Genomic DNA, 56246 nt, shown 5'->3' with positions numbered 1-56246 from the left:
TTTGCCCCGTAAAGTAGCGGATATGACCCGTCAGCTCGAGGACACCACCGGCGACTCACCCATCGATGCTGCCCCTTTGCTCGGAATCGACCGCCGGAGCGCAATCGACGCCGTGCGGTTGCGGATCGGCATGGCCATATCCTTGGGACTGCTTCAGCCGGGGGAGAGGCTGCCCGACCAGCAAGACGTCGCGCTGGGCCTTTCGGTCAGCCCGATCACCGCCCGCAGGGCCCTAGCGAGCCTGGCCGACCAGGGGGTCGTTGTCCGCCGTCGGGGGCGCGGCGGCGGAACCTTCGTCGCCGACGAGCCGCCGCAAAACGTCCTTGAAGAGCTCGCTGCGTCGCCAGCCGAATCCCATGCAGTGAACCGGCTGGTGGACCGTCGGTTGCTCTTCGAATGCGCGGTTACCCACTTCGCCGCCGTCAACGCCACGGCAGCGCAGCTGGATGAGCTGGAGCGGCTGACTCATGAGATGGCCGGATCAAGCAATTGGTCCGAGTATCACCAGGCCGACGAGAGGTTTCACAGGCTGGTCGCGGCGTGCTCGGGCCTGGGAGCTGCGGTCGACGTCTACAACGAGGCGCTGGCGGAGCTCTACGCATACTTCATCCCGTACCCGATCGAGTTTCTCCATGAGTCCAATCGGGACCACATTGCGCTCGTCAACGCCTTGCGCGCCGGCGACGACCGCGGCGCGGTGGAGGTATCGCGGCGGCACGTGGACGTGTTGCACAAGACGATGTTCATGGGCCTCGCCGGCGGCGACGGCCATCAATCCGGGTGAACAACAACTCTTGGCTTATCGTCCGGGATATCGGACTAAACATCGCCCCCTTTCCGTGATCACTGTCACTTTGCATGCTCTGATTGATTCTCAGTTGGGGACATCGGACTTCGGTTGTCAAAGTGAGGATTAGGCATGCAGGCCACAGGAAAAGCGGGAACGGGTGGGCCGCGCGTTGAGCGTCGTTCCATCGACTTTGTCCCGGAAAATGAGCGCCATGGTTCGCCTGGCCAGCAGTTCACGCTCTGGTTCGGGGCGAACATGCAGATCACGGCTATTGTCGACGGCGCCTTGGCAGTCCTGTTCGGCGCGGATGCGCTGTGGGCGATCATCGGCCTCCTGATCGGAAACCTCTTGGGCGGTGCTGTGATGGCGCTCCACGCGGCGCAGGGGCCGAAGCTCGGCCTGCCGCAGATGATTTCCAGCCGGGCACAGTTCGGGATCTTCGGGGCAGTGATTCCCTTGGTCCTGGTGGTCGTGATGTACCTCGGCTTCGCCGCCACCGGTACGGTCCTCTCCGGACAGGCAGTCAGCCTCATCCTCCACACGGGCACCCCGGCCGTGGGCATGATCGTCTTCGGGGCGCTGACCATCGTCGTGGCGACCCTGGGCTACAAGTACATCCACATGTTGGGCCGCATTGCCACCGTCGTCGGTATCCTCGGCTTCACCTACCTGGGCATCAGGTTGTTGGCCAGCCAGGACGTCGGCGCACTCTTGGGAGCCGGCAGTTTCGAGTTCCCCACCTTCCTGCTCGCCATTTCGCTGGGCGCCGGATGGCAGCTGACCTACGGCCCGTACGTCGCCGACTACTCGCGGTACCTGCCTTCCAAAACCCCAGCACGCAAGACCTTCATGTCGGCCTATTTCGGCACGGTGATTGGTTCCCAGTGGTCCATGACGCTGGGCGCTCTCTTCGCCGCCCTCGCATTGCCCAAGGGTGCACGGTTCCTGGACGGCCAAGTCGCTTTCCTCGGGAACCTGAGTGGAGGCGGACTGATCGCGGTAGTCATCTACCTGGTCATCGTGACCGGAAAACTGACCGTCAACACGCTGAACGCGTATGGCGGCTACATGACCATGCTTACCTCGGTCACGGCGTTCACCCGCAAGTCCGCGGTGGCGTCATGGACCCGGTTCGCCTACGTGATCGGCTTTATCGGACTCTCGGTGCTCATCGCAGTGCTTGCTTCCCCCGATTTCATCGCCAACTTCAAGAACTTCGTCCTTCTCCTGCTGATGGTGTTCATCCCCTGGAGCTCCATAAACCTGGTGGATTACTACCTGGTTTCCAAGGAGAAGGTGGACATTCCGGCCCTCTACGACCTGAACGGTCGCTACGGCCGTTGGAACAAGACAGCGCTGCTCAGCTACGCGATCGGCATCGTCGTCCAGATCCCGTTCTTGGCGCAGACCCTCTACACCGGCCCGATGACCGAGCTTCTCGGCGGGGCGGACATCTCCTGGCTTGTAGGCCTCGTGGTCACGGCAATCGTGTTCTACCCGCTGGCGAAGAGGAACTCCAACGCACCGGCCGAGATGGTCTACCCGACGGAACCCGACCCAGCGGAATCGGACTCGGGGGCAATAGCGCCGCTAGCCGGCTCAGCGTCGAACACCACGGCAGTCTAGCCTTTGGGCTGTGCCCCCTCCGACGCTCGCTCACTTTTGGGGTGTTTTCGCGGTTCGGCGGACGCTCGCTCACTTTTGGTGAGCGAGCGTCCTGGCATTTGGCCCTATAGGTGAGCGAGCGTCCCAGTCGACCGTGCCGGGAACGGTTGTCTCGGGGCACGACGGCGGCACTGCTGTTGCGCCGTCGTCGGGCCTTTTGCCCGTCCCCCTCGACGCTCGCTCACTTTTGGGGTGTTTTCGCGGTTCGGCGGACGCTCGCTCACTTTTGGTGAGCGAGCGTCCTGGCATTTGGCCCTATAGGTGAGCGAGCGTCCCAGTCGACCGTGCCGGGAACGGTTGTCTCGGGGCACGACGGCGGCACTGCTGTTGCGCCGTCGTCGGGCCTTTTGCCCGTCCCCCTCGACGCTCGCTCACTTTTGGGGTGTTTTCGCGGTTCGGCGGACGCTCGCTCACTTTTGGTGAGCGAGCGTCCTGGCATTTGGCCCTATAGGTGAGCGAGCGTCCCAGTCGACCGTGCCGGGAACGGTTGTCTCGGGGCACGACGGCGGCACTGCTGTTGCGCCGTCGTCGGGCCTTTTGCCCGTCCCCCTCGACGCTCGCTCACTTTTGGGGTGTTTTCGCGGTTCGGCGGACGCTCGCTCACTTTTGGTGAGCGAGCGTCCTGGCATTTGGCCCTATAGGTGAGCGAGCGTCCCAGTCGACCGTGCCGGGAACGGTTGTCTCGGGGCACGACGGCGGCACTGCTGTTGCGCCGTCGTCGGGCCTTTTGCCCGTCCCCCTCGACGCTCGCTCACTTTTGGGGTGTTTTCGGCGGACGCTCGCTCACCTTTGGTGAGCGAGCGTCCTCGCATTTGGCCCTATAGGTGAGCGAGCGTCCCAGTCGACCAGAGGGAACGACGTCGGGGTCAGGTTTGGGTGCCCAGCCTGCGGGAAATTTCCCTCGCGCACCTGGTCACTTCCGGAATCCACTCCCGGGCGACGTCCTCGATGCGGACCGCCCTTTCCTCCGGGGTCTCGGCGTCCTTGGCCCGGTGACGGGTGCCTCCGCCGGGAAACGCCCGGTTCGACACCGTCAACGTCACGCTGGCCACGGGATAGCGCTGCCGGTCGAGGACGGCGACCGCCACAGAAGAAAACCCCTCCGTGACCTCGTCCTGCTCCCATGCGTATCCGAGCGATCGTGCCCGTGCCAAGAGATCCTGCAATGCGGGCAAGGATTGCGGGCCTTTGCTGTGGCGCTCCGCGAAAGCCTCTGGCCCAGGGAAAAGCGCAGCCACCTGGGCGGGGTCCATCTGGGCCATCATCGCCCTGCCGCTGGCCGTCAGGTGGGCAGGAAGCCGGACTCCGGTGTCGGTGACAAGGGGGCTTTGCCGCGGCGCCCGCTCCTCGATCACGTAAACGACGTCGCGCCCGTGCATCACGGCAAGATGGGCAGTCCGGCGTGTCCGGGCGACGAGCCGGGACAGGGGGAACCGGGCGATCCGCTGGATCGGAGCTTGCCGCGAATACCCGGTCCCCAACTCATGGGCGGTCACTCCCAAGGCATACTTGCGCTCCTCGGGAAGATGGACCAGGAAGCCGTCATCGATCAGGGAGGCAATGAGCTGATACGTGGTGGACCGAGGCAGTCCAACATCGCGCGCAATGATGGACGCGCTGACCGGGCCGGCCTGTCCGGCAACGTATCTGAGAACCGCCAGCACCTGGGCCGCGGCCGGCGCCTTGGGCCGCACCGATTGACTGTACATTGTCCTAGAATACGCCTCGGAATGTCCGGTATACCGGACGTTGCGCCCGCTAGGAAAGTCCCTCCAACCGGGCCCGTGCCGTTTCCGCGGCCCGGCGCTCCCGCTCGGCTAGCCGGGCTGCCAGCTTGCGGTCCCGCTCAGCCAGGGTGATCGCCCACTCCGTCGCGGCAAGCTCCTGTTGCAATGCAGCCAGCTTGTCCTTGGCGGCTTTGACGTCGACGGCGAGTTGCTCGCTCCGGCGCAAGGCCTCGGACTTCTCGCGCTCGGCCTGCGCGAGTTCCAGGTCGGCCTTGTCGGCACTGCGCTCTGCTTCCGCGAGTACGGTTTGTGCCTTCTCGCGTTCGCGCTCCGAGTCGGCGCGAGCCCGCTGTGAGTCTGCCCGCCCCCGTTGCCGCCCGCCGTCGTCGGGCTCTTCCTGGGTGACGTCCACCGCGGGAAGCGCGCCCGCAATCGCCACCGCGCCCGAGAGATCCACGGGTTCCAATCCGTTCGTGGCGAGCGAACGCACAAGCTGCCCGCTGCGGAGCGCCGCGGCGGCGCCGGGATCCGTCATGGCCGCCCTCAGCGTGGCCTCGATCTCCATCGCGGCGGCGCCGCTGACCTTGACACCGAGGCCTTCCGCCACTGCCCGGGCCTGCTCGACGGCGGCGCCCAGGACGCGCGGGCGCTGTTGGCCGAGCGTGCGGAGACGGTCGTGATCCTGCTGCTCCTGGGCTCGCCCGAGCGAGGCCCCAAGCTCCAGGACGCCGGCGAATTCCTTGGTGCCGTGCCGGACAAGCATGTTGACGGCCCACGCCGCCGTCGAAGGCTTGGGCAACTGGGCGATTTGTTTCGCCAGTTCGGCATCCCCATCCGACTTGGCTTCCTTGGCCCGCGCAGTGCGGGCCGCCGTGAAGGCCGAGGGAACCAGTGTGTAGAGCTCGACGGCGATCCCGGCCAGGTTCATGGTGAAAGCGAGTGCCGTATTACTCGGCGAGGAACTCGGCCAAGGCGTCGGCCATGACGCTAGGTTCCCAGCCGTGGTTGGCGCCTGGAATGGTAGCTTTGCGGGCGCTCGGGATGTTGGCCACGATGGAGTCGGCCGCTTTCGGCATGATCGGGACGGTCTGCTCGCCGACTATCGCGAGGGTGGGCTGGGTGATGCCGGACCAGAGCTCTGCCCGAGGCGCGGACTGGGACCACGCGAGGGATTCGGCGTCGGCCAAAAGGCTGGGGCCCAATTCGATCATGACGGGCCATCCTGGACTGTTCTTGGCTCCGGCCAGCCACTCCGGCGGCATATCCTTCATGTAGTACTCGATGGTGCCAGCCTTGTCGCCGGAGGCGACCCGTTCCTGGAGCCCGGCGAAGAATTCAGCCCCGCCGGCGCCGAGTTCTTCGCTCAGCGGAGTCTCCCAGAGCGCGAGCTTCGTGACGGGCAAGCCTGCTGCCGCCGCTGCCAGGGAAATCGAGCCACCGGACGAGCTCCCGAAGAGCGCGGCCTGGCCGCCCACGATGTCGATGAGCGTGGCGAGATCGTCGATGTTGTCCTTCAGGCTGAATGACGGAGCCTCAGCGCTTTCCCCTCGGCCGCGCCGGTCGTAATTCAGCACCGTGAACCCCTTGGCGGCCAGGAGCTTGGCCATTTCCATGGTGTTGGAGTCGAAGCCCCTGAATTGCATCGCGCCGCCAACCAGGATGACGGCAGGTCCTTCGCCGTATTGGTCATACCCGATGCGGGTACCGTCTTTCGAGATCGCAAATTCGGACATCCCAGACCCTTCGATGTGGCGGACAGTAGGTTCCTAAACTCTGGGGCCCATCCACGTGCGGGTCAAGGGGAAAGGGCCGTGTCCAGGAGTTCTTAAGAGCTTCTTAAGTGCCCCACGGGAGAGTGGAAACAGGCCGCACAACGGCCGTCACCCCGAACCGGAGACACCATGCGATCACACCCCAAGCAGAACACTTCCACGGAAGGCCGCGCTTCCGCCGTCGTCCGTCACAGTGTGCCGTTGCTTCCCCAGACGAGGTTCTGGCTCCTGTGGGGCATTGTCCTCGCCGCGGCAGTGCTTGCCATTGGCTTCAGCGTGCAGGCGGTAGCGGGTCTGACCACTGGGGAATTCGGTATTGACCAGGAACTCAGCCGCCATCACCTGGGCGCACTGACCACCGCGGCCATGGCTTTGAACGTCCTCTTCGCCCCCGTAGCGGGAGTCTGCATTGTCCTCGTGATCGGCTTGTACCTTTGCCTGGTCCGCAAGTCCTTCGTGCGGGCTGTCATGTTTGTGCTCTTTGCATGTTCGGGCTGGGTTGCCAGCGAGGTATTCAAACTTATCGTTGCCCGCCACCGGCCCAACCCCGCGCTTCTTTTCGACCCCCTGGCTCCGGAAACGGGTTCCAACAGTTTTCCCAGCGGCCACACCGCCTTCGCCGTAGCGCTCGCCTTCGCTCTGTACTTCCTGGTCCGGGGAAGCCGGTGGGGCGTCATCACTGCGTGGGCCGGTGCTGTCATGGCCGTGGTGGTGGCGTGGTCGCGTATCTACATCGGAGTCCATTACCCCAGCGACGTTGTGGCGTCATTCCTCGCCACCAGCGCCGCAGTGATCGTCTTGGCCGGGCTCTGGAACCGGTACGCCCCGCGGGTTTTCGCGCGGCTACCGTTTGGCGTTTCATCAGAAACAGGCGCCTCGGAAGCACCCGCCTCGGAAGCAGCCCCAACCCAAGCACACGGATCCTGAGGAGGACCCCATGCACGTACTTTCCGCCATGCCCGCATTCCTTGATCCCACCACCCTCCTCCAGGGCTTGGGCACTGCGGCGCTGGGAGTAGTGGCGCTGATCGTCTTCATCGAATCCGGTCTCCTTTTCCCTTTCCTGCCCGGTGACTCCTTGCTGTTCACCACGGGCCTGCTTCACCAGCAACTGCAGCTTGAACTGCCTGTGTTGATCGCCGTCGTATCAGCCGCCGCCATCGCAGGAGACCAGATCGGCTACATGCTTGGGCGCAAGTTCGGACGGCGATGGTTCAAGGACGACGCCCGGGTCTTGAAAACCGCCCACTTGGACGCGGCCGAAGAATTCTTCAAGCGCCGCGGCGGCCCCGCAATCGTCTTGGCCCGCTTTGTCCCCATTGTGCGGACGTTTGCGCCGCTCAGCGCAGGCATCGCGCGCTACAACTACAAATCCTTTACCCTGTGGAACATCGCCGGGGCCGTCATTTGGGCGACCTCCGTGACACTCCTGGGCTCGTGGCTGGGACACTACGAGTTCATCGCAAACAACATTGACGCCATTGCCGTAATCATGGTTTTGGTCTCCGTCCTGCCGTGGGGAGTCGAGTTGCTCAAAAAGCGGCGCAACGTCAAGGTAGGCGCCGCGAACGGGCACGCCGGGGAAGAATAGGCAGCATGACAACAGCTGAGCGGCCGGCCCTCCTCTTGGTCGAAGACGACTCCGCCCTGGGGCCGCTCATCAGCGAACTCCTGGAGCCGGACTTCTCTGTCCACTTGGCTGTCAATGGGCGCGACGGGCTCCACCTCGCCTTGACCCAGAGTTGGGATGCGATGGTCATTGACCGGGGGCTGCCGGTCATGGACGGCATCGCACTCATCAAGGCCCTTCGTGCCAAGGGGATTGCCACCCCGATCCTCATCCTGACGGCGCTCGGTGCCACCGACGAGAAGATCCGGGGCCTCGACGCCGGGGCGAACGATTACATGAGCAAGCCGTTCGACGCCAGGGAATTGGCCGCCCGCTTGCGAGCCCTCACCCGAACGTACGCGCCGCCGCCCCAGACCCTGGGAATCGGGGATTGGGAGTTCGACGCCGGTGCCCGTTCCATGCGCTCCGTGTACGGTTCCGTAGTCACACTGACGGCGAAGGAAGCCGGGCTCCTCGAAACCCTGGCCGGCGAACCCGAACGTGTCTTTACCCGTGAAGACCTCATCAACGCCCTGTTCCACCCCACGGACCAGCCGGGCGTGATCGACACCTACGTCCACCACCTGCGCCGCAAGATCTCCAAGACGGTGATCCGGACGGTCCACGGCCTCGGATACCAGATCGGCGAACCCCATGACTGAGAACAATTCCCATGACTGAAAACCCGGACCAGGAGACACTGCGTAAGGCCTCCCTGAAGATCGCCCTGCGGATCAGCGCAGCATGCGCGGTTTTGGTGCTTTGCCTGCTGGCGGCGGCAGCGGTCTATCTTTTCAGCCAGCCGCTCCAGCCCGGGTTGCAAGGATCCAAGGAGGCGGACTCCGTCTTCGCCTACCTCGACTTAAAGGACCTCTTGAAGGCCATGATCGTTGCCGGCATTGCGGGGATCCTCCTTGCCGGGGCCATCGGCTGGCTCAGCGCGCGGAGTGCCATCAGGCCCCTGGGAGAAGCGCTCGCCCTGCAGCGACGTTTCGTTCAGGACGCCAGCCACGAATTGCGCACGCCCCTCGCCATCCTCGATGCACGGGTCCAGCTCGCCCAGCGCGATGCCGCCGCGGACTCAAAAACGGGGGAAGCGCTCGCCCGCATCCGAAATGACACAGCTACCCTCACCGGCATCGTCAACGAATTGCTTGTCGCAGCCACCGGCTCGCCTCCGGACGCAGCTGCAGAGCCGAGCGATCTCGCCAAGGTGGCGGGCGCCGTCGTCGAGAGCTTGCAACAGCTCGCGGGGGAGAAGAACGTCCGCGTCACCCTGACGGAAAAGGACCGCCCCTTCGCGCTCATTGACGGCAGTGGCTTCCGTCGCGCCCTCCTTGCGCTGGCCGACAACGCGCTGGCACACACCCCAGCTGGCGGCCAGGTGGGGATCACGACGGCGGTGCTCGGCAACCGCGCGGTGGTCACGGTTTCGGATTCCGGGGCTGGGATCAAAGGCGTGGACCAGACCCGGATCTTTGACCGCTTCGTGAGGACACATAGTCCGGAGGGCGCACCAGGCCAGCGCAGCTTCGGAATCGGCTTGGCGCTGGTCCGTGAAATCATCACCGGGGCCCGCGGCACTGTGGAGGTTGAGCGCAGCGGGCCGCGGGGAACGGTCATGAGGATCACCCTGCCGCTTGCTGCGAAAGATGCGGCGCCGAAAGATGCGGCGCCGAAAGACGCGGTTCCGAAAGACACCGGCCCGAAAGACACGTCGTCCGGCTCGGCATAGCTTACTTAGGCGGCCCGCAGTTTGGCGGGTTGGGCGTATTTAAGCGCCTTTGCATGGTGTCGGAGCTTGCGTCGGTGGCCTCTGGAATCTGGCGCCGCCGTGCTCATGGATAGCCCGGTTCCTGGCGGGGGCGGGGCTGTTGACCGGTAGTGGTGTCCGGTGGGGGTGCGGATGTCCAGGACATGCCGTGTCCCGTGCTGGGTTGTTGCTGCTCCGGTTTGTGCTGTCCAGCCGGGGAGTTCTTTGGCTAAATTGCATGCTTCGCACAGGCCCGCGCCGTTGGCCAGGCTGGTGGGTCCGCCGTCGTGCCAGGGGATGATGTGGTCGAAGTGCCTGATGGGCGCGTCGCAGTAGGGGGTCCGGCAGGTCTCGTCGCGGGCCTGGATGAAGCGCCGCATGCCTGGCGGGAAGAGCCGGGCTCTCGAATCGGCGGCGACGAGGTCCCCGGTTCCGGGGGCTGTGTAGAGGCGCCGGAGCCAGACCTTGAAGGCCCGGTCCGCGGACTGGCCGCCGGGACCGGCCTGGCCGGGTTCCGCCTGGCCCTCGTTCCCAGCCAACATTGCCCGTGCCCACGCAGCGGGGACAATCCCGTAGCCGGGGAGACGCGCCGGTTCGGCATCGCTCTGGAACAGGGTCCGGTCGGTCATGACGAGCTGGACCTCAACCCCGCTGATCCCGCCGGGGGTGCCGGTGGTGCGTTCGACCAGGGCATCGGCCATGATCTGCCCGCGGGACCGCGTGTCCCCGCCGGAGCGCAGCGAGTCTGCATGCCGGGTCAAGGCCGCGTGCACGGCCACGCCCTGCCCCACCGGGAGCAGAGCGGTCAGGTAGGTCATGGTGTCCGGTGCCGGGCGAAGGCTCACGCGCCGCTCCTCCGCGGCACGGCTGGCGCGTTGGGTGACGGAGCGGGGGTCCCGCCGGTAGGCTGCGGCCCGGGCGGCGGAGATGATGGCCTTGTCTCCGGCGCCGTCGAAGGCTCCCGTGTCGGCGGCGAGCTCCTCGTCCACGGCGAAGCGGTCTTCGGCGGACAGGCAGGCTGTTTCCTTCACGAGCAGGGTGGCGCGCCATTCGTTCAGCTGTCCCGAATCCAGCGCGGCCAGGGTATGCGGCATCTCGGTCACGAGGGCCTTCGCCAAACCCAGCAATCGGGGTCCTTTGGCGGGGGATTCCCGCCGGGCCAAGGCAATCTGGGCTGCGACGCCGCGGCCGCGCTCGTCGGCGGGGACGCCCAGGTTCGTCTCGGCGCTGCGCTGGGCCGCATCGAACGCCACGGCAATCCGGGCCTGCGCAGCGGCAGCCGCGGACTTCAAATCCTCCAGTGCCCGCAACTGGTCAATCAGTTCAGCGCGGCCATCGGGTGCCGTGCCGTTCGGGAGGGCTGGCCGGAACGAGGTCAGGGCATCGATCACGTCCCGTACCCAGGCACCCGACATCGGAGCCGCGCCGCCGACTGGCGCGCCCGTCCCCGTCAGCTGGGTTTCCCGAATTCCGGCCATAACCAAAGCATCCCAGGGACCACTGACATTCTTAGGTCGAAGAACACCTGCGCACCGAAAAACCTCGGAAACCAGCAGAAATTTTCCATATTTGCTCGGGAAGGATTCCGGGGCCCGGGTCTCCTTCCGCCGCCACCGGCTCAACCTCGCAGCCGTCGATAATCACCCGATGGGCGACGTTGTGATCGGCTTCGCCGGCGTGAGGTGTGCTTTCCGGTGGGCTCCCCTCAAGCCCGTCCCGTCCGCCTCTGGCGGGCGCAACCGAAGCGGACGAGAATGGCCTCGTGGTTCCCCCTCGCCAAGGCGGGGCCGTCGTTCCAATGAACCCCGCCGCCCGAAAGATCCAAAGTGTCTACCTCACGTTGACCCTCGGCAATACCCTTGCGGCCTCGTTCATTTGGGGGATCAATACCCTCTTCCTACTGGATGCCGGACTCAGCAATCTTGAGGCCTTTGCGGCAAACGCCTTCTTCACTGCCGGGATGGTCGTCTTCGAAGTGCCCACTGGAGTGGTGGCCGATGGTTGGGGACGCCGCGTTTCGTTCCTTCTTGGCACTGTGACACTGGCCGGATCCACCTACCTCTACTATCTGCTTTGGCAGCTTTCCGCCCCGTTCTTGTGGTGGGCCGTGGTGTCGGTATTGCTCGGCCTGGGCTTCACCTTCTTCTCGGGTGCAGTGGAGGCCTGGCTCGTCGACGCGCTGCGCTTCACTGGATATGAGGGTGGCCTGGAGACAGTGCTCGGGCGCGGCCAGATGGTCTCGGGCGCCGCCATGCTCGCGGGCTCGGTGGCTGGCGGGGTGATCGCGCAGGCCACCAACCTGGGAGTCCCGTTCCTGATTCGCGTGGGCGTGCTCCTCGCCATGTTCGCCGTGGCCTTCTTGCTCATGCGCGACGTCGGCTTCACCCCCGAGCGTTCTACCCACCCCCTCAAGGCGACCCGAGCCGTTCTCGACGCCTCGATCGAGAACGGTTTGAAAAATCCACCCGTACGGTACGTGATGCTGGCAGCGCCGTTCAGCGCCGGCGTCGGGATCTATGTGTTCTATGCCCTGCAGCCATACCTGCTTCAGCTCTTCGGCGACCCGCGCGCGTACTCGGTGGCCGGGCTGGCAGCGGCAATCGTGGCGGGGGCACAGGTGGTGGGCGGATGGCTTGCACCGCGTATCCGGCGCCTCGTTCGCAAACGCACTACGGTGTTGATTCTGAGTGGAGTGGTGAGCGCCTTGATTCTGGTGGTGCTCGGGTTCACGAATGTCTTCTGGGTGGCCTTGGCGCTGTTGACGTTCTGGGCCATGGTCGACTCGGCGGCCACACCGGTACGGCAGGCCTACGTGAACGACATGATCCCGTCGAAGCAGCGGGCAACAGTGCTGAGCTTCGACTCGCTGATGGGATCAAGCGGTGGAGTGGTGGTGCAGCCGCTGCTCGGCCGGGCCGCCGATGTTTACGGCTACTCCGCCTCGCTCGCGATCAGCGGCGTTATCGAACTGATCGCGGTGCCGTTCCTCCTGGCGAGTCGTCGGCAGGGCTCTTTGGCCGACCAAGCCAACGCCTCGATCGCTGCATCCGAAACGGAACCACGGCAGTCATAAGAATGGACCTACGGAAGCCGCGAAGCCCGGAGGAACGTGGCCTCGCCGGCCTTGTCAGGAACAAGCGGTACGGGACTAATTAGCACAGCTGTGCCACGATGCAGGATGCCATCCGAAAGCGGTTGGCAGCGCACGCCCCCGCGCCCGCGCATGGCTGCGTGCACGCCCGGAGCCAGGACTTGGTCCATCCACGAGCAGGGGTGGGCCGGACGTCCGCCGCGGAACCGGACAACGCCGCCCCGCGATTCCAAGGCAAATTCTTCGCCCAGCAGGGGAGCCAGGTGGGCTCCCCTGAGGACCACATTGCGGCGCGTGAGGAGCGGGTCAAAAGGCGCGACCCCCAGCTCGGTGGCCATCGCCTCGAGCGACTCGATGGCTATCAGCGTCACTGCGGCATCCATGTGCGCGGCCTTGCCGAAAAACCGGTCACCGACGATGCCCTTGCCGCTTACGACGTCGACCTGCTCGGCATCCGTGGTGGGCACCTCGGCGGCACCATCGCGTGCCCGGCCGAAGTAGGCATGGCCCGATGACACAAGAAGATGCAGGATCTCCACGTCGTATCTGTAGCTTGCGGTCATGCCATAAGGCTATGCCTGTCCCGGAGTCGGTAACCTCGGGAGTTCTAATCTGAAACCTTGAAAGCTAGTTCTTGCGACGCTGGAAATCAGCGAAAGCTCCGATGCCGGTTCCAACAAGCGCGATGCCAGCAAGTATTGACCACCAGAGCTGCATATATCCGGCGGCCGTTATGAATAGCAGAACCGCTACCAATGCAAATAGAAGCAGGGAAATAGGAATGTCGCGAGCACCTTTAGGAGTCAAAACACGCTTCCTTGATCGAGGCGATGCCTAGAACCTCTCCAGCAAGACCACCGCCGGCGGCAACGACAGCTTGCCACTTCTTCTCCAACCCGGATGCCGCGTTCCAGGCGCGGAAGAGAATTTCGAAGGTCCTCTGAATACTTCCAAACCTTGCAACTAGTTTAGCGACTTTACCGGCGACCAGAGCGTTAGCAGCAACCTCTGCCGTAACGGTCGCTATACACTTGGCCCAGCCCCAAAAGTCGCTCGGATCAGCGGTTACCGGAAAGGCTGTGTTCTGATCAAAATCGATCGACTGCACGAGACCCTCTCCGTCGAGGGAGAACCGCGTCGGAACAGCCCTGCCGAGCGCATCGTAAGCCCATGGAGCCCTGTAACCCCCAGCAATCGCACCCTCAGCGGTGCGAACAACAACGGAACCATCAGTGTCTATGGCTGCTTTTGATCCTGCGGGGAGCGACAAGGGAAACCGATATTCTCGATCCGCAGTGTTTGAAGCAATGTTGATCAGTGTCTGAGTTCCCTTGCCTGTGGCATAACTACTAATCACGGCACTGTTGAGTTTGGTGCTCAGAACCGGCTCACCTTGCCCGGCGAAAAGGCCGTCCGGGATCTTGCCCGGTTTTGCGAGAGCTTCGGATGAAGCCGTGCCCGGAAGAGTGATGCTTGCGGACCAAGCGCCGGCGCCAGAAACAACGATGTTCGTTCCGGGGACCGCAACAGTACTGACTTTGCTTGGCGAATGAACCCCTTCACCTAAAGAAACTGGCGATGCCTGTGCAACCCCCGCGCTCGACACCACGACCCCACTGGCGACAAGCGCGACAAGTAGAAGACTTCCGATTGAACCTAGCTTAGATCTGTTTGACATGGATCACCTTTCAGAGAGAGACAGGCGCTTCACGATCAAATTATGCATATGAGGCAAATGAGGGCAAGAGTTTTATGAAACAGGTCGAGGGAATTATTTTCAAATTCCAAAATGGGAATCACGGATTGCATTCCTCTCGCATGTCTCAATACTCAATCCACCGTCCGTCGCTACTCAATTTATGAATTTCGACCACTCAATTTCAGGTATACGTCACTCAATAGGAGAAAAAACTCTTGACATTAATGCGACTCTTATGATCGATGAGGTAGCCGGGGCTGAGCCGCGAAGATGACCGAGGCGGCGGTTGACCGCCTCGGTCGGCCTCCTAGGCATGGACCGTTGTGGTCACGCCGCCCGGGTCAGCAACTCCCGGGCGGCTCAGCTCCAGAACTCGGTGATTTGCCCGGCAAGGGCTCTGCCTTGCTCGTAACCCGCCTGGGCCGCGGGCGGACGCAGCGACAGATCCATGGCATTGGCGCCGAACATGTGCTCCGAGTTGCTGTCCGGGAAGATCGTCTCGACTCTGCTGCCGCCTGCGCGGAGTTCGTCGACCTGCGTCGCGAGATGCGTGCCCCACTCCAGCGGTTGCAATGATCTGCCACCGAAGGGTGAGAGCACCAGGACCCGTCCGTATCCGGCTGCCAGATCGGCATTCTCGGCGTTGGATCGATAGCCGCCGTCGAGGTACCGCTTGTCTCCGATCCTGTAAGGCAAGCCGCTGGAACAGCTGGCGGCGATGGCGTCCACCAAGTCGACGCCGCTATGGCGGTCGAACGCGACCGGTTCACCGTTACGGGCATCGACCGCCGTGATGAGCACTGTCCGTTCAGGCCAGTGCTGGCTGGGTAGCCGGGTGGCGACAGTGGTGCGCCATTGCGTTGACCAGGCGCCATCCGACGCCGCATCCATGTCGAGCGCTGCTGCGCCGAGTCGCCGGCGCATGTCAGCCACATCCTGGGCATCGGCGATGATCTTGTTGATCCGCTCGAGGTGGTTCACCACTGGCCTGGCCGGCGCGCGTCCCGGCCCGGACCCGACCGGAGCGGGCCGTTGCGGGGGGACGGCGTCAAGGATGTTGGCGAACAGTTGAGTTGGTGTCGCGCCGGCAATCTGGGCCGCGGCCGTTGATCCGGCCGAGGTGCCGATGGTCAGATCGGCGTCGGTCACATCCAGCCCGGCATCGAAGAGGCCGGCGATGACGCCGATCAGCCAGGCATTGCCTGTCGATCCGCCGCCACCGAGGACCAGCGCCCGATCGCGGGAGTGCAAAGGAAAAGAAGGTGTTGTGTTCATGGGAGTCGCCTTTCGCGAATTGCCTGTTTGGCGCTCCCGGTGGCGACTAGTTCAGTCGCGCGATCGTGGACTGCAGGGGAGCACCCATTGCGGATACTGCGTTCATGGGACTCACCTCCTACTGCTGATAGATCACGATCGCCGCAACGCTAGCACGCCCGCAATGCGGAGCGCAACGGTCCGGCACTGCGCCGGCCGTCGCCCCTAATCCTCCACAGGGAACGCCACGCCTTCGCCCACCACGCGGAGGCACAGTTCCGTGCCGGGCTTGGTGATGGAAGCGTTCCAGTGCCGGATGGTGATGATTTCGCCACCTCCCGGGTAGGCCAAGGATGCGCCGGCGGCGGCAACGCGCGGGGCGAGCTTGATCCGCACGGTTGTCTCGGGGCCGAAGTAGTCAGTGTCGACCACGACTCCGCGGATGGGACCGTCGGGAGCAATCCGGATCTGTTCGGGGCGGAGCATCAACTGCACGAGGCCCTGTGCCGGGGGACGGCGTACGGGTATGCCGCCCAGCGAACACGTGGCCAGGGAGCCTTCCATCCACGCGTCCAGGATGACTGCGTCGCCGAGGAATTCGGCCGTTGCCCGGTCCGCGGGACGGGTGTACACAACGAACGGGTTGCCGATCTGCGCCAGTTTCCCGCCGCGCATGATCGCCACCTGATCCGCGAAGGACAGGGCCTCGGCTTGATCGTGCGTCACCAGGATGGTGGTGACTCCGGCTTCGTTCAGCACCTTCGCCACGGCGCGCCGCGTGGCCACGCGGAGGCCGGCGTCGAGCGCTGAGAACGGCTCGTCGAGCAGCATGAGCTGCGGTTCGCGGGCCAGGGCGCGGGCAAGCGCCACCCGTTGCTGCTGGCCTCCCGAAAGCTGGTGGGGGCGCCTCTTTGCCATGTCCGCATCGAGGGAAACCATGTCGAGCAGTTCCTGGACACGGGCCTTCACGGCGCGGCGGCCGCCGTCGAGCGCTGATTTGTCCAGTCCGAACGCGATGTTCTGCCCCACCGTAAGGTGCGGGAAGAGCGCGCCGTCCTGGGCCACATAGCCAACATGCCGCTTGTGGGCCGGTACCCAGATCCCGTCCCCGGCCACCTTGTTTCCGTTGAGGCTGATGGAGCCGGTGTCCGGGTGTTCAAAGCCGGCGATCAAGCGCAGCAGGGTGGTCTTGCCGGATCCGGATGGACCGACGATAGCGGTGGTCCCACCCTTGGCCACGGAGAGGTTCACGCCCTTCAGCACAGCCTGGGAGCCGAAGTTCTTGGTGACCTCGGCGATGTCCAGATGCGTGTTGGTGGTGGGGGCCACCGAAGCCGCCACGCGGGGTGACGGAAGCCTTGAGGGGGATTGTTCGGTCACTGTCCGGCTACTTTCTTGGACTGTTGGAAAAGCAAGTACGTCATGGGGGCAGACAACAGGATCATGAGCAGGGCATACGGCGCCGCGCCTGAATAGTCGATCTCGCTGCTCTTGCTCCAAAACTCGGTGGCCAGGGTGTGCGTGCCATTGGGGGACAGCAGCAGCGTGGCGGTCAGCTCGTTGACGATGGCGAGGAACACCAGCGCGGCCCCGCCGGCGGCGGCCGGAGCTGTGAGGCGCAGCGTCACTTTCAGGAAGGACACCAGGGGGGCCTTGCCGAGCGATTGTGCGGCTTCGTCGAGCTCCTTGGGAGCCTGGGACAGCCCGGAGCGGATGTTTACCAGGGCCCGCGGCAGGAACAGCAGTACATAGGCTGCAATCAGGACCCCGGAGGTCTGGTACACGCCCGGGACCATTCGGATGCTCACGGTGACGAAGGCAAGGCCCACCACGATGCCGGGCAGGGAACTGGTGACGTAATTCGAGAGCTCAAGCATCTTGCTGAACCAGCTGGGGTGCCGCACGGCCAGATAGGCCATGGGGAAGCCGACGACGATAGTCGCCGCTGCGCCTACCGTGCCATAAGCGAGGGTCTGGAGGAGAGCCGGAAGGAATTCGTCGGCCGACCAGACGCGGGCGCCACCGGCCACTACCCAGCGCAGGACAAAAAAGATCGGCAATCCGAAGGCCAAAACGGTGAGCGCAAGCAGGGCGAGCTGGGAGGGAAGCTGGTAGTGGTGCAAGGGAAGCCTGGTCGGCTTGGCCTGCGCGCCGGAACCGATACGGGCATAGCGTGCGTTACCGCGGCTCCTGACTTCGGCCAGGAGCAGGATGAGGCAGAAGAACACCAGGACGCTTGCCAACATGTTCCCGGCAGTGCCGTTGAACGTGGATTGGAACTGGGTCATGATCGCGGTGGTGAACGTGTCGAAGCGGATCATCGCGAACGCGCCGTATTCGGCCAGCAGGTGCAGCGACACCAGGAGTGCGCCACCGGTCATCGCGATCCGGAGTTGAGGCAGGACAACCCGGAAGAAGATGGCCCACGGTCCCAAGCCAAGGGAGGCCGCGGACTGCTCAATCGCGGGGTCGAGACGCCCCAGGGTCGCAGCCGCGGGAATGTAGACAAGCGGGAAATACGACAGTGTGGCGATGAGTACGCCGGACCAGATGCCCTCCAGCGAGGGCACGGCGGTCACCCACGCATAGCTGTTGACGAACGCCGGGATGGCCAGCGGGGCCGCCAGGGCCACGGCCCACCAGCGGTGCCCTCGCAGCCTGGTCCGCTCCACGAGCCACGCGCCACCGACTCCCAATACCAGGCAGATCGGCACCGTGAAGACCACCAGCATGACGGTGTTCAGGAGCAGCTCGCCAACGCGCGGCCGGAAGATGAGTGCGACGGCGGTGTCCCACCCGGTCGCGGCCGTCATGTAAGCGACGTACCCCAGCGGGATGAGCGAAAACAGTGCGATCAGCACGGCCAGGAGGGATATTGCAGAAACGCCGAAAGGCGGGCGGGGGCGCTTGCCCCTGCCCGCCGTCGTCGCGCTCGCCGAAGCCTCGGGAACTTCCGGGGAGATGCGAGCCGATAGATCAGTGGTCACAGAATTACAGCAGTCCTGCCTTGGTCATCAGGTCGGTGACCTTTGCGGAGTTCAATTTGGCCGGATCCACCGTGGGAGCTTGCAGATCCTTGATGGGAACGAGTTTAGCGTTCGAGTCGACGTTGGAAGCGATCGCGTATTCGTAGGAGGTCCCGTTCTTGAGGACTTCCTGGCCCTGCTTGCCGGTGACGAACTTGATGAAGGCCTGGGCAGCTGCGGAGTTCTTGGAGGATTTCAGCACGCCGCCGCCGGAGACGGACAGGAAGGCGCCGGGGTCCTGGTTCTTGAAGAAGTACGGGGTGACGTTCTTGGAGTTCTCGCCGGTCTTCGCCTGGTCGCCATAGTAGTAGTAGTGGTAGATCAAGGCGGCGTCGATTTCGCCGGCGTTGACGGCTTTCATGGCGGTGCTGTTGCCCTTGTATGCCTTGAAGTTGTCCTTCATGCCCTTGAGCCACTCGGAGGTGGCTGCTTCGCCCTTTTGTTCGAGCAGGGCGGCAACGATTGCCTGGAAGTCAGCGCCGGACGGCGAAGCAGCCCACTTGCCCTTCCACTCCGGCTTGGCCAGGTCCAGCATGGACTTGGGCAGCTTGTCGTCGCTGATCTTGGTCTTGTCGTACACCAGGACAGTGGAGCGGGCGGCGATGCCGGTCCATTTGTTGGTGGACGGACGGTATGCGGCCGGGACCTGGTCCACAGTGGCCTTGTCGATGTCCGCGAAGAGGCCGGCGTTCTCAACCTGGGCCATGGCTGGGGAGTTCTCCGTGAGGAAGACGTCGGCCGGGGATGCCGCGCCTTCCTGGATGATCTGGTTGGAGAGCTCGGTGTCGGAACCCTGGCGGATGGTGACCTTGACGCCGGTCTGCTTGGTGAACGCGTCCACCCATTCCTTGGTCAGGGTGTCGTGCTGGGCGTTGTAGACGGTGATTTCGCCACCCACTTTAGTGGAAGTAGCAGCGGACTCGGGGGCTGCGGAGGAGGCGGTGCCGTTGCCGCAAGCGGCCAGGCTCAGGGCTGCAGTGGCGGCGAGTGCGATGCCGGCCAGCGCATGTGCGCGGATCTTCATGAGGGCTTCTTTCTGCGAGCAAATCCAAGGGAGCCCGGGGGAAGTAAGTGCGGGCTCACAGCTTGAAACTTTAGGTTAGCCATACCTAAACTTCCATCCAGAATGCCCCATTGTGACGGGAATCACATGTATTACGCAAGATTTACATGACCTAATGCGCGGAGGTGGTGTGTCGTCGGTTGAGCGAGTGCCTTGCGGCAGTCGATAAGCTGGCTCCATGCCCGGTATCGCCGAATTCCTGCCGACCTTCCTCGGCGTCGGCGTCCTGATGGCGGCCACGTTGGCACTGCTCTTGGTGTTCCGCACCCCTCACCCTTTCGCTCCCGCACTGGCCATCCTTCGCGGAGCCGTGCAACTGGCCGCGATCAGTTTTGTTCTGGGTGGTGTGATCACCAGCCCGCTATGGGTGGCAGTAGCCCTGCTGGTGATGTTTGCCGTGGCCGCGATGAGTGCCACGCGACGCATTGGCTGGAGCCTTCATCATTTGGGCTTGGTCAGCGGCTCCATGGCCGCTGGCATCGGAATGACGCTCGCCGTCATTTTCGCGACGGGAGCCATCGCGTTCACTCCCCGCTATGCGCTCGCGATCGGCGGGATCGTCATTGGCAACGGCATGACCATCGCAGTCCTGGCCGGCCGGCGCTTCAAGGAATCCGTTTACGAGCACTGGGAGGAAGTTGAGGGTTGGCTCGCGCTCGGCGCCACCCCGAGGCAGGCAACCCTTGATCTTGCCCGGCGGAGCGTCTATTCGGCCCTGATCCCGTCAACCGATCAAACGAAGACGACGGGACTTGTCACCCTGCCCGGCGCGTTCGTCGGGGCGATTTTTGGCGGGGTTTCTCCCTTTGAGGCAGGGCGCTTCCAGATCGTGGTGCTCGCGGCGATCATGGCGGCAGGTTCCATCACCGCCGTCATGATCATCGGAATCCTCGCACCGGTCCGCGTGCGCCCAGCGACGCTGCGCTGACACTGCCTAACGGGAGCGAGCCTCCGGCCGACAGTAGGAACTGAACCGCACTCCTACAAGCGCCTCCCTACCTAAAGCAGAAACGGCCCATGATCGTTGTCACCCGCCTGAACGGCACCAGCTTTGCCGTGAATCCGGACATCATTGAACGGATCCACGAAAGCCCGGACACCCATCTGGTGACCCTCGACGGCGCTACCTATGTTGTGCGCGAAAGCCTTGCGGAGGTCGTGGAACTAATTGCGAACTACCGCGCCTATATTCTTCGGCGGGCACAGGACCTCCCCACCGTCACGGGCTATCCCTTGAGCCTCGTGCGCACACCGGACCCGGACGGAAGGTAAGCCATGGATCCCTCAACAATAATCGGCCTGTTCCTGGCCTTCGGCTCGGTGGTCGCCATGGTGACCCTCGAAGACGCCAATCTCATGGCCCTCCTGCTTCCCGCGCCCATGGTCCTGGTTTTCGGTGCCACCCTGGCCGTAGGTCTTGCCGGGAACACGTTCCGCGATACCGTGCGGGCGTTCAAGGACCTCCCCAAAGCGTTCAAAGGAAAGACCGACAAGCCGCAGGACAGTATCGACCAGCTGATCAGCCTTGCCGAGAAGGCGCGGAGCGAGGGGCTTCTCTCCCTCGAAGAGGCGGCCGCGGACGAGAAGGATCCGTTCGTGGCCCGGGCCCTCCAGAACATCGCCGACGGCACCGATGCCGAAGAATTGCGCATCCTCATGGAGGACGAGATCGATTCCAAGATGCGCAGCGACCACGTCTCCGCCAAGTTCTTCGCGAGCCTGGGCGGCTACGCGCCGACCATCGGCATTATCGGCACCGTGGTATCGCTGACCCACGTCCTTGAAAACCTCTCCTCACCCGATCATCTGGGACCAATGATCGCCTCCGCTTTCGTGGCCACGCTCTGGGGTTTGTTGTCCGCGAACTTCATTTGGCTGCCGTTCAGTTCGCGGCTCAAGCGACTGTCCGAGCTCGAAATCGAACGCATGACCCTCCTGATGGAGGGCATGCTGGCGGTACAGAACGGGACTCAGCCCCTCCTGCTCGCCGAACGGCTCCGCGCCATGGTTCCCCCGGACCGCCTCGGCAAGGCGAAATCCGCAAAGAAGGGCGACGACGACGAAGCCCGCCCCGGCAAATTCGCTTCGTCCAAGGCCGCATGAGGTCGCGGCGCCGCCGCGGTTCACCTCCGGCGGAAGAACACGTCGACGAACGCTGGATGGCTTCCTATATGGACATGGTCACGGTGCTCATGTGCATGTTCATCGTGCTCTTCGCAATGTCCACCGTGGACCAGGCCAAATTCGACAAACTCCGCAATTCTCTCGCCACGGGGTTCGGCACGGTGGCCAGCCAGAAGGTGGACACCGCCAGCGGGACGGTCGTTCCGCCGGAATACACCAGCGCCGACGCCCAGGGATTCTCCAACTTGGACCTCGCACTCAAGGAAGCGGCCCGGCTCACCGCTTTGCGCGACGACATGAAGTCCAAGCTCGACGCCGCGGGGCTGGGAGCCAATGTGCAGTTCCAGATCAACGAACGCGGACTCACCGTGAAACTCGTAGGATCGCAGACCTTCTTCGAACCCGACCGGCCGGAACTCACGCCCCGCGCGAGTCAGGTCCTTGGAATGATCGCCCCGACCATGGCGAAGGCGGCCCTTGAAATCATGGTGGAAGGCCACGCGGCCAACGGGGTCACCTCATACCCCTCTACGTGGGAGCTTTCTTCCGTCCGCTCCGTCAACGTCCTCAGGTACCTCGTCGACCATGGAGGAATTTCTCCAGGGCACATCGGCGCCGTTGCCTTCGGATCCGCCAGGCAGGTCAACGATGATTCCACCGAGGCGCTGATGGAACTCAACCGCAGGGTCGACGTCGTCGTCCTCTCGGACCGGCCCGAAGTGGTCCGCGCCCTGATCCCCGAGGCGCTCAAGGCGAGGGCCGGCGGCCAATAGCGGCCGGTGCGCTTGTCGCGGCGGTGACGGGACGGCGTCGGGCACCATGGAAGTGACGGGCGTGCCGAGGTACGCTCGTGGCATGACCCCGGAAGACATCGCCCGGCTCACGTACTTGCGCAAGGCCCGTGACCTGATCGACCGCGAGTACGCCAAGCCTCTCGACGTACCCACCATGGCCAGCCATGCGTTCATGTCACCGGCGCACTTTTCGCGGCAGTTCCGCGCCGCCTATGGCGAGACCCCTTACAACTACCTCATGACCCGCCGGATCGAGCGCGCGATGGCGCTCCTGCGCGGCGGAATGAGTGTCACCGACGCGTGCATGGAGGTCGGTTGTACGTCACTTGGCTCCTTCAGCTCGCGGTTCACTGAACTCGTCGGCGTGTCGCCGAGCACATACCGCGCCCGCGAGCACCTGGCCGTGGCTGCCATGCCCGCGTGCGTCGCGAAGATACGTACGCGGCCCAGCCGAAACGAAGCCAGCAAGCGTCTGGAAGCGCTGGCGGTCGGCGCAGACTGACTCAGGCCGTAGCCAGCCACGACTTCAACTGAGGTTCCGCCCCGATGGGGCGGGACCTCTGCTGCGTCCGGGACGTCCACTAACCCGGGCAGAGCGCCGCCGGAAATACGGGTCACATTTGATTTGCGGAAGTTTCATAGCGTCACCACCGCATTTGAGGATTATTCTGAAGCCGTGCCAAATATTCGAGTATCTGAAGCGGCCCGGTTCCTCGGCGTCAGCGACGACACCGTCCGGCGTTGGACCGAGAACGGCATCCTGACTCCGGTCAAGGATGATTCAGGCCGGCTGGCCGTGGATGGGCTGGAACTTGCCCACGTCGCGCGGGACCAGGCCCAGCTGCCCGAGGATCCCACCCGGGTGGGCCGCTCGGCGCGCAACCGTTTCGTCGGCCTGGTCACCGGCATCACGGCCGACAAGGTCATGGCACAAGTGGAACTGCAGTGCGGTCCCTTCCGTGTCGTCTCCCTCATGAGCAGCGAAGCGGTCCGCGAGCTCGGGCTCGAACTCGGCTCGGTCGCCACAGCCGTGGTCAAGGCCACCACGGTCATCATCGAAACTCCCCAAGGAAAGAGCACCATATGAGGATCATCCCCAAACCTTTCGCCGCGGTGCTCGTCGCCGGCGCCCTCGCGGCCGGCATGACAGGCTGCGGTTCAAGCACTCCCGCAGGCACCGCAAACGGCGGATCCGCCAGCGCAAGCGAAACACCAAAGCTCTCCGGCACGGTGACGGTCTACGCGGCTGCCTCGCTGAAGGCAACGTTCACCAAGCTGGCCAGCGAATTCGAAGCTGCGAACCCGGGTACAAAAGTGGCCCTGAGCTTCGCCGGGTCTTCTGACCTCGTCACCCAGATCACCCAAGGCGCTCCGGCGGACGTCTTTGCCTCGGCTGACACGAAGAACATGGGCAAGCTTTCCGACGCCAAGCTGCTCGACGGAACGGCCAAGAACTTCGCCACCAACGTCCTGACCATTGCCGTCCCGCCGTCCAACCCGGCGTCGATCAGTTCCTTCGAGGACCTCGCCAAGCCGGGCGTCAAGGTGGTGCTCTGCGCCAGCCAGGTACCCTGCGGCTCCGCGGCCCAAACCATCGAAAAGGCCACCGGCACAACCCTGAAGCCCGTCAGTGAAGAGTCTTCCGTGACTGACGTCCTGGGCAAGGTCGCCTCAGGGGAGGCCGACGCCGGACTCGTCTACGTCACCGACGTCAAGGGCGCAGGGGACAAGGTCAAGGGCATCACTTTCCCGGAGTCGGACAAGGCCGTCAACACCTACCCGATCGGCACCGTTGGCACCAGCAAGAACAAGGACCTGGCTGCCGCGTTCATCGCCTTGGTGACGGGAAGCGAAGGCAAGAAGGTGCTCGGCGACGCCGGCTTCGGAACGCCGTGACCCTCCGGAAAGAAGCGAGCAGGATTCAAGAAGCGCTCGTCAACTCCCCGGACTAACGTCGTTGCCATGACTATTTCATTGCAGTACTCACATATCACTGTCAACGATCCCGACGAAGCGCTCACCTTCTACCGGGACGCCCTCGGCCTTGAGGTGCTCAACGACGTCGCGCAAGGCGGATTCCGGTGGGTGACTCTCGGCAGCAAGGACCAGCCGGGTGTTGAAATCGTGCTATCCGAACCGCATGCGGGCCGGTCCAAGGCCGACGGCGACTCCCTCCAGGAGCTGCTCACCAAGGGTGTCCTGGGGCCGATCGTCTTCCGCTCCGACGACGTCGACACGCTCTTCGAGAAGGTCAGGGCGTCCGGCGCGGAGGTCATGCAGGAGCCGATCGACCAGCCGTGGGGTCCCCGTGACTGCGCCTTCCGCGATCCTTCGGGCAACATGGTGAGGATTTCGCAGGCTCCGGCCGCGTAGCTTGGTCTATTCTTAGCGGTGAAGAGCAGCTGTTCCGGTTCCGCGTTCAACCGGGTTCTGCCGCAAAGGAAGATTCGGGGATCTGAGGCTCACCATGGATGCTGGCGCTGAGCTCTGTACGCCGTTTCTGACCCAGCTACCAGTAAGCGGTGCAGCCGTGTCCATGTTCGGCGGGGCCGCGTCGGAGACCCTCGTGTGCGCTAGCGACAAACTGGCGGCCAAGCTTGATGAGCTGCAGTTTGATTTGGGGGAAGGTCCAAGGTGGGAAGCCTTGCGCACCAAGCTCCCGGTTCTTGTCCCCGATGTGCGAAATTCGCATCCGTACTCGTGGCCGGTTTTCAGCAAAGCAGTCCTGGAGACCGAAGCTGCGGCGCTGTTTGTGTTCCCGGTGACCCTGGGCGCTTTGGAGCTCGGGGTTGTGGAGCTCCACAATACGAAACCGGGGAGCCTGAGTTACGCCGATTATGCGACAGCATCGGTCCTTGCCGGCCAAACGGCATGGCATTTGTTGCGAGGGGTTCTGTCGGTGAACTCGCCCGACACAAACCCCGCCGTGGAAGCGGCGTTGATGTCCCGGCGGGAGATCCACCAGGCCACGGGAATGGTCCTGGCACAATCAGGGAGTTCCGCTGCCGATGCACTTTTGTTGATGCGTGCACACGCGTTCGCGCATGCGCTGACATTGCGCGAAACAGCCGAGGCAGTGCTGCAGGGACGCCTGAGTTTTGCCCCGGGGAATGACGCGCACGGCAGCGGCGGTCTGCAGTAATATGGCGACATGGTGACGACAAGCCGCGCCGAGCGCGTCAGCGCGGCCTTCGTAAAGATCACGAACACGTTGGTCGCTGACTACGACGTGCTGGACTTGCTCCATGCGCTCGTCGAGGCATCCGTGGATCTGCTCGATGCCGCCGCCGCCGGGTTGCTGCTTGCAGATCCTCACGGCGAGCTGCAAGTCCTGGCCTCCACCAGCGAGCGAAGCCAGCTGGTTGAAATACTCCAGCTGCAGGCGGGCTCCGGTCCTTGTGTTGAGTGCTACCGGACAGGAACGCCGGTGGTCGTGGAGGACATAGCGTCCTTGACCGGCCAATGGGACGAATTCCGGGCGGCCGCCCTTTCGCAGGGATTCCGTTCCGTCCACGCGGTACCGATGCGCGTTCAAGGAAGAACCATCGGAGCCATGGGTCTATTCGGCGAACGGTCCGGCGCCCTGACGCCCGAGGACGTTGCCATCGGCCAAGCGCTGGCGGACGTTGCGACGATCGGCATCCTGCAGGAACGCACCATCCGCGAATCGGCGGTTGTCAACGAACAGCTTCAGCGCGCCCTGAACAGCCGGGTCCTCATCGAACAGGCCAAGGGGGTCATTGCCTACACTGCCGGAGTCAACATGGAAGAGGCGTTCGGGCGCTTGCGCTCATTTGCACGCGCCAACAACCAGAATCTGCATGACACGGCAGCGCGTGTCATCAACCGGACCCTGACTCTATAAGCGGCAAAGACCGTCCGCCGAGCTAGGGTCTGGTAACCGGGCGAATCCGGAGAAATTCCTGGTGGGACGCTAATTCGATGCCCAGTGCTGCCGCCGAAATGTCCTCGAGAGCATCCATCATCGATTCGAAGGCAGCCCCGTTTCCAGGTTCCGAATTCTCATCGCCGAATTGAATCGACCGGAAGAACGTAAAGCGCGCCACTTTTATTTTTAGCTCCGCGATGAGTTCGTCGATCTCCGCCAACGGGTAATCCCGCCAAGCTTCGGACTCTGCTGTGGCCGCGGGACGCCGGGCGTGGGAGGTGCGGGTGCTGGGGTCGCCTGGCATGATGTGTGATGTCCTCCTGGAGCGTGCGCCGACGATTGGCGCTGCCAGGGTCCAGGGCAACACACCTAGCCTATCCGACATGCCATCACGCGGAAAGGCTCTGATAAATAGTCCCTTACCCCTGCACCTTCCTTGCCGATAGTGGCAACCGTGAGTGAACAGGAAGATCAATCGGCGGGACGGCAGCGCACCGTGGACGTCTATGACTTCCGCAGGCCCACCACCTTGCCGCGACAGCACAGCCGCGTCCTGGAAGTCGCCTTCGAGACGTTCGCCCGCCAATGGGGAACACAGCTGACGGCCAAGGTCCGCGTGAAGTCCACCGCGACCCTTGAACAGCTCATCATGCAGAGCTACGACGAATACGCCGCATCCCTCCCTTCGGTCACGGCGATGGTGCTGTGCCGCATTGAGGGCAGCGAATCGCGGCTGGTCATGCAGTTTCCTGCCACGGCGGCATTGTCCTGGGTCACCCGCATGCTGGGCGGGGCCAGCGAGACGGCGGTCCCGGATCGTAAGTTCACCCAGATCGAGCAGTCCCTCATCAGCCGCATGGTGGAAGACGGACTCGAGGACCTGAGCTATTCCCTTGGCGCCCTGCTGACCACCCCTGTGCGCATGGACGTTATCCAGTACAACTCCCAGTTCGCCCAAGCCGCGGCTCCGGCAGAGCTCATGATCGTGGCCTCCTTCACCGTGAAGGTGGGCGAAAGCCTTGCCGCAGCCAGCCTCGCGATTCCCGCCGACATCCTCCTTTCCGGTCTTGGCGACGTGAATCCCACTGTCCACAGCCGCGACGCCGAGGCGCTTGTCCGCGCCCAGGTCACCCAGGTGCCGGTGGACGTCGCCATCCAGTTGAGCCCCACCCCGGTGACGCCCGCGCAGATCCTGGGCCTCGCCGTCGGGGATGTCATTCCGCTGCCGCACCTGGAGAACCGGCCGTTCGACGTCGCCATCAACGGCACCCGCCTGGCCACCGCAGCACCGGCCCGCAACGGCTCCCGTGCAGCCGCCGTCATCGTCACAATCGAGGAGAACCAGCGATGAGCATCACCCTGACCCTGCACGAGTCCGCGGCCGAGCGTTTGGCGATGCAGCTGCCGACCCCTGCCACGCTGCGCGTCTCCGGGATTGTCCCGCCCCAAGCCGCTGCGCCATATGCACCCCTCGCGATCACCGCCACGTTCGTGGGCGCCGTGACCGCGGACTTCGCACTCATCCTCACCGACCGTTCCTTCCTTGCCGCTGCCGGCGGGTTGAACGGCGTCGTCTCCGGCGGAGTCGTGTCCGTCGTTGACGTACTGCGCCCCGCGATTGAACACGCGGCTGACGCGTTCGACGCCGGCGTGCTGGGGGAGTTGCGTGAAGAAGACGCCGCCGGACTGCTGTCCGACTCCGAAACCGCTGTTTTTGAATTGCGTCAATCTCCCGTGTCCGACGGCGGGCAGGCATTCGGCTGGTTCGCCGTGCGGGTCCGCGAACACGGGACCGTCCAGGACGCGGCCGCCGCACGGAACGCCCAGGTGGGTGCCGTTTCGTCACGCCTTGGACTGATCAGCAACGTCGAAATGGCCCTCACCGTGGAAATCGGCCGCACCCGCATGTCCGTGCGCGACGCCCTCGCCCTGGAACCGGGCAAAGTGATCGAACTGGACCGCTCGGCCGGCGCACCCGCGGACGTCCTCCTCAACGGACGGCTGATTGCCCACGGTGAAGTGGTCGTCGTGGACCAGGACTATGCCGTGCGCATTACCCGCATCCTGGACGTCGCCGAGGGAATCTACTAGATGGATTCGCTCATCCTCGGGCTGCGCGTGCTCGTGGCCTTGGGCGCGGTGCTGGGGCTCATTTGGGTCCTGCAGCGCCGCCTTCTCAAAGGAAAGGCCAAGGGCCGACGCCGGGCCAACACCACGCTGACGGTGGTCAGCCGGCAGAGTGTCGGACAGAAGGCCTCCGTAGTGGTGGTCGACGCCGGCGACAAACGCTTCCTTTTGGGTGTCACCGAGCACGCCATCAACGTCCTGCACAGCAGCGACGTCCCCGTGGAGGTTCCGGAGACCGCTCCCGCACCCGAGAGCTTTGCCGACATCTTCCGCGACGCCGGTAGCGCGGCACGTGCGGACAACGGGCCCCAAGCCGCCGCATTTGAAGGCAGCGCACTCACGCGCCGCAGCGGGATCCACCGCCGCAGCGAACTGGACAAAACACAGCCCATGCACGGCTCCATCCTTGCCGGTTCCACGTGGCGGCAGGCCGCCGAGGCCATCAGGGGACGCCGGAATTGATCCTGACTCTTGGGCCTGCCGGTGCCCCACGCACCGGCAGGATATTGCTGGCCGTGCGCAGGACACTTCCCGCGGTGCTCTGTGTCCTGGTGCTGACAGCCCTCTTCCTGTGGCTGGGCGCGTCAATTGGACATGCGGCACCGGTCAGCCCGACGCCACCCACCGCGCCCGCGGTTCCCACCGCGCCGGCGCAGCCGTCGAACGGCAACGTCAGCATCAATATCAACGGCCTCGATGGAAAGCCATCCACAGCGGTGGTGACCCTGATCGGGATCACGCTACTCTCGGTCGCGCCTGCCCTGCTGCTCATGATGACCTCGTTCACCAAGATCTTCGTGGTGCTGGCGATGACCCGCAACGCCTTGTCCCTCCCGTCCATCCCGCCCAACCAGGTGCTGGCCGGACTGGCGCTTTTCCTGTCCCTGTTCGTAATGTGGCCCGTGATCTCGGAGATCAACAACGTCGGCATCCAGCCCTACCTGAACGGGACACTGGACTTCAACGGAGCCGTTTCGGCGGGGTCCGCGCCGCTCCAGCACTTCATGGTGGCCCACACCCGCCAAGAAGACATTGCCCTCATGACCCGGGCGGCCAAACTGGATAACCCGGCCAACCCGCAATCGGTCCCGCTACAAACCCTTATCCCCGCGTTCATGATCTCCGAGCTCAGGGCAGCGTTCATCATCGGTTTCGTCATTTTCATCCCGTTCCTGGTGATCGACCTGGTGGTCTCGGCCGCGCTGATGTCCATGGGCATGATGATGCTTCCGCCGGTGATGATCTCGTTGCCCTTCAAAATCCTGCTGTTCATCCTGGTGGACGGCTGGGGATTGGTGATCACCGCCCTGATCCAGAGCTATTCGAGCGGCTGATGGATACCAACGCAGTCCTGGACATTTGCCTCCAGGCCCTGATTCTTGCGGCCAAGCTGGCCGCGCCCGCCTTGGTGACCGCGCTAGTGGTGGGCCTCGCCATTTCCCTCCTGCAATCCATCACTCAGCTTCAGGAAGCCACTCTCTCCTTCGTGCCCAAGGCAGTCGCCGTGGCCGTGGCCCTGGTGGTGTGCGGGCACTGGATGATCACCGAGGCCGTCTCCTTCACCAACGAGCTCTTTGCCCGGATACCCGCGCTGATCGGCGGAGCGTGAAGTGGAGCTGCCCTTCAACCAGTCCTGGCTTGAGGTCCTCTTGTTGGCCTCCGTCCGGATGACGGCGTTCCTGGTGGTGGCCCCGCCCTTCTCGCACCAAACTATTCCGCTCCGGATCAAAGGGATGCTCGGCATCGGATTGGGGCTCGCCGTTTCCCAACGTCTCTCCGCCGGCTACACCTCCAAGGACACCGCCGGCTTCATCACGGCCGTGGTCCTTGAGCTCGTGACCGGGTTGGTCCTTGGCTTCCTCGTTCTGCTCGTCTTCGCGGCCATCCAATCGGCCGGCAGCCTGATAGACCTCTTCAGCGGCTTCCAGATGGCCCAGGGCTTCGATCCCCAGATGATGATCAACGGGGCCCAATTCACCCGGTTGATGCAGATGTCCGCCCTGGCCCTGCTTTTCGCCTCGGACGGCTACCAGCTGGTGATCGGCGGCTTGACCGGGAGTTTCACGGCCTTGCCGCTGGCTGGAGGACTGGATTTGGCACAGCCGGTGCACGCGATGATTTCGGCTGTCACCGGGATGTTCCTCTCCGCGGTGCAAATCGCCGGGCCGCTCCTTGTGGTGTTGGTACTCGCCGATATCGGGCTGGGGCTCCTCACCCGTGTAGCGCCCGCCCTGAATGCTTTTGCCCTGGGCTTCCCGCTCAAGGTCCTCATCACCCTCGGGCTTGCAGGGTTCCTGTTCCTGGCACTGCCGCGCCTCGTTGCCATGCTCGCCGAGCAAGCGGCGAACACACTGATGGGGGTGGGCTGATGTCGGATTCACAAGAGAAAACCGAGCAAGCCACGGACAAACGGATGCGGGAAGTCCGGTCCAAAGGGCAGCTTTCCCGCTCGCAGGACCTCACCACCTGGCTCGCCGTCGGATCCGCCGCGGCCATGATTCCGTCCACCATCGAGCGTGCCTCCAACGCTGCGGCCGACCAACTGTTCACCGTCCGCGGAGTCATCGCGAACCCCGAGCCCGGCAAAGCCGTCGCGGCGCTCGACGCCGGGTTCGGTTCCCTGGCCCAAGTGCTGGGGCCCCTGTTCGTGGTGGTCATGGCGGTGGTGCTCGCGGGATCCGCGTTGCAGGGCGGCATCCACTTCAAGAAGTTCCGCGCCGAGTTCGAGCACTTCAACCTCCTCAGTGGCCTCAAACGGATCTTCGGCACCCAGGCACTGTGGGGCGGCCTGAAAGCGCTCCTCAAGACCGCCGTCGTCGGACTTGTCCTTTACGCCGTTGTGCAGGGGCTCATCCCGGTGCTGCTCACTGCCGGGGGACTGCCGGTGTCCGGCATCCTTTCGGCAGCAGTCGGGGGCATCGGTTCGTTGATCCAGTTCGCCGTGCTGGCGGGCCTGGTCCTAGCTGCCGCGGACATCTTCGTGGTCATGCGCCGCAACCGCAAGAAGACGCGCATGTCCAAGAAAGAAATCAAGGACGACAACAAGAACAGCGACGGCGATCCCCTGATCAAGTCCCAGCGGCGTTCGCGCCAATTGAGCATGAGCCGGAACCGCATGATCGGCGCGATCGCGGACGCCGACGTCGTGATCGTCAACCCGACGCACGTCGCCGTCGCGCTGAAGTACGACGCCGGCAAAGCGGCACCGCGCGTCGTGGCCAAGGGAGCGGGGGTGATCGCTGCCCGCATCAGGGAAGAGGCGGAGGCGACATCGGTTCCGATGGTCCAAGACATCCCGCTGGCGAGGGCACTGCACTCGGCCTGCGAACTGGGCCAGGAAATCCCCGTGGAACTGTACCGGGCCGTGGCGGGAGTCCTGGCGTTCGTCATGTCACTCAAGGCCAGGGGAGCGGCACGCGGAATGCACCGTTTGCCGCAAGAAAGGACACAGCAATGAACAGATTCGCCAGGCTCACCGTGCCGGTGGGAATCGTGGGCATCGTACTGCTCCTAGTTGTTCCGGTACCCGCGCCGCTGCTGGACTTCCTGATCGTCTGCAACATCCTGCTCGCCTTGTTGATCCTGCTCACGAGCATGTTCGTCAAGAAGCCCTTGGACTTCTCCGTCTTCCCGTCGTTGCTGCTCGTGGCCACGCTGTTCCGGCTGGGGCTCAACGTCGCGTCCACCCGGCTGGTGCTAGGACAAGGATTCGCCGGGCAAGTGATCGACGCTTTCGGCAAGGTCACCGTGGGCGGCTCCATGATCATCGGCGCCGTGGTGTTCCTGATCCTGGTGGTCATCCAGTTCGTCGTGGTCACCAAGGGCGCCGAGCGCGTGGCCGAGGTGGGAGCCAGGTTCACCCTCGACGCAATGCCTGGCAAGCAGATGGCCATCGACGCGGACCTCAACGCCGGCCTTATCACTGACGCCCAGGCCCGCAAACGCCGTGCCGAGGTGTCCGCCGAGGCCGACTTCTACGGCGCGATGGACGGTGCCTCGAAATTCGTCAAGGGCGATGCGATCGCGGGCATCATCATTATCATCATCAACTTTGTCGGTGGCATTGCCATCGGCGTGCTGCAGCGCGGCATGAATGTCGGCGACGCGCTGAATTCCTACGGCCTCTTGACCATGGGCGACGGGCTGGTCACCCAGATTCCGGCCCTCCTCATGGCCGTGTCCACGGGCATGATCGTCACCCGGTCCAATGCCGAGGAAGACATGGGCCGCACGGCCTCCTCGCAGCTCATGCAGTCGCCCAACGCCTTGCTCATCGCGGGGCTGGCCGCCGTCGCCATGGCGCTCATCCCCGGCATGCCAGTCGTGCCCTTCCTGCTGGTGGGCGCTGCCCTGCTGTTCGGCTCGAGGCGCCTCGAGGCGCAGCAGAAGAAGCACAACGAGGCGGAGGACGCCAAGGAAGCGGCCACCTTAAGCTCCGAAGAAGACCCCAACGAGCGGCTCATGCAGGACATGCGTGTCCACCCGGTCGAGATCCTGCTGGCTCCGGACCTTGTTGACATGGTCTCCGGCGCCTCGGACGACCTCCTGGCCCGCGTCCGTTCCTTGCGCCACAAGATCGCCATGGAGTTGGGGATCGTGATTCCACCCGTCCGCACGCGCGACAACGTCGAGCTGCCGCCGTCCACCTATGCCATCCGCATTGCCGGAGTGGAAGCCGGACGCGGCACGGCGCCGTCGGGCAAGTTGCTGGCCCTGGGCGATTACCTTGACGCCTTGCCGGGTACCTCCACCGTGGAACCTGTCTTCGGGCTGGCCGGCAAGTGGATTCCCAGCGAGATGCGCCACAGTGCGGAAATGACCGGAGCAACGGTGATCGACCGGGTTTCCGTGCTGGTGACCCATTTGTCGTCGATCGTGTCCGCCAACGCCGCAAGGCTCCTGACCCGCGAGGACGTCAGGGTGCTGACGGAAGGCGTGCGCAAGCAGAGCCCGGCCGCCGTCGAGGAGCTTATTCCGGGGCTGATGTCCCTGGCGGAGGTGCAGCGGGTGCTGCAGGGCCTCCTCGAAGAACAGGTCCCCATCAACGATCTTCCGCGCATTTACGAGGCCCTTGCCCTCCGTGCCAAGGTTTCCACCGAGCCCGAGGCCCTGGTCGAAACCGCCCGGCAATCCCTCGGCCCGGCGCTCGCGGCCAAGTTCCTGGACGGCACGGTGCTTAACGTGATCATGATCGATCCGCTCCTGGAACAGTCCATGCTCGAAGACATGCGCCCGGCCGAAGGCGGTACCCAGATCGTGATGAGCCAAGCGCGCCTGGACGCCGTCCTGGCGTCCGTGCAGACATCGGTGGAGGCCGCGGCAAATGCCGGACGGCAAGCTGTCCTGGTGTGCGCCCCGGCACTGCGGCCCGCCGTCCGGCGGCTCGTGGCAGCTCCGGACGGCGGTGTTCCCGTGTTGTCCTACCGCGAAGTGACGTCCGCAAACATCCAGATCGAAACCGTGGGGGTGGTCCGCCATGCCGAAGCAATACAAGCTTAAGGGCGCATCCCTGGACGCCATCCGCGAAAAAGCCGAGCAGCAGTACGGGCCCGGGGCTCGGATCGTCGCCGCCGAGAAGGTCACCAACCCCGGAATCGCAGGGCTCTTCGCGGCCAATCGCTACGAGGCCACGATCGAAGTTCCGGCAGCGCGTTCATCCCAACTAGCTAGCAATAGTTGTCGTTCTGACGGCCCAGAACGACAACAACTGCGAGTTAGTTGGGAGGGCCCTGCGGGCGGGGAGGCGCATGCGTTGCAGGGGCCCGCGATCGCCGCGCTCCTGGAGCAAGCCGACGCGGCCGAGATGGACCTGCACCGGCCCGAGGCAGCCGTTTCAACGGCCTCCCCGGATTTTGCCGGGATGTTGGAGCAGTTAGGAAAGGAGTTCCAGGCGCCGGTTTGCGGACCGCAAGGGTTGCCGACCGCGTTGCCGGCGGCCGCCGTCGGGCACCTCGTTCCTGTGGCCGTACCCGTGCCGCTTACCGGCAGCGGCAACCTGATCATCCTGCTTGGCCTCGGCGACGACGCCTTGGGACCGGCGCTGGAAGTGTCCATCGCCGAGGGCGGTTCCGACGTCCGGACAGCCGGAGCGTTGACAGCTTTCGGGCACCTCCACGTGGCGGGGCGCCAGGGCGCGACGGCGGCGCGCGCCCAAGCGGTGCTCACCGGCCAAACCGTGCTGGTGGCGTACGGTCTCGGCCGGCAGGGCGAAACCGTGACGCATGCGGCGGACATCGCGGCGCTCGCCGCAGACCAGTTGTGGCTGGTTGTTGACGCCGGGCGGAAGGCTGAAGACACGGCGGCCTGGGTCCGGGCGCTCTCCGCAGCCCTTGCCGCCGAGCGGGTCACGCTTGACGCCCTTGCTGTTTTCGGCGCGTCGGAGACCGGAAGTCCCGAGACGGTCAACGGGCTGGGTCTCCCCATCGGGTGGGTGGACGGCAAGCCCGCCCGCGTTGCCGTGCTCGGAAAGGTAGATTGAGAGCATGCTGGTACTGACACGTAAGCCGGGCGAACAGATCATGATTGGTGAGGACATTGTCATCACCGTCATGGAAGGCCGCGGCGACGGCGTGCGGATCGGGATCGAGGCACCCCGAGGGGTGTCCATCCAGCGTCGCGAAGTGGTCGAGGCGATCGCCGCTGCCAACCTCGCCGCTGCCCAGGCCGGCCCCGAAGCCGAGGAGCTCGTTGCCGGGCTGCGCCCGCCTGTCCGGAAACCGGGCAAGGACTAGGCCGGGTACTACTCCAGCCCCAGGAACTCCCTGAGGAGCGGCAGCGAGCAATCCCTGGTCACGGCCAGGGCCCGTTCGATATTGGCGTTTTCCGCAAGCAGCATCACGTCATCCACCGTGTCCGCACACGCGACCGCTCCCGGCGCTGCCGGGGCTGCGTCGCCGGGCTGAACGGAGCCAAGCGGCGGGTTCCCGGCCCCTTGCAGCCCCATCTGGAGAGCCTCGACGTTGGCCGCCGCGGTTGTTTCGACTTGCTTGAGCACCAGGACCAGCTCACGGTGGTGTTCTTGCAGCAGTTCCGGCCAGACTCCGGGCGGGGCCACTGAAGCGATCATCGGCAGCGTGGCGTTGGCCGACAGCCGCCATTCAATAGCCACGGCCGACGATTCGATGTTCCGGGCAAGCGTGTCGAAACGAAGGTTTTCCAGGACCTTTTCCACGTCGGCGGCAGCGAACTTCAACCAATGCCAGTTGCCTGCCCGAACGTGCAGCAGCTGTGTTTCAAGCCGGTACAACAGCAGTTCCAGCTGTCTCCGCTCACGCCACAGCGTCGCCGAAAGCTCATCCGCCCCCACGGTTCCCCATTCCCCGGTTTGGACTCGGAACATGGTTCCGAGTCCTGTTTTTCCATCTTTTTCATGAGCGTACACGCATTGTTATTTTCCAGATGGTATGTTCACTGAATACATGTCTGTTCCATGTAATCTTTGGCACGTTGCACTGTCTCAGCAGCTTGCCCATGAAGCTCCTGGAACCAGGCTTGGCAACTCAATAAACAGGTCTCATGGGGGGACTAATTTTGAATCGCGAAGAACGCAACGAGTTGGTGCTGCAGCACTTGCCGCTCGTTGGCTATTTGGTGTCGGAGCTCTGCGCGAGAGCTTCTCATTTGTCGCGCGACGATTTCGCGTCGGTGGGGTCCGTGGCGTTGATAACGTCTGCCGATTCCTTCGATCCGAACCTTGGAGTCCCCTTCGGCGCGTTTGCGCGCCGCCGGATCGTCGGAGCCTTCGCGGACGAGATGCGGGCCAGCGACTGGGCCACCCGGTCAGCGCGCAAACGCATCAAGGAAACCATGTCGGTCCAGGAGACGCTCTCCGGGGTCCTTGGCCGCACGCCTTCGGTCGCCGAGACCGCATCGGCCCTGGGTGTCGAACGAAGCGTGGTGGAAGCCGCCCTGGCCGATGCCGCGCGGACCCTGTCGCCGCTGGACGACGTCGTCGTGGACACCGTTGCGGCCGAGACCATCTCCCCGGAGCATTCGGTCCTTGCTGATGAGCGACTCAAGTACCTTCGCGCCGCCGTCGAGGCCCTGCCGGAGAAGATGCGTTACGTCGTCGAGGAGATCTACTTCGGCGGGCGGACCGTCAAGGAACTCGCCGAGGAACTCGGGTCCACCCACGCCGCAGTCTCCCAACAGCGCGCCGAGGGTATCCGCCTCATGCGCGACGGGCTGTCCGCGCATTACGCGGACGATCCCGGGCAATCCTTCGAGCCCCAATCGCGCATTACCGCCCGACGCCGGCACGACTACCTCTCCACCCTCGCCACCGCCACCCTGGGCGGAATCACCCGGAGTTTCAGCTCGCCTGATGCTGCGTTGAACCGGGCCGTCTAGCCTCCGCCTACTTTGCGGTCGGCACGCGGCGGAGCACGACGGCGGCAAGGACTGCCGCTCCCGCCATCAGGACGAGCCCGATCGCCGCTGTGATGTGGACCCCCGATTCAAAGGCGGCACGTGCCGCCGCGGTGAGGGCATCGCCCAATGGTTGGGGCAGCGTGGCCGCCGCGTCCACGGCTCCGGCGAGCGTCTCCCTCGAGCGTTCGGCCGCGTGGCCGGACAATTCGCCAGGAAGCAACAAGTGGTGTTGGTAGGACGCGGTCAGGATGGAGCCAAGCACGGCTGTGCCCAGCAGTGATCCGAGTTCGTAACCCGTTTCGGAGATCGCCGATGCAGCACCCGCTTTATCGGCGGGAACCGCGCCGAGGATCAGGTCATTGGAGATGGTCTCCGCTGAGCCGACCCCGATGGCCAGCAGCAGGAGTGCCGTCAAAAGGTACCCTGGCCCCTGGCTGTGGTTGCCCAGGGCGGCCACCAGGTATCCCACTGCGCTCAGTGCCAGGCCCGATGCCACCACCAGGCCCGGGCGGATCCGCTTGACCAGCGGAACCACCACCAGGCCCGCCACGATGGTGGCCAGCAGGGCCGGAACCATCGCGATCCCCGCCTCCATGGGGGATTGGCCTTCCACGAGCTGCAAGTGCTGCGCGAAGAAGTAGATGAAGCCGGTCATGGAGAACAAGGACAAGACGTTGGCCGTGATGGCCGTGCTGAAGACCTTGTTCCGGAAAAGCCGAACGTCCAACATAGGCGATGCCAATGAGCGCTGCCTGCGGACGAAGACAATTCCCATGGCCAGGCCGAACGCCATGAAGGCCGCGGGTCCGGGGCCAAAACCGTGCACGGCGGCCTCCTTGATGCCATAAACCACCGGGGCCATGGTGAAGATGGAGAGCACGATGCTGGGAACGTCGGGCTTTCCCGGATTGCGGTCCTTGGACTCGGGGATGAGGAAGGGGCCGAAGGCGAGTAGCGGCAGCAAAAGTGGCACTGCAACCAGGAACACGGCTCCCCACCAGAAATGCTCCACGAGCCAACCACCGAAGATCGGCCCGAGCGCGGCGCCGCCGGAGAATCCCGCTGCCCACACGGCCACGGCGAGCCGGCGGCGGTTCGGGTCCGGGAAGATGTTGCGGATCAAGGACAGCGTGGACGGCATGAGCATGGCTCCGAAGATGCCCATGCTGGCGCGTCCGGCAATGAGCCACTCAGCCGACGGCGCGAACGCGGTGGCCGCGGAAACCGCGGCGAAGCCTGTGCTGCCGATCAACAGCAAGCGGCGACGGCCGATCCTGTCTCCCAGGTTTCCCATGGACACCAAAAGCGCTGCGAGCACCAGCGGATAGGCATCCACGACCCACAGCAGCTGCACGCCCCCGACTTCCAGCGACCGGGCGATTTCCGGCAGGGCAAACGTCAGCGCCGTATTGTCCACAGCCACCAGCAGCACCGGGAACATCAGGAGTGCCAAGGCAGCCCAATCGCGCCACGGGGCGGATTGGATCGAAGAGGTACGGGGGTGCTGGGTAGTGGACGGCGCGAACATGAAGATAACTGTACCGTCTGGACGGTATAGTTTCAATCTGACTCAACGACCTGCCGCATCGAACTAAGGGATGATGGACACCATGCCGCGAAAACCTATTGCCCGGGACGCTGTCCTGGATGCCTTTGAAGCCCTGCTGATCGAGGTAGGGGAGCGGGCTGCCACCCTGGATGCCGTCGCCAAGCGCGCCGGCGTTTCCAAGGGCGGTTTGCTCTACCATTTCCCCAACAAAGAAGCCATGATCAGCTCCTTGCTCGAACGCATGGACGGGCTGGCTGCGCTGGACATCGCGGCAATGAAGGCGGCCCCCGAAGGTGCGGCCGCGTTCTTCATCAAGTCTTCCCTGTGGGCGGACACCCCCTTGGACCGGGTGTTCGTGGCAGCCACGCGGCTCGCGGAAGTAGCCCATGAAGAAACCCGAAGGCGCTTCGCGGGGATCCAGCAACAATGGCTCGATGTGCTCGCGGAGGAAGTGGGGCCCGAGATGGCCAAAGCTGTCCGGTACATGGGCGATGGACTTTACTTCAACGCAATGCTCGAAGGCGGTGCCGGCGATACGGAAGTCAAGGCCAGCGCGAGGAGCGCCGACGTCGGTGCGCTGCTGGCCGCCGTCGACCGCCTCCGCAGCTGAGGGGGGCCCAACTGGCTCGCAGTTGTTGTCGTTTAGAGGCTCCAAAACGACATCTAGTGCGAGTCAGCTGGGAAAGTCAGTCGGCTCGGTGACCATATTTGCGGACGCGGGCAGTCCATAGGACAATTGGGAGTTGTGGCAGCCGTCACCGGCAACCACAATCCGATTCATACAACTGAATACGCCTTTGATCTGCGGCGGGAGAGTCCTGCAGGCATGTGATGCAGGCGCCGTAGGAGCAAATCCTCCCCAGGAATCTCTCAGGCCCACGCACCGCCGCGGCAAGGCAACTCTGGAAAGCAGTGCGCTGACGCGTGCTCACCGACGGTGCAAGCGGAACAGTGCCACAAGCACGGTTTCGCGGAAACTCTCAGGTCCAATACAGAGCGGGGAGGAACCCGATTAGCTGTGGCGTACCCACGCCGCCTTATTAATGGAGTTCCTTCGTGACGGTTAGTTCAACCTCCACTACGTTCGTTGACCGGCATATCGGCGCCCGGCGCCAGGCCGACATTGACATCATGCTCAAGTCTGTTGGCTACGACAGTGTCGATTCGCTCGTAGACACCGCGGTTCCCAATGACATCCGCCAGGATGTCGCATTGACGCTCCAGAACGCCCTCAGCGAGGTCGAGGTCCTGGCCGAGCTGCGCAAGCTGGCGGCCAAGAACAAGACGGCCGTGCAGATGATCGGCCAGGGCTATTACGACACTGTCACTCCGCCGGTGATCCGCCGCAACATCCTCGAATCCCCGGCCTGGTACACGGCGTACACCCCGTACCAGCCGGAAATTTCCCAGGGCCGCCTCGAGGCGCTGCTGAACTTCCAGACCATGGTCCAGGACCTCGTGGGCCTGCCCATCGCCAACGCTTCCCTCCTGGACGAAGCCACCGCCGTCGCCGAAGCGGTCCTCATGATGCGACGCGCCAACAAGAACAAGACCGCCCACGACGGCAAGACCGTGCTCGACGCCGATTGCCTCCCGCAGACGATTGCCATCGTGAAGGGCCGCGCCGAGGCGCTGGGCTTTGAGGTGGAGATCGCTGACCTGTCCCGGGGCCTGCCCGAGGGCGACATCAACGGCATCGTGCTGCAGCAGCCGGGCGTTTCCGGCCGGGTGTTCGACCACTCCGCCGTGATTGCCGCCGCCAAGGAACGCGGCGCCCTGGTTACCGTCGCCGCGGACCTCCTCGCCCTCACCTTGATCACACCTCCGGGCGAGCAGGGTGCCGACATCGCGGTCGGCTCCACCCAGCGCTTCGGCGTGCCGCTGTTCTTCGGCGGCCCGCACGCCGCGTACATGGCCGTCCAGAAGGGCCTCGAGCGTTCCATGCCGGGCCGCTTGGTGGGCGTTTCCAAGGACGACGCCGGCACTCCCGCCTACCGCCTGGCGCTGCAGACCCGTGAGCAGCACATCCGCCGCGAGAAGGCGACGTCCAACATCTGCACCGCGCAGGCACTGTTGGCCATCGTGTCCTCGATGTACGCCGTCTACCACGGCCCCGACGGCCTGAAGGCGATTGCCGAGACCGCCCACAACCACGCCCGCACCCTGGCAGCGTCCCTCAAGGCCGCGGGCCTTGAGGTCCTGCACGGCAGCTTCTTCGACACCGTCACCGTCCGGGTCCCGGGCAAGGCTGCCGAGATCGTTGAAGCCGCCGAGGCCAAGGGCATCAACCTGCGCGGCATCGACGCCGACACTGTTGGCGTCTCGGTTGACGAGACGACAACAAAGGAAATCGTCGGCGGCGTCCTTGATGCTTTTGGTGTCGTCGCGGTGTTTGGTGCTGAGCTACTTGAGTCCGGTGAGGGTTTCGCGCTGGAGGCCGCCGTCGAGCGTTCTTCGGACTACCTGCAGCACCCGGTGTTCAACACGCACCGATCCGAGACCCAGCTGCTGCGCTACATCCGCAAGCTGTCGGACCGTGACCTAGCGCTGGACCGCACCATGATCCCGCTGGGTTCGTGCACCATGAAGCTGAACGCCACCGCCGAGATGGAAGCCATCTCCTGGCCGGAATTCGCCTCGATCCACCCCTTCGCCCCGGATTCCCAGACCGAGGGCTGGCGCGAACTGATCGAAGATCTGGAAGCTGACCTGACGGAGATCACCGGTTACGACCAGGTCTCCATCCAGCCCAACGCCGGTTCCCAGGGCGAGCTCGCGGGCCTGCTGGCCATCCGCGGCTACCACCACTCCCGCGGGGACCTTCAGCGCAACGTCTGCCTCATCCCGGCATCCGCACACGGCACCAACGCCGCCTCGGCGGTGCTGGCCGGCATGAAAGTGGTCGTGGTGGCCACGGCTGCCGATGGCACGATCGACCACGCGGACCTGCAGGCCAAGATCGACGCTAACAAGGATGTCCTTTCGGCGATCATGATCACGTACCCGTCCACGCACGGAGTGTACGACGCCGACGTCCGCGAAATCTGCGACTCGGTGCACGCGGCCGGCGGCCAGGTGTACGTTGACGGCGCGAACCTGAACGCCCTGGTTGGCCTGGCCCAGCCGGGCAAGTTCGGCGGCGACGTGTCCCACCTGAACCTGCACAAGACCTTCTGCATCCCGCACGGCGGCGGCGGACCCGGCGTCGGCCCGGTCGCGGCCAAGGCACACCTCGCACCCTTCATGCCGGGCGATGCCAACAAGGCGGCGCACGAAGACGGCGCTTCTTTGCCAGGGACTGGCGTTGCGATTTCCGCTTCGCGTTACGGCTCCGCGGGTGTGTTGCCGATTTCCTGGGCCTACGTGAAGCTCATGGGCGGCGAAGGCCTCACCGAGGCCACGAAGTCCGCGCTGCTCGCTGCGAACTACATCGCCTCGCGCCTGAACGAGTACTTCCCGGTCCTCTACACCGGTGAAGGCGGACTCGTGGCCCACGAGTGCATCCTTGACCTGCGCGAACTGACGGCCAAGACCGGCGTCACCGCCGAGGATGTGGCCAAGCGCCTCATCGACTACGGCTTCCACGCACCCACCCTGGCGTTCCCGGTAGCGGGCACACTGATGGTGGAGCCCACGGAGTCCGAGGACCTTGGGGAGATCGACCGCTTCATCGAAGCCATGATCACCATCCGCAAGGAAATCGACCAGGTTGCCCACGGCGACTTCACGGTGGAGAACAGCCCGCTGCGCCACGCACCGCACACCGCGGCCGCCGTCGTCTCCTCGGACTGGAACCGTGAGTACTCCCGCGAGCAGGCCGTCTTCCCGGTCCACCACCTCAAGCAGGACAAGTACTTCCCGCCCGTCGGCCGCATCGACGGCGCCGCAGGCGACCGCAACCTGGTCTGCTCCTGCCCGCCGATCGAAGCCTTCGAGAACTAAAGGACTCCTCACGATGACTGAGAACTACACTGCGCTCTACGAAGAGCACAAGAAGCTCGGCGCTTCCTTCACCGATTTCGGTGGCTGGCAGATGCCCCTGAAATACTCCTCCGAACTGGCCGAACACCACGCAGTACGTAACGCCGCCGGCTTGTTCGACCTTTCCCACATGGGCGAAGTCTGGGTCACCGGTCCGGAAGCCGCGGCTTTCCTGGACTACGCCTTGGTGGGCAAGATCTCCGCCATGTCGGTTGGCAAGGCCAAGTACTCACTGATCTGCCAGGAAGACGGCGGCATCATCGACGACCTCATCACGTACCGCCGCGGCGACGCCAAGTTCCTGGTGGTTCCGAACGCCGGCAACGCCAAGGTTGTCGCCGAGGCGCTGGCGCAGCGGGCAGCCAACTTCGACGTCGTCGTCGAGGACGCCTCCGCGGCAACCTCGCTGATCGCCGTCCAGGGTCCCAAAGCGGAAGCAATCCTCCTCCGCTTGGTCCCGGCCGAACAGCACTCCCTCGTCACCGGGCTCAAGTACTACGCCGCCGTTGAGGTGCCCTTCACCTTTGCCGGGAACACCACGGATCTGCTGCTCGCCCGCACCGGTTACACGGGCGAGGACGGCTTCGAAATCTTCGTGGACAACGACGCCGCTGCCGCCCTGTGGCAAGCAATCGCGGACGTTGCCGAGGACGGCGAGCTGATCCCCGCCGGCCTGGCCTCACGCGACTCCCTGCGCCTCGAAGCCGGGATGCCGCTGTACGGCAACGAGCTCTCCCGCGAAGACAACCCCTTCTCGGCAGGCCTGGGCCCTGTTGTCTCGCTCGCCAAGGAAAGCGACTTCGTAGGCCGCGCTGCCCTGGAAGCCCTGAAGGCTGAGGGCGCCGGTTCCACCAGCGGCCGCAAGCTGGTTGGCCTCAAGGGCTTGGGCCGCCGCGCCGGCCGCAGCCATTACCCGGTCCTCAAGGACGGCGCAGTTGTCGGCGAAGTCACCTCCGGCCAGCCCAGCCCCACCCTCGGCTACCCCGTAGCGTTGGCCTACGTCGACGTCGAACACGCCGAACCGGGCACGGCCCTGGACGTGGACTTGCGCGGCAAGTCCGAGCCGTTTGAGGTTGTCGCCTTGCCGTTCTATAAGCGGACCAAATAAGTTTCGGATGGGTGACCGTGGTTGCGTTTAGCCCGTCGGGACCGACATCCTCTGCGGGCTCGGTCGCGAAAGACGCCCGCTGAGCGGACGTGACGCTCCCTTAGACGCCCGCTGCCGGATGCCGGTCCCGATGGGGCCGTCCTCGTCACCTTTGGTTATCGAACTGATGGGTGGTTATCGAACAGAAGGGCGAACGGTATGGACCTCGGCTCACCCTTGGTGCCTCTGTTGCGAACCTGCACCTGTCGCGTTCGATCGCCCTAGGTTTTTGGAAGGTGGGCTACCTCCCGCAGGTTGGCCCACTGGAACTGAATCGGCCTACTGGAACCACGGGTCACCTACTAATCCCGAAAGGGCCAGCGTTCTTTTCCGGAACTGTTGGCCCCGAAAACTGAACTGGCGGACGGCGGGTGACGGGATTCCGGCAGCGTGCGTCTAAGCGAGGAACGAGCGAGCACGCCGAGGAATTCCGTCACCCGCCACCCAACCCGACCACAATTAGATTTAGACCAACGCAAAGGAAAAAACATGGCAAAAGTTGCACCTGAACTCCAGTACTCCGACGAGCACGAGTGGGTTGCCCGCGAAGCCGGCAACCTTGTGTCTGTCGGCATTTCCGCCGTGGCCACCGACGCCCTCGGCGACATTGTGTACGTTGACTTGCCCGAGGTCGGTGCCGCTGTGACTGCGGGGGAGACCTGCGGCGAGGTTGAGTCCACCAAGTCCGTCTCGGACCTGTACTCCCCGGTGACGGGCGAGGTCACGGAAGTGAACTCCGCCGTCGTCGACGATCCCGCACTGATCAACAACGATCCGTATGGTGCGGGGTGGCTCTTCAAGGTGGCCGCCGAGTCCGACGGTCCGCTGCTTTCCGCGGAGGAATACGCTTCCAAGAACGGTGGCGAGCTGTGAGCGCCGCAACCGGGGCCGCAGGTACCGATAACACCCTGTTCGAGCAGGTAGTTTCGCCGAGCCTGGACACTGTCTTGTCCGTGCTGGATCCGGAGATCGCGGCAAAGATCGACGACGAGCTGAACCGCCAGCGTTCGGGCCTGGAAATGATCGCGTCCGAGAACCACACCGCCGTGGCCGTCATGCAGGCTCAGGGCTCGGTCCTGACCAACAAGTATGCCGAGGGCTACCCGGGCAAGCGCTACTACGGTGGCTGCGAGCACGTGGACGTCATCGAGCAGTTGGCCATCGACCGCGTGAAGGCCCTCTTCGGTGCCAAGTACGCGAACGTGCAGCCGCACTCCGGCGCCCAGGCCAACGCTTCGGTGATGCACGCCCTCATCAAGCCGGGCGATACCATCATGGGCCTGAACCTGGCCCACGGCGGTCACTTGACCCACGGCATGCGGATCAACTTCTCCGGCCGCCTGTACAACGTGATCCCGTACCAGGTCCGCGAAGAGGACCACCGGATCGACATGGCCGAGGTGGAGCGCCTGGCACTCGAGCACAAGCCGGCGCTGATCGTGGCCGGCTGGTCCGCCTATGCCCGCCAGCTGGACTTCGCCGAGTTCCGCCGCATCGCCGACCTCGTGGGCGCCTACCTCATGGTGGACATGGCGCACTTCGCCGGCCTCGTGGCCGCCGGCCTGCACCCGTCCCCGGTCCCGCACGCGCACGTCACGACGTCGACGACGCACAAGACCCTCGCCGGTCCGCGCGGCGGCATCATCCTGAGCAACGACGCCGACATCGCCAAGAAGATCAACTCCGCGGTCTTCCCGGGCCAGCAGGGCGGCCCGTTGGAGCACGTGATCGCCGGCAAGGCCGTGGCCTTCAAGATCGCCGGTTCGGAAGAGTTCAAGGAACGCCAGGAACGTGTGCTGGCCGGTGCCCGGATCCTGGCCGAGCGCCTGGTCCAGCCGGACGTCACTGCCAAGGGCATCAACGTGATCTCCGGCGGCACGGACGTGCACCTGGTGCTCGTGGACCTGCGCAACTGCGAGCTCGACGGCCAGCAGGCCGAGGACCGCCTCGCCGCGATCGATATCACCGTCAATCGCAACGCGGTTCCGTTCGACCCGCGCCCGCCGATGGTGACCTCCGGTCTGCGGATCGGCACCCCGGCATTGGCAACACGCGGTTTCGGTGAAGCGGCGTTCCGTGAAGTTGCGGACATCATCGCTGAGGCACTGATCGCCGACGCCGGCGCGGACCTCTCCGGCCTGCGTCACCGCGTGGAGGCACTCGCCGCCGCGCACCCGCTCTACCCGGGCGTCGCGAACCTCGCGTAGTCAGAGATCGGATCGGCAACGCCCGTCGGGTCCGACCTCCTCGGCATGCTCGGTCGCGTAGACGCCCGCTGAGCGGACGTGACGCTCCCTTAGACGCATGCTGCCGGAGGCCGGGCCCGAAGGGGCCCTCTGGTCGCCTCCTTTGAAGCGCGAGAACATTGACCGTTCGCTCTGGTGACGGCTAGACAGCGGGTGAGCGTATTCCGGAAGCGTGCGTCAAAGCGACGAAGGAGCAGCACGCGGAGGAATGCGGTCACCCGCCACCCATCCCCAACCACCCACCATCTAGTTAGGAACCGACAATGGCTGTTGGCGTCTTCGATCTTTTCTCTATTGGGATTGGTCCTTCGAGTTCGCATACCGTGGGGCCGATGCGGGCTGCTGCGGTCTTTGCGGGTGAGCTGAAGGATTCCGGTGCCCTGGAACGGGTGGCGTCGCTGCGCGTTGATCTGTATGGTTCCTTGGCTGCCACGGGCCGGGGGCACGGCACCATGACTGCGGTGCTGCTGGGCCTGGAGGGTTACCACCCCGAGGAGATCCTCCCCGAGGAAGTGGAGGAACGGCTCGCGTCGATCGCGGAGACCGGTCTGCTGAGCCTTTGCGGCGCCGTCGATCCCGAGTCCGGGGTGTCCTTGCCGTACGGGGAAGCGGACATGATCCTGCACCCGCTCACGGTTCTTCCCCGGCATACGAACGGGATGAAGTTCTCCGTGTCCGACGCCGACGGCGACGTGCTGCACGAGGCCACGTTCTTCTCCGTGGGCGGTGGCTTCATCGTCCGCGAAGGCGAAGAAGACGCGGCCCAGAAGGAACTGGAGGAGTCCAAGAAGGAACTCCCGCTGCCCTTCCGCACCGCCGCCGAACTCATGGGCCGTTGCTCCTCCAAGGGGCTTGGCATCTCGGAAATCATGTTCATCAACGAACGCGCCTCCCGCACCGAAGAGGAAATCCGCGAAGGCCTGCTGCACATCTGGTCCGTCATGGAGGCCTGTGTTGAAACGTCCCTCAAGCGCGAAGGCGTGCTGCCCGGCGGACTGAAGGTCCGCCGTCGGGCCCCGGACTGGCACGAGCGGCTCCTGAAGGAAACCAAAGACCAGGACCCTGACTACCGGGATCCGAAGTACTGGCAGGAATGGGTGAACCTGATCGCCCTGGCCGTGAACGAGGAAAACGCCTCGGGCGGCCGCGTGGTCACCGCGCCCACCAACGGCGCCGCCGGGATCATCCCCGCCGTGCTGTACTACGCCTTGCATTTCGCCCCCGGCATGGACAAGGCCACGCAACAGGACCGCGACGACGTCGTAGTGAAGTTCCTGCTCGCCGCGGGCGCCGTCGGGGTGCTCTACAAGGAGCAGGCCTCGATCTCCGGCGCCGAAGTGGGCTGCCAGGGCGAGGTCGGCTCCGCTTCCTCGATGGCCGCCGCCGGATTGGCCGAAGTCATGGGCGGCTCCCCGGGACAGGTGGAAAACGCTGCCGAGATCGCAATGGAACACAACCTCGGACTAACCTGCGACCCGATCGGCGGACTCGTGCAGATCCCGTGCATCGAACGCAACGCGATCGCAGCGGCGAAGGCCATCAACGCGGCGAAGATGGCGCTCTGGGGGGACGGCACCCATCGCGTCTCCTTGGACGAGGTCATCGTGACCATGCGCGAGACCGGCAAGGACATGTCCTCCAAATACAAGGAAACCGCCATGGGCGGCCTCGCCGTCAACGTCGTGGAGTGCTGACCGCCGCTTCTTGATATTCGAGGCGGCGGCCACCCGATGGCCAAGCGGGGCCCAGCAATGCTGCGGATGCCATGGCGGCGAATACCGACCACCAGCTGTTGCTGCGGCCGGTGGTGAGCGGCGGAAGGGGGCGGTAGACGATCAACGGATCCTCCTGGTTCGGCTTTCGTTGTAACCACTTTCCGTTGCCCGGATAGCTGCGGACTTTGGGGAACCTTTGCCGCGGCTGTGAGAAATCGAAAGGGGCCCAGCCCAAGGCGTTGGAAACGGATCAGGCGGTGGCTCGCTGTGAGGGCCGATAGACTTGGAGCTGAACGCCTGCGCCGCACACCGGTGCCTGCTGCCTCACGTACGCAACTGATTGGACACGGCCCCCTTGCGAGAATTTACCGCACGCTTTGCCACCGCCGAGGAAATCGAACACTGGGACAAACACGTCACGGCCAACCCCAACGGCGGCAACCTCCTCCAATCCGAGGCCTTCGCGGACGTGAAGCAACACTTTGGCTGGAAGCCCTTGCATCTCGTCTACGAGACCGCGGACTACAGCAGCTACAACCTGGTCCTGGAGAAGAGCTTTCCACTGCTCGGCAAGCTCTGGTACCTCATCAAGGGCCCCGACGTTGCCGGCGTCGAGGACATTCCGGGGATCATCAAGGCCAACCGGGAATTCGTGAAGCGGGACAAGCTCGGGGTTTTCGCCATTAAGATCGAGCCGGACATTGTCCTCAGTGGCGAAGCCCGGGACGCGATCGAGGCCACCGGAGTGGTCAAGACCCCCAACCTGCAGCCGAACGACTCCACAGCCCTGCTGGACATCTCTCCCGAGGAGAACCAGTTGCTGCGCAACCTGCATTCCCGCGGACGCAACGCCGTTCGCCGGGCCATCCGCGAAGGCGTTGAAGTGCACACCATGGAACCCACGGAAGAGAGCTTCCGTTCGATGTATGCGCTGATGACTAACACGGTTGAGGCGAAGTCCCAAGTGCGGGTCCGTGAATTCGGGTACTATCGCCAGTTCTGGACCAACTTCATCGAGCGTGGCCAGGGCAGGCTCCTCTTTGTCTTTGAAAACGGTGTGCCATCGGTCGGAGCCTTCGTCATCAACTATGGCCGGAAAGGCACCTACAAGGACGGCGGATCGCTGCAGAAGCGCGCGCAGTACGGCGATTCGCACTTGGTCCAGTGGACGGCCATCAACCAAGTCAAGGAACTGGGTTGCACGGAGTACGATTTCTGCGGCACTCCGCCCGCGGACCGGCTCAAAGACACCTCGCACCCGTTCCACGGACTTGGCCTGTTCAAGACCAGCTTCAGCAAGACCGTCACCGACTTCGTCGGCTGCTATGACCAAGTCATCAGCCCGCTGAAGTACAAGCTCTGGACTGCTGCGGGCGAACGTATCGCACGGCAGATCTACACCCGTCGCACGGGTCAACAGTTCTACTAGGCCAGCAGTTCCAGAAGGCTCGCAGCGCCACCCCGCCTACCTCAAGTTGCACGACACCGTATTTGGAGGAACCACGCCCTTTGGAGGAACACCCGCGTGACTGACCGCCCCGACAACAGGCCCAACACGGACGGCTTGCCCAAGACGCAGCCGCTCAAGCCATCCCAGGTGCGCCAGAATGTCAACGCCAAGCGCATGCTTCGCAGGCTGGTGCAGGGGGAGAACCCTCCCACTGCCCCCATGAGCATCGTCGACCGCCTGGCGGGTAGTCCCTACGCCAACCCCATCATCCATGTGGGCGGTGTTGACGCATCGGCCCGCAAGACCATCGACTTCGCCCTGCATATGGCCGAAACGATGTTCCGCTACGGGGCAGGTGCCCTGGAAGTGGAGACCAGCATCATCGCGGTCACGGCTGCGCTCGGCTTGAAGAACATCGAAGTGGACATCACCAACCAGTCGGTCGCGCTCAACTATGCGCCCAAGGACCAGACCCCCATCACACTGCTCCGGGTTGTTCGCTCCTGGACCAACAACTACGCAGGCCTGGCCCAGGTGCACCAACTCGTCACGGATATCGTGGCTGGCGGTGTGGGCAGGTCAGAAGCGGTGAACCGGCTGGATGACATCATCCGCAGCAGCAAGCCCTTCCCACGGTGGATGGTCACCATGGCGTTCGGCGTCTTCTCTGCTGTCTTCGTCGGAGTCCTGGGCGGGGGACTTGGCGCATCCGCCCTGGCTTTCGTCTCCAACATGCTTGTCAATCTCGTGGCCCGGCAATTGGGCAAGTGGCGCACGCCCGACTTCTTCGTGACAGCGGCCTGCTCCTTCCTGGTCACGTTCATCGCGCTCATGCTCCACTGGACCGGGGCAGACATCCCGCCGTCCATCGTCGTGGCGGGCGGCATTCTCCTGCTGTTGCCAACCGGGCGGCTCGTCTCTTCCGTGCAAGACGCCATCAACGGATTCCCCGTGACTGCGGCCGGACGATTCCTGTCCACGATCCTGACCTTCGGCGCGATCGTTGCGGGCATCGCCGTCGCGGTAGTTGTGGGTGACCTCATCGGCAGCGTCGCGATCGACGTCACGCAAACATTCCCCGAGGCGTATCCATTGTGGGGCCAGGCCATCCTGATAGCCGTAGCCGTGATTGCCATCGGCATCACCGAACAGACCCTGCTCAAACTTCTGCTCCCGACGGCGGCAGTGGGTTTGGTGGGTTACTTCGTCTTGTGGGGGGCTTCCAGCCTTGGTTTCGGAGACCGGCTCTCGCCGGCGATTTCCGCCGTGGTCATCGGCCTGCTCGCGCGGATGGTGGCGCTCAGGCTCGGAGCCCCGCAGCTCGTGGTCGCCGTCCCGGCAGCCCTCATCCTGCTCCCGGGCCTGAAGATATTCCGTTCCATGTATGTATTGACGGTGCAAGAAGCAGATGTACTGGTGGGTTCGGGAGGCATGCTCAACGCCGGAGCAATCGTGCTGGGTGTGGCCGCGGGAATCGTGCTGGGGGACAACCTTGCCCGGCCACTGACCAAGGGACTGGCCAGCAACGAGCGCCGCCGCGTACGCCGGCGCTAGCCGCGTCCGCTGGGCCGCCAAGCGGTAAGGGCCGCTAGATCTGCCCGATAGGGAGTTTCTTCTCCGCCTGGAAATCGTCCTCCACACGCCCCTGGGCCCAGTATCCGGAAAGCGATACCTGGGACCGCTCGAGCCCACGCTGCGTGAAGAAGATGTCGCGCAGGCCCTTCATGTAGCCGCGTTCACCGTGCGCAAACACGTCTACGCGTCCGGGCAGCCACTCGGCTTCGCCCAAGGCATCGAGCAGGATCGAGCTTGATCCGGCCGGGACTCCGGAGCGAAGGAGCCAGCGCAGCTCCACGCCCTCGGGAGCGGCGATATCAAGGATGTCCGCGTCGCTATCGACTTCGAGGAAAGCAAGGCCCTTCGCGTCGGCCGGCAGGGATTCGATCGCGGCGGCAATCGCCGGGAGCGCGGCGTCGTCGCCGGCGAAAAGGTACCAGTCGGCGTCGGGCGCCGGGTTGTAGGCGCCGCCGGGGCCCGTGAAGACAAGTGTGTCGCCGGGCTGGGCCGCCAGGGCCCATGGGCCTGCAAGGCCTTCGTCGCCGTGGACCACGAAGTCGATTGCCAGTTCCTGCGCAGCTTCGTCCACCCAACGGACGGTGTAGGTGCGGGTGTACGGCCATTGTTCGCGCGGCATGGTCTCGCGGATGGCCCACAGATCCAGCGGCAACTCATACTCGACGCCGGGCTGCGGGAACACGATCTTCACATATCGGTCCACGAAGCCGTTGTTCGCATAACCGGCAAATCCGGGTCCACCAGCAATGATCCGCACCATGTGGGGCGACAGCTGTTCCGTGCGCAGCACAGTCAGGTTCACTTGGGGGCGGGTATTGCGGGATGCAGACGACGTGGCGGGCAAAGATGTCATGTAGGCAAGCCTAAGCTAGGGTAGCGGTGGAAGCTCCCAGATGACGGGATCCGCGCCTTGCATCCGGAGCAGGGCGTTGGCGCGGCTGAACGGGCGAGAGCCGAAGAAGCCCCGCGACGCGGAGAGCGGGCTGGGATGGGCGGAGGAGATCACGGGGGCGCCTTCAAGCAGCGGCTGTACGGCTTCAGCGTCCTTGCCCCACAGGATCGCGACGAGCGGACTCTGCTGCCCGGCAGCATTTCGTCGGCGGGCGACGGCGGTGACCGCCGCCGTCGTGATGGCCTCCCAGCCTTTGCCCCGGTGCGAGCCGGCAGCACCGGCCGCGACGCTGAGCACCCTGTTCAGGAGGAGTACTCCTTGGCCCGTCCAGGCCGAAAGATCGCCGTGGACCCGCGGCGGGAGCCCGAGATCGGTTTCCATCTCCCGGTAGATGTTCGAGAGGCTGCGGGGGATGGGCCGTGTTTGTCCGGAAACCGCGAAAGAGAGCCCGACGGCGTGTCCCGGCGTCGGGTAGGGGTCCTGGCCCAGGATCAGCACCTTCACGTCGGCCAGCGGCTGCCGGAAGGCACGAAGTATGTTGGACGCCGCAGGCAGCACGTGCGCTCCGCGGCCGGCCTCGGCCGCCACGAAGGCGAGCACCGAGCGCAACTCGTCCTCGATGCCGGAGAGCGCGCCCGCCCAGTCCGGCGCCATGAGATCCTCCAAGGCCATTCCGGGTAGTGCCTCGAACCCGGCGGAGTGATCTTCGGATTCAAGCTCAAATAACGCTTCTTCGCCTGCCACCCAGCCATTGTCCCTGTCCTCGCGGTCCGGGGGAAAGCGCCGGCCCTCAAGGCGGCGGGGCAAATGACATCGGTGTTATTCGCCCGTTACCATGGGCGGGGGACATTTTTCAGTCAATGCGTCGAAGGAGTGTGTCGTGGCAGAACCCGCACGGGAACCCATGGCGTCCGAAGCAACTGGATTGGTGCTCGAAGACCTGTCCGCCGGACTCCGCAGTGATTCGCCGCTCGGCGAGCGTGAACAGCAGATGCTCGCCCTGGAGAGGCAATGGTGGAAGTACGCCGGGGCCAAGGAACAGGCCGTCCGGGAACTCTTCGATCTCTCCGCGACCCACTACTATCAGCTGCTCAATGCCCTCATAGACACCGAGGAAGCATTGGCGCACGATCCTATGCTGGTCAAGAGATTGCGTAGACTACGTATGTCACGTCAGAGGGCCCGCACAGCGCGCCGTCTCGGTTCCGACGCATAGAGCACCCGCTGATCCCCCAGCCAGCAAGCAGCAAGGACAAGGCTTCACCATGACCAAATTTGCCCGGGATGAATTCGACCGTGTCCCGCAGAGCTCATCGCGGCAAGGTGTCCACAGGCTCGTCGCGTCTGCTTCCCGGCCGGCCCTGTGGCCGGTGCTGCTGCTGGGCGGCATCGCACTTGCCGTAGGACTCGTTGCCTTCCTGATCCTTCCGAAGCTTGGCTTCACCTCGTCGACGACGCCGCAAGCCGTCGTCACCGCTGACACTTCCAAGCAAAGCGCCGCGGCGCCACCTTCGGCGAACAGCTCTGCGCAGGCATCCAGCCAGCCGTCCACCCAGCCGAGCCCGGGCGACACTCCGTCCAGCACGCCGACGCCGACGCCGACCACGGCGCCATTGGACAAGACGGCGGCAGTAGCGGTCTACAACGGCACCACCACCGGTGGCCTGGCTGCGCGTGTGGCCGGCATGGTGCAAGGCGGAGGATGGCCGTTGTCCACTGTCGCAAATTGGGGCGGCATGCCCCAGCAGACGTCGTCGGTCTTCTACAAAGGCGCGGCGCAGAAGGGCAATGCCGAAGCCCTCGGCAAATTGCTGGGCATTTCCAACCTCGTGGACAGCGCGGAGTTCCAGCAGCCCGTGGTTGTGGTTCTGGGCCCCGGTTACAAATAGCAACTCGGTTACGCCTCAATAACATTGCGGCCACCCGCACCCAAGGTTGCGCTATGGCAACGTGACTGTGGTTACAGTAGTTGTGAGCTGGCCCGGAGATCCCGGAAGCCGGCCACTGCTAGTTGAAAGTGTGGGGATCATGGCTTTGGGAACCGTCAAATGGTTCAATGCCGAAAAGGGCTACGGATTCATCACCGTGGATGAGTCCGGTGACGACATCTTTGTGCATTGGTCCGCCATCCAGATGGATGGCTTCCGTGCGCTCGAAGAAGGACAACGCGTCGACTTCGAACTGGGCGAGGGCCAGAAGGGCCCGCAGGCAGAAAGCGTGCGGCTTATCTAGTGGGTGTTGCGGCAACAGAGCTGTCCTGGCCCCTCGGAGCGCGCCGGTCCCGGGTAGTTTCTCTTCTTGCAGCTTCGGCAGCCTTGGCCCTTGGAGTGGCCGGATGTTCCGCCCCCGTCGGCAACGCCAGGCTTGCCTCGGTTACGCCGAGCGGTGACGGCGTCCTGCGCATCGGCGTGATCCTGGACAATACCGGTGGTTCCGCATTCCTCAACGAGTCCGAGCTGGCTGCCGCCAAGTTGGCTGTCAAACAAATCAACGACGCCGGCGGATACAAGGGCCGTCCCGTCGAGTTGCTTCCGGCGACGGCGGCCGGTGAAGGCAGTGGCGCGAGCCAAGGGGCCGGCGCGGCGGCCTTCACCGCCGACACGGCTGCACAAGCCAAGGCGTTGATGTCCGCCCACGCAGACGTCGTCGTGGGGCCGAGCGATTCGAGCCATGCGCCCGCCGCGATCGATGTGCTCTCTCCCGCCCGGATTCCGCTCATCTCGCCGGCGAACACGGCGTCGGGGCTGAGCAGCTACAAGAATGGCGGCTTCTACTTCCGCACGTCTGCCGCTGATGCCGCACAGGGCAGCGTCCTGGCGAAGCTTGCCCGCGACGCCGGCGCCAAGCGCATTTCGGTCCTCCACGAAGCCGGGGATTACGGTACGCGCGTCTCGGGAGCGGTCCTGGACGCTGCCCGCGGCCTCGGAATGGACGCCGTGTCCAACGAGGAATTCGCGGCAGGCAAAGCAGCTCCCGCCGCGGCGGGCATCAAGTCCGGTACGCCGGACGCCGTCGTCGTGGTTGCCCGTGATGGCGCCCAAGGCGCCCTGGCTGAGCTCCTGAATGCGGGGCTGAGCGGCAAGAGCCTGATCTTGAGCGACGGCGCGATCCGCCAATACGGAACCGCGCTCGGTGCAGGGGGCCTCGACGGCGCGCGGGGAATTCTTCCGGGCGTCTTCCCGAGTGCGGAGTTCCAAGCCGAGCTGACGGGCATCGACCCCAAGCTCAAGGACACGACCTACGCTGCCGAGACGTACGACGCCGTCACCCTCGCGGCGCTTGCCGCCTCAACGGCGGGCGACGATGCGGGAGGCTCGATCGCGGCCTGGCTCACCACTGTGTCCGGCGGAGTGCGTCCGGCGTCGGGCGATGCGGCAACGAAAGAACGTACGTCTTGTGCCTCATACAAGGACTGCGTCGAGGTGCTGAAGGGGGCCAAGCTCCCGGATTACGACGGCGAGTCCGGCACCATCGGGTTCGACGCCAACGGGGACGTTACCTCGTCCAATTACATGGTCTTCACCTACGGGGCTGACAACACTGCGCGGGTCAGTGGCAAAGAGACGGCCTCCCGGACTCCGTGACGGCTTGTGCCCGTAGCGAATTCCCTGGGCGTGGCGAGTAGTTTCCGGCTCTTCCTGCTTGCACTCTCCTCGGGTGAGTGCTAATTATTGATTAGCACTCTCAGGCATTGACTGCTAATCCTTCACGGCTCCGGCCGTATGGAAATGGTGGCGGTGCCTGGGGGAACAAAGAAAACCTTGCTGGGGTGAGATCCGGAGCACGCGGCGTACAGAGGCCGAATGTGAAGGATCGTCCGTCGCGGGCACCGCAGTGAAGGCACCTTCTTAACGACTGTCCCGAAAGGACTACCGCCGTTATGGCCAAGATCATTGCATTTGATGAAGAGGCACGCCGCGGTCTCGAGCGGGGTCTGAACATCCTCGCCGACGCCGTCAAGGTCACCCTCGGCCCGCGTGGACGCAACGTCGTCCTCGAAAAGAAGTGGGGCGCCCCCACGATCACCAACGATGGTGTTTCCATCGCCAAGGAGATCGAGCTGGACGATCCTTACGAGAAGATCGGCGCCGAGCTGGTCAAGGAAGTTGCCAAGAAGACGGACGACGTCGCTGGCGACGGCACCACCACCGCCACCGTCCTGGCCCAGGCTCTCGTCAAGGAAGGCCTGCGCAACGTAGCTGCCGGCGCCGACCCGCTGTCCCTCAAGCGCGGCATCGAGAAGGCTGTTGACGCCGTCATCCGTGAGCTGCTCGCCTCCGCCAAGGAGATCGAGACCAAGGAAGAGATCGCAGCCACGGCTTCCATCTCTGCCGGCGACACCGAAATCGGTAACCTCATTGCTGAAGCCCTGGACAAGGTCGGCAAGGAAGGCGTCATCACGGTCGAGGAATCCAACACCTTCGGCCTGGAGCTTGAGCTCACCGAAGGCATGCGCTTCGACAAGGGTTACATCTCCGCTTACTTCGTCACCGACGCAGAGCGCCAGGAAACGGTCCTCGAAGACCCGTACATCCTGATCGTCAACTCCAAGATCTCCAACGTGAAGGAACTCGTTGCGGTCCTGGAGAAGGTCATGCAGTCCAACAAGCCGCTGCTGATCATCGCCGAAGACATCGAGGGCGAGGCCCTGGCCACCCTGATCGTCAACAAGATCCGTGGCACCTTCAAGTCCGTTGCCGTCAAGGCTCCGGGCTTCGGTGACCGCCGCAAGGCACAGCTCGCCGACATCGCCATCCTCACCGGTGGCCAGGTCATCTCCTCGGAGGTCGGCCTCAGCCTCGAGAACGCAACCCTCGAACTGCTCGGCAACGCCCGCAAGGTTGTTGTCACCAAGGACGAGACCACCATCGTCGAAGGTGCCGGCGACGCCGACGCCATCGCCGGCCGCGTGGCGCAGATCCGTGCCGAGATCGAGAA

General features: G+C 64.3%; 56 protein-coding genes and 2 riboswitches (1 of these 58 only partly in view). Of the genes, 41 read left to right on the top strand and 15 right to left on the bottom strand.

The genetic code is table 11. The annotated features are described in order from the left end of the window. Positions 1-22: 22 nt before the first annotated feature. Positions 23-784, top strand: coding sequence for a FadR/GntR family transcriptional regulator (locus VLA65_RS02980; protein ID WP_284989574.1), 762 nt, complete (start codon positions 23-25; stop codon positions 782-784). Positions 785-919: 135 nt separating this feature from the next. Next, positions 920-2416 (top strand): purine-cytosine permease family protein, encoded by a 1497-nt coding sequence (locus VLA65_RS02975; RefSeq protein ID WP_332601749.1) that lies wholly within the window; start codon positions 920-922, stop codon positions 2414-2416. A 905-nt stretch (positions 2417-3321) separates the two neighbouring features. On the opposite strand, the gene VLA65_RS02970 is transcribed toward VLA65_RS02975, so the two are convergent. The 3 genes from VLA65_RS02970 to VLA65_RS02960 are packed head-to-tail and all read right to left on the bottom strand — an operon-like array spanning position 3322 to position 5915. After that, positions 3322-4164, bottom strand: coding sequence for an IclR family transcriptional regulator (locus VLA65_RS02970; protein ID WP_332601748.1), 843 nt, complete (start codon positions 4162-4164; stop codon positions 3322-3324). A 49-nt stretch (positions 4165-4213) separates the two neighbouring features. Next, complete coding sequence (locus tag VLA65_RS02965) at positions 4214-5110, bottom strand: hypothetical protein (protein ID WP_284989576.1); 897 nt, start codon at positions 5108-5110, stop codon at positions 4214-4216. 19 nt (positions 5111-5129) lie between these two features. Further along, positions 5130-5915, bottom strand: coding sequence for an alpha/beta fold hydrolase (locus tag VLA65_RS02960; RefSeq protein WP_332601747.1), 786 nt, complete (start codon positions 5913-5915; stop codon positions 5130-5132). Between the two features lie 168 nt (positions 5916-6083). Here VLA65_RS02960 and VLA65_RS02955 point away from each other — a divergent pair, with 168 nt between their 5' ends. The 4 genes from VLA65_RS02955 to VLA65_RS02940 are packed head-to-tail and all read left to right on the top strand — an operon-like array spanning position 6084 to position 9298. Further along, the gene (locus VLA65_RS02955) at positions 6084-6881 is read left to right on the top strand and encodes a phosphatase PAP2 family protein (protein ID WP_332601746.1); all 798 of its coding nucleotides are present in this window, start codon (positions 6084-6086) and stop codon (positions 6879-6881) included. A 10-nt stretch (positions 6882-6891) separates the two neighbouring features. Next, positions 6892-7545, top strand: coding sequence for a DedA family protein (locus tag VLA65_RS02950; protein ID WP_332601745.1), 654 nt, complete (start codon positions 6892-6894; stop codon positions 7543-7545). Between the two features lie 5 nt (positions 7546-7550). Continuing rightward, a complete protein-coding gene (locus VLA65_RS02945) occupies positions 7551-8225 on the top strand; it encodes a response regulator transcription factor (RefSeq protein WP_332601744.1) in 675 nt (224 codons plus the stop codon). Positions 8226-8236: 11 nt separating this feature from the next. Further along, positions 8237-9298 (top strand): sensor histidine kinase, encoded by a 1062-nt coding sequence (locus tag VLA65_RS02940; protein ID WP_332601743.1) that lies wholly within the window; start codon positions 8237-8239, stop codon positions 9296-9298. A gap of 5 nt (positions 9299-9303) precedes the next feature. On the opposite strand, the gene VLA65_RS02935 is transcribed toward VLA65_RS02940, so the two are convergent. Continuing rightward, positions 9304-10794, bottom strand: a complete 1491-nt coding sequence (locus tag VLA65_RS02935) for an HNH endonuclease (protein ID WP_332601742.1) — start codon at positions 10792-10794, stop codon at positions 9304-9306. A 320-nt stretch (positions 10795-11114) separates the two neighbouring features. Between VLA65_RS02935 and VLA65_RS02930 the strand changes: the two genes are divergently transcribed. Beyond that, the gene (locus tag VLA65_RS02930; protein WP_332601741.1) at positions 11115-12389 is read left to right on the top strand and encodes an MFS transporter; all 1275 of its coding nucleotides are present in this window, start codon (positions 11115-11117) and stop codon (positions 12387-12389) included. Positions 12390-12397: 8 nt separating this feature from the next. On the opposite strand, the gene VLA65_RS02925 is transcribed toward VLA65_RS02930, so the two are convergent. The 6 genes from VLA65_RS02925 to VLA65_RS02900 form a co-directional block, all read right to left on the bottom strand. Then, positions 12398-12970: an MOSC domain-containing protein gene (locus VLA65_RS02925; protein ID WP_332601740.1), complete on the bottom strand. Its 573-nt coding sequence runs from the start codon at positions 12968-12970 to the stop codon at positions 12398-12400. Between the two features lie 233 nt (positions 12971-13203). After that, on the bottom strand, positions 13204-14085 hold the full coding sequence (locus tag VLA65_RS02920) for a hypothetical protein (protein WP_148667463.1): 882 nt from the start codon (positions 14083-14085) through the stop codon (positions 13204-13206). 381 nt (positions 14086-14466) lie between these two features. Further along, positions 14467-15381, bottom strand: coding sequence for a patatin-like phospholipase family protein (locus tag VLA65_RS02915; protein WP_332601739.1), 915 nt, complete (start codon positions 15379-15381; stop codon positions 14467-14469). Between the two features lie 204 nt (positions 15382-15585). Then, complete coding sequence (locus tag VLA65_RS02910; RefSeq protein WP_284989585.1) at positions 15586-16740, bottom strand: ABC transporter ATP-binding protein; 1155 nt, start codon at positions 16738-16740, stop codon at positions 15586-15588. After that, positions 16737-18347: an ABC transporter permease gene (locus tag VLA65_RS02905; RefSeq protein ID WP_284989586.1), complete on the bottom strand. Its 1611-nt coding sequence runs from the start codon at positions 18345-18347 to the stop codon at positions 16737-16739. Before VLA65_RS02905 ends, VLA65_RS02910 begins: the two co-directional genes overlap by 4 nt. A 4-nt stretch (positions 18348-18351) precedes the next feature. After that, positions 18352-19410, bottom strand: a complete 1059-nt coding sequence (locus VLA65_RS02900) for an iron ABC transporter substrate-binding protein (RefSeq protein ID WP_306963051.1) — start codon at positions 19408-19410, stop codon at positions 18352-18354. A 217-nt stretch (positions 19411-19627) separates the two neighbouring features. On the opposite strand from VLA65_RS02900, the gene VLA65_RS02895 reads away from it, so the two are divergent. The 10 genes from VLA65_RS02895 to VLA65_RS02850 all read left to right on the top strand — a co-directional run bounded on the left by VLA65_RS02895 (position 19628) and on the right by VLA65_RS02850 (position 26232). After that, positions 19628-20377, top strand: a complete 750-nt coding sequence (locus tag VLA65_RS02895) for an ABC transporter permease (RefSeq protein ID WP_332601738.1) — start codon at positions 19628-19630, stop codon at positions 20375-20377. An 89-nt stretch (positions 20378-20466) separates the two neighbouring features. Continuing rightward, positions 20467-20721, top strand: coding sequence for a flagellar FlbD family protein (locus tag VLA65_RS02890; protein ID WP_059388231.1), 255 nt, complete (start codon positions 20467-20469; stop codon positions 20719-20721). Between the two features lie 3 nt (positions 20722-20724). Next, positions 20725-21552, top strand: coding sequence for a motility protein A (locus VLA65_RS02885; protein WP_307052744.1), 828 nt, complete (start codon positions 20725-20727; stop codon positions 21550-21552). Further along, complete coding sequence (locus tag VLA65_RS02880; RefSeq protein WP_332601737.1) at positions 21549-22346, top strand: OmpA/MotB family protein; 798 nt, start codon at positions 21549-21551, stop codon at positions 22344-22346. Before VLA65_RS02885 ends, VLA65_RS02880 begins: the two co-directional genes overlap by 4 nt. Positions 22347-22428: 82 nt before the next feature. Further along, positions 22429-22869 (top strand): helix-turn-helix transcriptional regulator, encoded by a 441-nt coding sequence (locus VLA65_RS02875; RefSeq protein ID WP_332601843.1) that lies wholly within the window; start codon positions 22429-22431, stop codon positions 22867-22869. A 174-nt stretch (positions 22870-23043) separates the two neighbouring features. Continuing rightward, on the top strand, positions 23044-23454 hold the full coding sequence (locus VLA65_RS02870) for a TOBE domain-containing protein (RefSeq protein ID WP_059388228.1): 411 nt from the start codon (positions 23044-23046) through the stop codon (positions 23452-23454). Next, on the top strand, positions 23451-24263 hold the full coding sequence (modA, locus tag VLA65_RS02865; protein WP_307052745.1) for a molybdate ABC transporter substrate-binding protein: 813 nt from the start codon (positions 23451-23453) through the stop codon (positions 24261-24263). The genes VLA65_RS02870 and modA overlap by 4 nt, the downstream gene beginning before the upstream one ends. A gap of 66 nt (positions 24264-24329) precedes the next feature. Continuing rightward, complete coding sequence (locus VLA65_RS02860) at positions 24330-24740, top strand: VOC family protein (RefSeq protein ID WP_059388226.1); 411 nt, start codon at positions 24330-24332, stop codon at positions 24738-24740. A gap of 94 nt (positions 24741-24834) precedes the next feature. Further along, positions 24835-25509 carry a GAF and ANTAR domain-containing protein gene (locus VLA65_RS02855; RefSeq protein ID WP_059388225.1) on the top strand — a complete coding sequence of 225 codons (675 nt, stop codon included), beginning with the start codon at positions 24835-24837 and terminating at the stop codon, positions 25507-25509. A gap of 9 nt (positions 25510-25518) precedes the next feature. Then, a complete protein-coding gene (locus VLA65_RS02850; protein ID WP_059388224.1) occupies positions 25519-26232 on the top strand; it encodes a GAF and ANTAR domain-containing protein in 714 nt (237 codons plus the stop codon). Between the two features lie 22 nt (positions 26233-26254). On the opposite strand, the gene VLA65_RS02845 is transcribed toward VLA65_RS02850, so the two are convergent. Then, positions 26255-26560: a hypothetical protein gene (locus tag VLA65_RS02845; RefSeq protein ID WP_284989591.1), complete on the bottom strand. Its 306-nt coding sequence runs from the start codon at positions 26558-26560 to the stop codon at positions 26255-26257. A 150-nt stretch (positions 26561-26710) separates the two neighbouring features. On the opposite strand from VLA65_RS02845, the gene VLA65_RS02840 reads away from it, so the two are divergent. Genes VLA65_RS02840 through VLA65_RS02795 form a run of 10 tightly spaced genes read left to right on the top strand, consistent with a single transcriptional unit; the run spans position 26711 to position 35114 of the window. Next, entirely contained in the window at positions 26711-27607 is an 897-nt protein-coding gene (locus VLA65_RS02840) for a flagellar motor switch protein FliM (RefSeq protein WP_284989592.1), read from the top strand. After that, positions 27604-28347 carry a flagellar motor switch protein FliN gene (gene fliN, locus VLA65_RS02835; RefSeq protein WP_332601736.1) on the top strand — a complete coding sequence of 248 codons (744 nt, stop codon included), beginning with the start codon at positions 27604-27606 and terminating at the stop codon, positions 28345-28347. The genes VLA65_RS02840 and fliN overlap by 4 nt, the downstream gene beginning before the upstream one ends. Continuing rightward, a complete protein-coding gene (gene fliO / locus VLA65_RS02830) occupies positions 28348-28845 on the top strand; it encodes a flagellar biosynthetic protein FliO (RefSeq protein WP_332601735.1) in 498 nt (165 codons plus the stop codon). A gap of 44 nt (positions 28846-28889) precedes the next feature. Then, positions 28890-29717: a flagellar type III secretion system pore protein FliP gene (gene fliP / locus VLA65_RS02825; RefSeq protein WP_370872227.1), complete on the top strand. Its 828-nt coding sequence runs from the start codon at positions 28890-28892 to the stop codon at positions 29715-29717. Next, complete coding sequence (fliQ, locus tag VLA65_RS02820; RefSeq protein WP_059388219.1) at positions 29717-29992, top strand: flagellar biosynthesis protein FliQ; 276 nt, start codon at positions 29717-29719, stop codon at positions 29990-29992. The genes fliP and fliQ overlap by 1 nt, the downstream gene beginning before the upstream one ends. Position 29993: 1 nt before the next feature. Continuing rightward, positions 29994-30752, top strand: coding sequence for a flagellar biosynthetic protein FliR (locus VLA65_RS02815; protein WP_332601734.1), 759 nt, complete (start codon positions 29994-29996; stop codon positions 30750-30752). Continuing rightward, positions 30752-31840, top strand: coding sequence for an EscU/YscU/HrcU family type III secretion system export apparatus switch protein (locus VLA65_RS02810; RefSeq protein ID WP_332601733.1), 1089 nt, complete (start codon positions 30752-30754; stop codon positions 31838-31840). Before VLA65_RS02815 ends, VLA65_RS02810 begins: the two co-directional genes overlap by 1 nt. Continuing rightward, on the top strand, positions 31837-33882 hold the full coding sequence (locus tag VLA65_RS02805) for a flagellar biosynthesis protein FlhA (protein WP_332601732.1): 2046 nt from the start codon (positions 31837-31839) through the stop codon (positions 33880-33882). Before VLA65_RS02810 ends, VLA65_RS02805 begins: the two co-directional genes overlap by 4 nt. After that, complete coding sequence (locus VLA65_RS02800) at positions 33860-34861, top strand: hypothetical protein (RefSeq protein WP_332601731.1); 1002 nt, start codon at positions 33860-33862, stop codon at positions 34859-34861. Before VLA65_RS02805 ends, VLA65_RS02800 begins: the two co-directional genes overlap by 23 nt. Positions 34862-34865: 4 nt before the next feature. Beyond that, a complete protein-coding gene (locus VLA65_RS02795) occupies positions 34866-35114 on the top strand; it encodes a carbon storage regulator (RefSeq protein WP_284989600.1) in 249 nt (82 codons plus the stop codon). A gap of 8 nt (positions 35115-35122) precedes the next feature. Here VLA65_RS02795 and VLA65_RS02790 read toward each other — a convergent pair whose 3' ends face one another. Next, positions 35123-35722, bottom strand: coding sequence for a hypothetical protein (locus VLA65_RS02790; protein WP_284989601.1), 600 nt, complete (start codon positions 35720-35722; stop codon positions 35123-35125). A 176-nt stretch (positions 35723-35898) separates the two neighbouring features. Here VLA65_RS02790 and VLA65_RS02785 point away from each other — a divergent pair, with 176 nt between their 5' ends. Continuing rightward, on the top strand, positions 35899-36732 hold the full coding sequence (locus tag VLA65_RS02785) for a sigma-70 family RNA polymerase sigma factor (protein WP_284989602.1): 834 nt from the start codon (positions 35899-35901) through the stop codon (positions 36730-36732). A gap of 7 nt (positions 36733-36739) precedes the next feature. Here the strand turns inward: VLA65_RS02785 and VLA65_RS02780 are convergent, their stop codons facing one another. After that, the gene (locus VLA65_RS02780; RefSeq protein ID WP_332601730.1) at positions 36740-38281 is read right to left on the bottom strand and encodes an MFS transporter; all 1542 of its coding nucleotides are present in this window, start codon (positions 38279-38281) and stop codon (positions 36740-36742) included. An 82-nt stretch (positions 38282-38363) separates the two neighbouring features. On the opposite strand from VLA65_RS02780, the gene VLA65_RS02775 reads away from it, so the two are divergent. The 8 genes from VLA65_RS02775 to VLA65_RS02740 all read left to right on the top strand — a co-directional run bounded on the left by VLA65_RS02775 (position 38364) and on the right by VLA65_RS02740 (position 50395). Continuing rightward, positions 38364-38912: a TetR/AcrR family transcriptional regulator gene (locus VLA65_RS02775; protein ID WP_332601729.1), complete on the top strand. Its 549-nt coding sequence runs from the start codon at positions 38364-38366 to the stop codon at positions 38910-38912. Between the two features lie 188 nt (positions 38913-39100). Continuing rightward, a riboswitch (glycine riboswitch) is annotated at positions 39101-39198 on the top strand. A gap of 1 nt (position 39199) precedes the next feature. Then, positions 39200-39307: riboswitch (glycine riboswitch) on the top strand. Positions 39308-39358: 51 nt separating this feature from the next. Then, positions 39359-42244, top strand: coding sequence for an aminomethyl-transferring glycine dehydrogenase (gcvP, locus tag VLA65_RS02770; RefSeq protein WP_332601728.1), 2886 nt, complete (start codon positions 39359-39361; stop codon positions 42242-42244). A gap of 13 nt (positions 42245-42257) precedes the next feature. Further along, positions 42258-43391, top strand: a complete 1134-nt coding sequence (gcvT, locus tag VLA65_RS02765) for a glycine cleavage system aminomethyltransferase GcvT (protein ID WP_332601727.1) — start codon at positions 42258-42260, stop codon at positions 43389-43391. A 528-nt stretch (positions 43392-43919) separates the two neighbouring features. Beyond that, positions 43920-44303, top strand: a complete 384-nt coding sequence (gene gcvH, locus VLA65_RS02760; RefSeq protein ID WP_059388212.1) for a glycine cleavage system protein GcvH — start codon at positions 43920-43922, stop codon at positions 44301-44303. Next, positions 44300-45637 carry a serine hydroxymethyltransferase gene (gene glyA, locus VLA65_RS02755; protein ID WP_332601726.1) on the top strand — a complete coding sequence of 446 codons (1338 nt, stop codon included), beginning with the start codon at positions 44300-44302 and terminating at the stop codon, positions 45635-45637. The genes gcvH and glyA overlap by 4 nt, the downstream gene beginning before the upstream one ends. A gap of 302 nt (positions 45638-45939) precedes the next feature. Further along, entirely contained in the window at positions 45940-47370 is a 1431-nt protein-coding gene (locus VLA65_RS02750) for an L-serine ammonia-lyase (RefSeq protein WP_306963016.1), read from the top strand. A gap of 376 nt (positions 47371-47746) precedes the next feature. Then, positions 47747-48820: a lipid II:glycine glycyltransferase FemX gene (locus tag VLA65_RS02745; protein WP_332601725.1), complete on the top strand. Its 1074-nt coding sequence runs from the start codon at positions 47747-47749 to the stop codon at positions 48818-48820. Between the two features lie 96 nt (positions 48821-48916). Further along, the gene (locus tag VLA65_RS02740) at positions 48917-50395 is read left to right on the top strand and encodes a threonine/serine ThrE exporter family protein (RefSeq protein WP_284989610.1); all 1479 of its coding nucleotides are present in this window, start codon (positions 48917-48919) and stop codon (positions 50393-50395) included. A gap of 34 nt (positions 50396-50429) precedes the next feature. On the opposite strand, the gene VLA65_RS02735 is transcribed toward VLA65_RS02740, so the two are convergent. Together VLA65_RS02735 and VLA65_RS02730 are read right to left on the bottom strand one after the other, a co-directional pair. After that, positions 50430-51269 (bottom strand): siderophore-interacting protein, encoded by an 840-nt coding sequence (locus tag VLA65_RS02735; protein WP_332601724.1) that lies wholly within the window; start codon positions 51267-51269, stop codon positions 50430-50432. Positions 51270-51284: 15 nt separating this feature from the next. Beyond that, positions 51285-52052 (bottom strand): uracil-DNA glycosylase, encoded by a 768-nt coding sequence (locus VLA65_RS02730; protein ID WP_284989612.1) that lies wholly within the window; start codon positions 52050-52052, stop codon positions 51285-51287. Between the two features lie 136 nt (positions 52053-52188). On the opposite strand from VLA65_RS02730, the gene VLA65_RS02725 reads away from it, so the two are divergent. From VLA65_RS02725 to groL, 5 genes are all read left to right on the top strand, one after another. Beyond that, positions 52189-52524: a DUF3263 domain-containing protein gene (locus tag VLA65_RS02725; RefSeq protein WP_059388211.1), complete on the top strand. Its 336-nt coding sequence runs from the start codon at positions 52189-52191 to the stop codon at positions 52522-52524. 49 nt (positions 52525-52573) lie between these two features. Further along, entirely contained in the window at positions 52574-53197 is a 624-nt protein-coding gene (locus VLA65_RS02720) for a LytR C-terminal domain-containing protein (protein WP_059388210.1), read from the top strand. 139 nt (positions 53198-53336) lie between these two features. Beyond that, a complete protein-coding gene (locus VLA65_RS02715) occupies positions 53337-53540 on the top strand; it encodes a cold-shock protein (RefSeq protein WP_059388209.1) in 204 nt (67 codons plus the stop codon). A gap of 95 nt (positions 53541-53635) precedes the next feature. Then, positions 53636-54892, top strand: a complete 1257-nt coding sequence (locus VLA65_RS02710; protein WP_332601723.1) for an ABC transporter substrate-binding protein — start codon at positions 53636-53638, stop codon at positions 54890-54892. Between the two features lie 296 nt (positions 54893-55188). Further along, positions 55189-56246: the 5' portion of a chaperonin GroEL gene (gene groL / locus VLA65_RS02705; protein WP_059388204.1), read on the top strand. Its footprint extends 571 nt past the window's final position; the window shows 1058 of its 1629 coding nt (coding positions 1-1058); its start codon is at positions 55189-55191; its stop codon lies off the right edge, out of view.

The organism is Arthrobacter sp. S2(2024), from assembly GCF_036662515.1.
Lineage (GTDB): Bacteria > Actinomycetota > Actinomycetes > Actinomycetales > Micrococcaceae > Arthrobacter.
Note: the sequence above shows the minus strand (reverse complement) of the source record. Positions and strands in the feature narration are given on the sequence as shown.

What these genes read in the sequence shown, in the direction of transcription:
- VLA65_RS02980 (WP_284989574.1), top strand. Translation starts at nt 23, where the DNA reads ATGACCCGTCAGCTCGAGGACACCACCGGCGACTCACCCATCGATGCT.
- VLA65_RS02975 (WP_332601749.1), top strand. Translation starts at nt 920, where the DNA reads ATGCAGGCCACAGGAAAAGCGGGAACGGGTGGGCCGCGCGTTGAGCGT.
- VLA65_RS02970 (WP_332601748.1), bottom strand. Translation starts at nt 4,164, where the DNA reads ATGTACAGTCAATCGGTGCGGCCCAAGGCGCCGGCCGCGGCCCAGGTG.
- VLA65_RS02965 (WP_284989576.1), bottom strand. Translation starts at nt 5,110, where the DNA reads ATGAACCTGGCCGGGATCGCCGTCGAGCTCTACACACTGGTTCCCTCG.
- VLA65_RS02960 (WP_332601747.1), bottom strand. Translation starts at nt 5,915, where the DNA reads ATGTCCGAATTTGCGATCTCGAAAGACGGTACCCGCATCGGGTATGAC.
- VLA65_RS02955 (WP_332601746.1), top strand. Translation starts at nt 6,084, where the DNA reads ATGCGATCACACCCCAAGCAGAACACTTCCACGGAAGGCCGCGCTTCC.
- VLA65_RS02950 (WP_332601745.1), top strand. Translation starts at nt 6,892, where the DNA reads ATGCACGTACTTTCCGCCATGCCCGCATTCCTTGATCCCACCACCCTC.
- VLA65_RS02945 (WP_332601744.1), top strand. Translation starts at nt 7,551, where the DNA reads ATGACAACAGCTGAGCGGCCGGCCCTCCTCTTGGTCGAAGACGACTCC.
- VLA65_RS02940 (WP_332601743.1), top strand. Translation starts at nt 8,237, where the DNA reads ATGACTGAAAACCCGGACCAGGAGACACTGCGTAAGGCCTCCCTGAAG.
- VLA65_RS02935 (WP_332601742.1), bottom strand. Translation starts at nt 10,794, where the DNA reads ATGGCCGGAATTCGGGAAACCCAGCTGACGGGGACGGGCGCGCCAGTC.
- VLA65_RS02930 (WP_332601741.1), top strand. Translation starts at nt 11,115, where the DNA reads ATGAACCCCGCCGCCCGAAAGATCCAAAGTGTCTACCTCACGTTGACC.
- VLA65_RS02925 (WP_332601740.1), bottom strand. Translation starts at nt 12,970, where the DNA reads ATGACCGCAAGCTACAGATACGACGTGGAGATCCTGCATCTTCTTGTG.
- VLA65_RS02920 (WP_148667463.1), bottom strand. Translation starts at nt 14,085, where the DNA reads ATGTCAAACAGATCTAAGCTAGGTTCAATCGGAAGTCTTCTACTTGTC.
- VLA65_RS02915 (WP_332601739.1), bottom strand. Translation starts at nt 15,381, where the DNA reads ATGAACACAACACCTTCTTTTCCTTTGCACTCCCGCGATCGGGCGCTG.
- VLA65_RS02900 (WP_306963051.1), bottom strand. Translation starts at nt 19,410, where the DNA reads ATGAAGATCCGCGCACATGCGCTGGCCGGCATCGCACTCGCCGCCACT.
- VLA65_RS02895 (WP_332601738.1), top strand. Translation starts at nt 19,628, where the DNA reads ATGCCCGGTATCGCCGAATTCCTGCCGACCTTCCTCGGCGTCGGCGTC.
- VLA65_RS02890 (WP_059388231.1), top strand. Translation starts at nt 20,467, where the DNA reads ATGATCGTTGTCACCCGCCTGAACGGCACCAGCTTTGCCGTGAATCCG.
- VLA65_RS02885 (WP_307052744.1), top strand. Translation starts at nt 20,725, where the DNA reads ATGGATCCCTCAACAATAATCGGCCTGTTCCTGGCCTTCGGCTCGGTG.
- VLA65_RS02880 (WP_332601737.1), top strand. Translation starts at nt 21,549, where the DNA reads ATGAGGTCGCGGCGCCGCCGCGGTTCACCTCCGGCGGAAGAACACGTC.
- VLA65_RS02875 (WP_332601843.1), top strand. Translation starts at nt 22,429, where the DNA reads ATGACCCCGGAAGACATCGCCCGGCTCACGTACTTGCGCAAGGCCCGT.
- modA (WP_307052745.1), top strand. Translation starts at nt 23,451, where the DNA reads ATGAGGATCATCCCCAAACCTTTCGCCGCGGTGCTCGTCGCCGGCGCC.
- VLA65_RS02860 (WP_059388226.1), top strand. Translation starts at nt 24,330, where the DNA reads ATGACTATTTCATTGCAGTACTCACATATCACTGTCAACGATCCCGAC.
- VLA65_RS02855 (WP_059388225.1), top strand. Translation starts at nt 24,835, where the DNA reads ATGGATGCTGGCGCTGAGCTCTGTACGCCGTTTCTGACCCAGCTACCA.
- VLA65_RS02850 (WP_059388224.1), top strand. Translation starts at nt 25,519, where the DNA reads ATGGTGACGACAAGCCGCGCCGAGCGCGTCAGCGCGGCCTTCGTAAAG.
- VLA65_RS02845 (WP_284989591.1), bottom strand. Translation starts at nt 26,560, where the DNA reads ATGCCAGGCGACCCCAGCACCCGCACCTCCCACGCCCGGCGTCCCGCG.
- fliN (WP_332601736.1), top strand. Translation starts at nt 27,604, where the DNA reads ATGAGCATCACCCTGACCCTGCACGAGTCCGCGGCCGAGCGTTTGGCG.
- fliO (WP_332601735.1), top strand. Translation starts at nt 28,348, where the DNA reads ATGGATTCGCTCATCCTCGGGCTGCGCGTGCTCGTGGCCTTGGGCGCG.
- fliQ (WP_059388219.1), top strand. Translation starts at nt 29,717, where the DNA reads ATGGATACCAACGCAGTCCTGGACATTTGCCTCCAGGCCCTGATTCTT.
- VLA65_RS02810 (WP_332601733.1), top strand. Translation starts at nt 30,752, where the DNA reads ATGTCGGATTCACAAGAGAAAACCGAGCAAGCCACGGACAAACGGATG.
- VLA65_RS02805 (WP_332601732.1), top strand. Translation starts at nt 31,837, where the DNA reads ATGAACAGATTCGCCAGGCTCACCGTGCCGGTGGGAATCGTGGGCATC.
- VLA65_RS02800 (WP_332601731.1), top strand. Translation starts at nt 33,860, where the DNA reads ATGCCGAAGCAATACAAGCTTAAGGGCGCATCCCTGGACGCCATCCGC.
- VLA65_RS02795 (WP_284989600.1), top strand. Translation starts at nt 34,866, where the DNA reads ATGCTGGTACTGACACGTAAGCCGGGCGAACAGATCATGATTGGTGAG.
- VLA65_RS02790 (WP_284989601.1), bottom strand. Translation starts at nt 35,722, where the DNA reads ATGTTCCGAGTCCAAACCGGGGAATGGGGAACCGTGGGGGCGGATGAG.
- VLA65_RS02785 (WP_284989602.1), top strand. Translation starts at nt 35,899, where the DNA reads ATGGGGGGACTAATTTTGAATCGCGAAGAACGCAACGAGTTGGTGCTG.
- VLA65_RS02780 (WP_332601730.1), bottom strand. Translation starts at nt 38,281, where the DNA reads ATGTTCGCGCCGTCCACTACCCAGCACCCCCGTACCTCTTCGATCCAA.
- VLA65_RS02775 (WP_332601729.1), top strand. Translation starts at nt 38,364, where the DNA reads ATGCCGCGAAAACCTATTGCCCGGGACGCTGTCCTGGATGCCTTTGAA.
- gcvT (WP_332601727.1), top strand. Translation starts at nt 42,258, where the DNA reads ATGACTGAGAACTACACTGCGCTCTACGAAGAGCACAAGAAGCTCGGC.
- gcvH (WP_059388212.1), top strand. Translation starts at nt 43,920, where the DNA reads ATGGCAAAAGTTGCACCTGAACTCCAGTACTCCGACGAGCACGAGTGG.
- VLA65_RS02750 (WP_306963016.1), top strand. Translation starts at nt 45,940, where the DNA reads ATGGCTGTTGGCGTCTTCGATCTTTTCTCTATTGGGATTGGTCCTTCG.
- VLA65_RS02735 (WP_332601724.1), bottom strand. Translation starts at nt 51,269, where the DNA reads ATGACATCTTTGCCCGCCACGTCGTCTGCATCCCGCAATACCCGCCCC.
- VLA65_RS02720 (WP_059388210.1), top strand. Translation starts at nt 52,574, where the DNA reads ATGACCAAATTTGCCCGGGATGAATTCGACCGTGTCCCGCAGAGCTCA.
- VLA65_RS02715 (WP_059388209.1), top strand. Translation starts at nt 53,337, where the DNA reads ATGGCTTTGGGAACCGTCAAATGGTTCAATGCCGAAAAGGGCTACGGA.